Annotated in this window: 34 protein-coding genes; 24 read left to right on the plus strand and 10 right to left on the minus strand. The window is 63.2% G+C overall.

Features of this window, described 5'->3' with window-relative positions; genetic code table 11:
- The coding region (locus KA184_03420) for a hypothetical protein (protein ID MBP8128604.1) at positions 1–2,796 on the minus strand (2,796 nt) is incomplete at its 3' end.
- A gap of 330 nt (positions 2,797–3,126) precedes the next feature.
- Here KA184_03420 and KA184_03425 point away from each other — a divergent pair.
- Positions 3,127–5,406 carry a beta-galactosidase gene (locus KA184_03425; protein MBP8128605.1) on the plus strand — a complete coding sequence of 760 codons (2,280 nt, stop codon included), beginning with the start codon at positions 3,127–3,129 and terminating at the stop codon, positions 5,404–5,406.
- A 32-nt stretch (positions 5,407–5,438) separates the two neighbouring features.
- Here the strand turns inward: KA184_03425 and KA184_03430 are convergent, their stop codons facing one another.
- On the minus strand, positions 5,439–6,356 hold the full coding sequence (locus KA184_03430; protein MBP8128606.1) for a diguanylate cyclase: 918 nt from the start codon (positions 6,354–6,356) through the stop codon (positions 5,439–5,441).
- A gap of 206 nt (positions 6,357–6,562) precedes the next feature.
- Here KA184_03430 and KA184_03435 point away from each other — a divergent pair, with 206 nt between their 5' ends.
- The 13 genes from KA184_03435 (at position 6,563) to KA184_03495 (ending at position 20,873) form a co-directional block, all read left to right on the plus strand.
- A complete protein-coding gene (locus tag KA184_03435) occupies positions 6,563–7,147 on the plus strand; it encodes a sigma-70 family RNA polymerase sigma factor (protein ID MBP8128607.1) in 585 nt (194 codons plus the stop codon).
- Between the two features lie 22 nt (positions 7,148–7,169).
- Complete coding sequence (locus tag KA184_03440; GenBank protein ID MBP8128608.1) at positions 7,170–8,309, plus strand: zf-HC2 domain-containing protein; 1,140 nt, start codon at positions 7,170–7,172, stop codon at positions 8,307–8,309.
- 225 nt (positions 8,310–8,534) lie between these two features.
- On the plus strand, positions 8,535–10,289 hold the full coding sequence (locus KA184_03445) for a type II/IV secretion system protein (GenBank protein MBP8128609.1): 1,755 nt from the start codon (positions 8,535–8,537) through the stop codon (positions 10,287–10,289).
- On the plus strand, positions 10,270–11,484 hold the full coding sequence (locus tag KA184_03450) for a type II secretion system F family protein (GenBank protein MBP8128610.1): 1,215 nt from the start codon (positions 10,270–10,272) through the stop codon (positions 11,482–11,484). The genes KA184_03445 and KA184_03450 overlap by 20 nt, the downstream gene beginning before the upstream one ends.
- Before the next feature lie 81 nt (positions 11,485–11,565).
- Positions 11,566–11,952, plus strand: coding sequence for a type II secretion system major pseudopilin GspG (gspG, locus tag KA184_03455; protein ID MBP8128611.1), 387 nt, complete (start codon positions 11,566–11,568; stop codon positions 11,950–11,952).
- Positions 11,953–11,963: 11 nt separating this feature from the next.
- Complete coding sequence (locus KA184_03460) at positions 11,964–12,521, plus strand: prepilin-type N-terminal cleavage/methylation domain-containing protein (protein ID MBP8128612.1); 558 nt, start codon at positions 11,964–11,966, stop codon at positions 12,519–12,521.
- Between the two features lie 6 nt (positions 12,522–12,527).
- Positions 12,528–13,001, plus strand: coding sequence for a hypothetical protein (locus tag KA184_03465; GenBank protein MBP8128613.1), 474 nt, complete (start codon positions 12,528–12,530; stop codon positions 12,999–13,001).
- Positions 12,982–13,713, plus strand: coding sequence for a prepilin-type N-terminal cleavage/methylation domain-containing protein (locus tag KA184_03470; protein ID MBP8128614.1), 732 nt, complete (start codon positions 12,982–12,984; stop codon positions 13,711–13,713). The genes KA184_03465 and KA184_03470 overlap by 20 nt, the downstream gene beginning before the upstream one ends.
- Positions 13,710–14,648: a general secretion pathway protein GspK gene (locus KA184_03475; protein ID MBP8128615.1), complete on the plus strand. Its 939-nt coding sequence runs from the start codon at positions 13,710–13,712 to the stop codon at positions 14,646–14,648. The genes KA184_03470 and KA184_03475 overlap by 4 nt, the downstream gene beginning before the upstream one ends.
- Positions 14,638–16,134 carry a hypothetical protein gene (locus KA184_03480; protein MBP8128616.1) on the plus strand — a complete coding sequence of 499 codons (1,497 nt, stop codon included), beginning with the start codon at positions 14,638–14,640 and terminating at the stop codon, positions 16,132–16,134. Before KA184_03475 ends, KA184_03480 begins: the two co-directional genes overlap by 11 nt.
- Positions 16,109–17,140 (plus strand): hypothetical protein, encoded by a 1,032-nt coding sequence (locus KA184_03485; protein ID MBP8128617.1) that lies wholly within the window; start codon positions 16,109–16,111, stop codon positions 17,138–17,140. The genes KA184_03480 and KA184_03485 overlap by 26 nt, the downstream gene beginning before the upstream one ends.
- A 3-nt stretch (positions 17,141–17,143) precedes the next feature.
- A complete protein-coding gene (locus tag KA184_03490; protein MBP8128618.1) occupies positions 17,144–17,638 on the plus strand; it encodes a hypothetical protein in 495 nt (164 codons plus the stop codon).
- An 892-nt stretch (positions 17,639–18,530) separates the two neighbouring features.
- Positions 18,531–20,873 carry a hypothetical protein gene (locus KA184_03495; protein MBP8128619.1) on the plus strand — a complete coding sequence of 781 codons (2,343 nt, stop codon included), beginning with the start codon at positions 18,531–18,533 and terminating at the stop codon, positions 20,871–20,873.
- 110 nt (positions 20,874–20,983) lie between these two features.
- Here KA184_03495 and rpmB read toward each other — a convergent pair whose 3' ends face one another.
- Entirely contained in the window at positions 20,984–21,259 is a 276-nt protein-coding gene (rpmB, locus tag KA184_03500; GenBank protein ID MBP8128620.1) for a 50S ribosomal protein L28, read from the minus strand.
- A gap of 210 nt (positions 21,260–21,469) precedes the next feature.
- On the opposite strand from rpmB, the gene KA184_03505 reads away from it, so the two are divergent.
- Together KA184_03505 and rlmN are read left to right on the plus strand one after the other, a co-directional pair.
- Positions 21,470–22,309: a hypothetical protein gene (locus tag KA184_03505; GenBank protein MBP8128621.1), complete on the plus strand. Its 840-nt coding sequence runs from the start codon at positions 21,470–21,472 to the stop codon at positions 22,307–22,309.
- 54 nt (positions 22,310–22,363) lie between these two features.
- Positions 22,364–23,440, plus strand: a complete 1,077-nt coding sequence (rlmN, locus tag KA184_03510; GenBank protein ID MBP8128622.1) for a 23S rRNA (adenine(2503)-C(2))-methyltransferase RlmN — start codon at positions 22,364–22,366, stop codon at positions 23,438–23,440.
- A 32-nt stretch (positions 23,441–23,472) separates the two neighbouring features.
- Here the strand turns inward: rlmN and KA184_03515 are convergent, their stop codons facing one another.
- The 6 genes from KA184_03515 to recA form a co-directional block, all read right to left on the minus strand.
- Entirely contained in the window at positions 23,473–24,219 is a 747-nt protein-coding gene (locus tag KA184_03515; protein MBP8128623.1) for a lysophospholipid acyltransferase family protein, read from the minus strand.
- On the minus strand, positions 24,216–25,091 hold the full coding sequence (locus KA184_03520; GenBank protein ID MBP8128624.1) for a ketopantoate reductase family protein: 876 nt from the start codon (positions 25,089–25,091) through the stop codon (positions 24,216–24,218). The genes KA184_03515 and KA184_03520 overlap by 4 nt, the downstream gene beginning before the upstream one ends.
- 19 nt (positions 25,092–25,110) lie before the next feature.
- Complete coding sequence (locus tag KA184_03525; protein ID MBP8128625.1) at positions 25,111–25,971, minus strand: SPOR domain-containing protein; 861 nt, start codon at positions 25,969–25,971, stop codon at positions 25,111–25,113.
- On the minus strand, positions 25,952–26,443 hold the full coding sequence (locus KA184_03530; GenBank protein MBP8128626.1) for a hypothetical protein: 492 nt from the start codon (positions 26,441–26,443) through the stop codon (positions 25,952–25,954). The genes KA184_03525 and KA184_03530 overlap by 20 nt, the downstream gene beginning before the upstream one ends.
- A gap of 99 nt (positions 26,444–26,542) precedes the next feature.
- The gene (locus tag KA184_03535; GenBank protein MBP8128627.1) at positions 26,543–29,539 is read right to left on the minus strand and encodes a hypothetical protein; all 2,997 of its coding nucleotides are present in this window, start codon (positions 29,537–29,539) and stop codon (positions 26,543–26,545) included.
- A 67-nt stretch (positions 29,540–29,606) separates the two neighbouring features.
- The gene (gene recA, locus KA184_03540; GenBank protein ID MBP8128628.1) at positions 29,607–30,677 is read right to left on the minus strand and encodes a recombinase RecA; all 1,071 of its coding nucleotides are present in this window, start codon (positions 30,675–30,677) and stop codon (positions 29,607–29,609) included.
- 543 nt (positions 30,678–31,220) lie between these two features.
- On the opposite strand from recA, the gene KA184_03545 reads away from it, so the two are divergent.
- The 8 genes from KA184_03545 (at position 31,221) to KA184_03580 (ending at position 43,559) form a co-directional block, all read left to right on the plus strand.
- Entirely contained in the window at positions 31,221–32,006 is a 786-nt protein-coding gene (locus tag KA184_03545) for a DUF1460 domain-containing protein (GenBank protein MBP8128629.1), read from the plus strand.
- Between the two features lie 344 nt (positions 32,007–32,350).
- Positions 32,351–35,026: a HEAT repeat domain-containing protein gene (locus KA184_03550; protein ID MBP8128630.1), complete on the plus strand. Its 2,676-nt coding sequence runs from the start codon at positions 32,351–32,353 to the stop codon at positions 35,024–35,026.
- Positions 35,027–35,127: 101 nt separating this feature from the next.
- Entirely contained in the window at positions 35,128–36,510 is a 1,383-nt protein-coding gene (locus tag KA184_03555) for a Gfo/Idh/MocA family oxidoreductase (GenBank protein ID MBP8128631.1), read from the plus strand.
- Between the two features lie 41 nt (positions 36,511–36,551).
- Positions 36,552–37,526, plus strand: a complete 975-nt coding sequence (locus tag KA184_03560; protein MBP8128632.1) for a DUF362 domain-containing protein — start codon at positions 36,552–36,554, stop codon at positions 37,524–37,526.
- On the plus strand, positions 37,523–38,149 hold the full coding sequence (locus KA184_03565; GenBank protein MBP8128633.1) for a hypothetical protein: 627 nt from the start codon (positions 37,523–37,525) through the stop codon (positions 38,147–38,149). The genes KA184_03560 and KA184_03565 overlap by 4 nt, the downstream gene beginning before the upstream one ends.
- A gap of 112 nt (positions 38,150–38,261) precedes the next feature.
- Positions 38,262–39,347 (plus strand): hypothetical protein, encoded by a 1,086-nt coding sequence (locus KA184_03570; GenBank protein MBP8128634.1) that lies wholly within the window; start codon positions 38,262–38,264, stop codon positions 39,345–39,347.
- Positions 39,348–39,575: 228 nt separating this feature from the next.
- The gene (locus KA184_03575) at positions 39,576–41,714 is read left to right on the plus strand and encodes a glycoside hydrolase family 32 protein (GenBank protein MBP8128635.1); all 2,139 of its coding nucleotides are present in this window, start codon (positions 39,576–39,578) and stop codon (positions 41,712–41,714) included.
- Positions 41,715–41,978: 264 nt separating this feature from the next.
- Positions 41,979–43,559 (plus strand): hypothetical protein, encoded by a 1,581-nt coding sequence (locus KA184_03580; GenBank protein MBP8128636.1) that lies wholly within the window; start codon positions 41,979–41,981, stop codon positions 43,557–43,559.
- A 28-nt stretch (positions 43,560–43,587) separates the two neighbouring features.
- Here KA184_03580 and KA184_03585 read toward each other — a convergent pair.
- The coding region (locus tag KA184_03585) for a sigma-54-dependent Fis family transcriptional regulator (GenBank protein MBP8128637.1) at positions 43,588–44,916 on the minus strand (1,329 nt) is incomplete at its 5' end.

Consider the following 44,916-nt stretch of genomic DNA (forward strand, 5'->3'; position numbering starts at 1 on the left):
CCACATTTCCGAGTGCGAGTTGCTCACCGTCATCAGCGCCGCCAGCACGTGCGCGTAATCCTGCACCAGCGCATACCGCCCATCATTCATCAGGCGCTGCAAATTGCCCGTGTATTTCTTGCGCGCGCCCATGTAGTGCGCGAAATCGGCGTCGCAAAGTACGTCCGCGATCAGCGCCGCCTCCCAACTGTCGGTCATGCCGTTCTCATCGAGGTCCGTTTCCGCCCAGCCGCCCAGCGCCGCGTACAGTGCCGTCCCTTCCGCGTCTATCGTCTCAAGCACCGGGCACGCCGCCGGTTCCTCGCCGTTGTTCTGTTCCTCGCTGTCGCAACCGCCGCCGTTCGTCGTCACGCCGGGGTTGAGCGCGTTTGCGGCAAACGTCACGTAGCCCGCCAGGTCGCGCGACACCGGGGTAAATTCCGACAGGTTGCACACGCCGTCATCGTCGGCGTCGCCGCGTGACCCGAGCACGGGTTCCGCGGCCAGGTTGAAAAGGCTGGCGTCAACGTCGATGCCGTATTCCGAAAACAGGGCAATCATGGCCGCGATGCTCGCCGGTTCGCCGATCGTAACGAGGCCGGTCAGTGCGCGCTCGACCTTATCCGTATCCACCAGCACATCGATGATCTGGTCTACGGGCACGCCGTACTCGTCGGACAGAGCGTCCCACAACTGGTCGAGATAGGCCTTGACGACAACCTCGTTCTGCAAGTAGGCGACCGCGGCTGCCTCGAAGTGCGGCGTGTCCGCGCAAAAGAGCAGCGCGTCCTCGAGCAGTGCGTGCGCGTAATCCACGATGCCGTTCCGGTCGAGGTCCGCCGTCATCGGGTCCTCGCAGATCAGGCAGACCGGATCGACAAACGGAATCTCAATCTGATGCCGGTAGACGTAGTCGAGCGCGCCCGCGAAGTCCTTGCGCAGCCCCTCGGGGCACGCCGCGTGCAACACGGCATACACGTAATCCGCGCGCGTGCCGAAGAGGCTGAGAATCAGGTCGTATTCCTGCTTGTTCGTCTGCCCATCCGCGTCGATGTCCGAATTGGCCGCGAACGGCTCGATCCACGAACCGAAAACGTTCACCGTGAACGGAATGTAAGGCAGCGTGAGCGCGTCGCCCAGGCCATCGCGCACTTTCGTGTTCATGGGGCCGCTCAGAAGGAGCAGCGTCGCCACGGCATCCTCGACGGGCCGCAGTAAGGCATCGTAGTAGAGTTCGCTGCGCAGCCCCGCTACCGTCGTGTTGTAAGCATCCTGGAGTTGCGCGTGCAGGGGATACGCCGGGTCGCACAGCACCTCGGAAAGCGCCGCCGCTTCCCAACTGTCGGCCATGCCGTTTTCATCGAAATCGCCCAGTTCCCAGAACATGCTCAGATAGGGATAGAGCGCGGCGCCCTGCGCGTCCAGCTTCGCCAAGTGGTCGCAGGGCTCCTCTGGCTCCGGCGCGCCCGCGCCGATGGTGTAGCGCTCGCCCGTGGTGAAGTTGTCGATCCCTGTGCCGCCGAGCGGCATCCAGACGCCGTCGTAGATGGTGTTGTTATCCATCAGGTCGATGCTGAGCAGGCCGTCGCCCGTGGGCACGGCAACGGTCACGGTACGCGCGCTGCCGCTGCCGCTCACGCTCTGGATGGCTGCGCCGCTGAGACTGCCCGCAAGGTCCAGCGCGAAGTCGGCGACATCAACGCCGATCACGCCTTCGCTGAACGTGACGGTGAAATCGGCCGTAGCGCCCGTGGGCGGATTCGCGGCGCCCGGCGCGCGCGTGATGCTCGTCACCGTCGGCGGCGTCGAATCGGCCAGCCAGTCGAAATAGACCTGGGCTACCGCGTTTTCCATCAAGTGGATGTAACCGTTGTCGCTCAGGTGGATGGGGTCGACGTCGTTTGTGCCCGCCATGGCCTCGCGGGGGCTGAACCGGTTGCTCATGCCGCCCGGGAAATCGGCGTAGCCGTTTCCGGGCCCGTCGGGGAAGTAGGCCGCGCTGGGCGGGAGGTATAGGCTCGGTATGCCGTACCAGCCCTGCATCACGCCGAAGTTGTGAACGTACGCGACGCGCTCCGTGGCGAGCGCGAAGTCTTTCTTGCGCCGTTCGAGTTCGATGAAGACGTTGTTGACCTTGACCTGATTCTGCTCGACCTGTTGCGGCGTGGTCCAGCCCAACCATGGAAAATCCGGGAGGAAAATCTGTACGTGGATGCCCCACGCGGCGAGGAATATGGCGGTCGGGTCTTCGATGGCGGAAACGTAGATAATGATTTCATAGGGGTTGTACGGGTTCTGCCATGTGCCCCACTCGTATCCTTCCGCGATATTTGTGTAATCGTAGCCGCAGACCGCGACGCGGATATTGGGCCGCACGCTCAGGCAGTGATTGACGACGTTGCGGATGTGGTTCATCGTGGAGCCGACCAGCGCGTCGATGTGCCCGTCGCTGAAATCCCCCGCCACGCCCACATTGAGGTCATTGCCGCCCAGGCTCAGATGCACGATGTCGATGGTCGGGTACTGGTTGAGCTTCTGCGTGATGGCGTTCAGGACGTCCGGCGTGTCCCAATCGGCCGCCGTCGCCCGGAGAAGCGCCAATTCGCCGTTCTCTTCGTAGTTGCCGAGCCCCACTTGCTGCAGGACGTGGCGCAGCGCCTTCGGTTCCTGGTTCCACGGCGCGTAGGTCCAGCTATCGCCCACATACAGAATGCGAGGAATGGCCGCTTCCGCCGTGCCCGCTGCCACCAAGACCGCAATCCCCGCCAGCAGGCAGAACCGCCCGGACATCCTTGAATCACGCATGATAGCGGCCATGACAACACACTCCCAGCACCTATGTAAGGACAATGTATGAAACCTGCTCACTGGGGATTATACCCTATCGGCGGGCCGAAAGACAGCCGGGATCATACCAAGAGCATGCAGAATTATTTGGGATTACCATTGCGCTGGCCTGCACAAAAACGTTTCGCGTGGGACTGACACGCAGCGTCCGCTGTGGGGTATAGCGGGGGAGACCGGCCGGGGAATGGCTGTTGATTCTGGTCTTTGCCGCAGCCATACTGGGATGAGTCGATGGGAAGGGGCTTGGGTCATGCGGGGAGAAGACCAGACCCGCCAAAGCGCTGAGGAGGCAAACCTGTCATGAGGCCTGTTGTGTGCGTGGTCATTGGAACGCTTGCTTGCGGCGCGCTCTGCGCAGTCTCGAATGCTGAGGAAATGCCGCGCCCCGAGCACCCCCGCCCGGATTGTGAACGGGCGGAATGGCTGACCTTGAACGGCGTATGGGAGTTCGGCGAGACCGATGCCGATGAAACGGAACGTTTCCTTGGCGCGGACGCGTACCCCGACCGGATTGTTGTGCCGTTCTGCCGCGAAAGCGCATTGTCCGGCCTGCAACGGAAAGGATTTGTGAAGAACGTGTGGTACCGGCGCACGTTCCGCGTGCCGGCGGAATGGCGGTCGTCGCGGATTCGGCTGCATGTGGGCGCGTGCGACTGGCGGTCACGGGTATGGGTGAACGGTCAAGTCGCGGGGGAACACGTGGGGGGAAATACGCCGTTTGCCTTCGATATCACGAAACTTGTGGACCGCGGCGGTGAAAACACGGTCGTCATTCATGCGTTCGACGACACGGCTAGCGGCCTGCAGCCGCTGGGCAAACAATCGATAACGGGGGAGAGTCATGGCATTTTCTACACGCCGACGACGGGCATCTGGCAGACAGTCTGGCTCGAAGGTACGGGTGACACGTACATCCGTGAATTCCGGGTCGAGACCGGGCCTGACATGCAGCAGGCCCTCCTGGAAGTGGACCTCGACGGTCCCGCGCAAGGTTTGACGATTGAGGCGCAGGTTGAAGACGATGCGGCCGCTGTCGCCACGGCCCGGACTGCGGCCGTCTGGCGGGATAACCGGCTCGTGTTATCGATTGCGTCGCCGCGGCAATGGACGCCGCGCGACCCGCATCTTTACGGGTTGACGCTGCGTCTGCTGCGTGACGGCGAGGTCGTCGACGAAGTGCGAAGCTACCTGGGCATCCGCCGGATTACCATCGAGGGCGCGGCGGTCCTTGTCAACGGGGAAGCCATATTCCAGCGGCTCGTGCTGGACCAGGGCTTCTACCCGGACGGGGTTTGGACCGCGCCGACGGACGAAGCGCTGAAACGGGACATCGAGTTGTCGATGGCGGCGGGGTTCAACGGCGCGCGCCTGCACCAGAAGGTATTCGAGCCGCGGCTGCTCTATTGGGCGGACCGCCTGGGCTACTTGCTCTGGGGCGAATACCCGAGCTTCGGCGCGAACTACGCCAACCCCGCCGTGAACGCGCCCATTCTTCAGGAATGGGTCGAGGTTGTGGTGCGGGACCGGAATCATCCGTCGGTCATCGGGTGGTGCCCGTTCAATGAAACCGACCCCATCTCGGGCACGCTGCAATCGGCGGTGGTGACGATGACGCGGCGACTTGACCCGTCTCGCCCGATCATCGAGAGCAGCGGCTACGCCCACACAATCGCCGACCCCGAGGTGCTTGACGTTCACGATTATGACCAGAACCCTGAGACGTTCCGGGCGCGCTGGGTGGACGGCTATGCGGCGCAATTCGACATGGGGCTGCCCGCTCGCTACGGGTCGGCGACGCCGTCGCGCGTGCCGTTCATGATCAGCGAGTATGGCGGGATTGGCTGGGCGCTCAGCAAAGAGGCCTGGGGTTACGGCAACACGCCGGAGAGCCTGGACGCCTACTACGCGCGGTTCGCAGGTCTCGCGGCGGCGGCGCTGGACAGCCGGTACCTCTTCGGCCTGTGCTACACGCAACTGACCAACGTCGAGCAAGAGCAGAACGGGGTCTACATGTACGACCGAAGCCCCAAGTTTGACGTGGCGCCGCTACGGGAGGCCCTGCAACGGAAGGCGGCCTACGAAGCGGACCCGCCGCTGGCCGTGCGCCCGGCCAGCTATGTCTGGACAGTGCTCGTCGGCGCTCTGGCGGACGGCGACCTCGCCCGGCCCTGGCGGTACACGACGGATGCGCCCGGGGACGGCTGGCGGCAACCGGGTTTCGACGACGGCAAGTGGAACACCGGCCTGGCGCCGTTCGGCCATAAGGAAGGGGAGTGGATGGGCCGCATCCGCACGAAGTGGCAAAGCGATGACATCTGGCTGCGGCAGCGGTTCGCGTTCGACGGCGCGGCCTTTGATAGCGCCGCGCTGGTGCTCCATTTTGACAACGCGACCGAAGTCTTCTTGAACGGGCAACCCATCTGGCAACGAGACCATTGGAACGACCGCTACGACGGGTATGACGTGACGGGCGCATTCCGCGGCGCCGTGGTGACCGGCGAAAACACGGTCGCCGCGCACACGCATCAAGATAGCGGCGGCCAGTACATCGACCTGGCGCTGCTTGTGGGCCGGCCCTGAAGGCTTTGCGCGTGGACTGCCGTTGTGCCGTCCTACTGCGGGGAAGGCGGCGTGGCCGCGGCGTCTGACCAGATGATCACGGAGCCCTTTGCCTCTGCCTTTGCTTGCGTGAGAGCGGCTTCGGCGCGCTCAAGCAAGGGCTCCAACGCCGTGCCGTGCGCGGGCACGCTTACGATGCCGCTCGAGAAGGTCACGCGGATGCCCGCGATACCGTCCCCTACGACCGACAGCCGTTCTTCGATACGCTGCGTCAGACGGCTTGCCCCGTTCTCGTCCGTTTCGGGCAGGTAGAGCAGGAAGCGCTGCCCCGACAATCGGCCCGCAATATCCACGCTCCGCATGCGCGTCAGGATTACCCCGGCGAGGCAGGTCAACAGCAGGTCGCCCATCTCGAACCCGTGCCCGGTGTTGACCGCCGAGAAATCGTCCAGGTCCAGAAGCAAAAGGCTGCCAAAACGGGCATACCGCTCCACCCGCTTCAATTCCTCGCCGATTTCATGGAAGAGCGTGGGCCGGTTCAGCAGGCGTGTGAGAGGGTCGACACGCGCCATGCGCAGGTAACTCTCGCGCCGCTCAATAACGGCCTGCACCCGCGCCACCAGCACCACCGGGTCGAAAGGCGTTTCGATACAGTCGTCGACACCGCTGCGCAGTGCGCGCACCTGTTCGTCCGGCTGGTCTTCGGGCACCAGGAAAAGGAACGGGATATCGCGCGTCTCGGGATTCAGGATGAGACGCTCGCGGATGCCCGAGCCGTCCACGTCCGCGGAATCGTGACGGCAAATGACCAGATGCACCGCGCATTCCTTCAGCCGCTTTGCCGCCTCCCACCCGTTGACCGCCGTTCGCACCGTGAAACCCGCGCGGCCCAGGTAGTCCCGAATTACGTTGCGCGTGCTTGTATCCTGTTCGATGGCCAGGATGGTTGCGCCGTTCGCCGGTGCGGTCATGGCTCCTCCCGCTTTGCGCGTGTTTCCCCGCGCGCCCGCGTGCAGTATACTCACGGGCGTCTCGACGGGTAAAGGGCGGGAACAGGGAAGTCCCTTTGGCGGTTTGGGTTGTTTGGGTTTTCTTGGTTTGCGCGCGGCAAAGTCGCGGGGAAATGTAAACCTTTTACAGATGCGGCACGTTTTCACGAATGAAGCAGGAAGGACAGATGGACCACTCGGCCCAAGGCGATAGCGAATTGGCCCTCGCCTTGAAGGCCGGGGACCGGGAAGCTTTCGAGGAGCTGGTCCGGCGTCATCAGGGCCGCGTGTACGCGGTAGCGTACCGTTTGACGGGCAACCGCGAGGACGCGCTGGATGTGGCGCAGGACGCCTTCTTGAAGGCGTTCCGGAAAATTGGTTATTGGCGGCCCATCGGCGGTTTTCTGCCGTGGCTGTTGCGGTTGACGCGCAATCAGGCTATTGACCACCTGCGACGCCGGGAACGGCGCCGGCATGAGCCGCTCGAGGAGGCGTCGCGCGCGCAGCGCGACGGAATGACCGCGGAAACCGCGCCGGTGACGACGGATGCAGCGGTGCGCGCGCGGGAGATTGACCAGCGTGTGCGCGAGGCGCTGGTGCGGTTGTCGCCGTCGCAGAGTACGGTGTTCATCCTGCGGCATTATGAAGGTCTGGCGCTGGCGGAGATTGCCGAGCAATTGGGCTGCACGGTCGGCAGCGTCAAGGTGCATTTGTTTCGTGCGCTGAAGAAATTGCGCAAGGAACTGGCGGATTTTCAGGGTCCGGAACAATAGAGAAAGATAGGAGCCGCGCAATATGGGAATGCGTGACGCGGGTCTATGGTCCGCGATGCGGGGGCTGGCAGGGGGGTGCCGGCGCGTACGCCCCTTGCTTGTGGCCTCACTCTACGAGCCGCTCGGCGAGGACGAAGAGCAAGCCTTGCGGCAACACCTGGAAAAGTGCGGGCTCTGTCGCGCGGAATGGGCCGGTATGCGGCGGACCGTTGCAGCCATCCCGCGGGAACCCGCGCGGTTGAGCGGCGACATGGCTCCGGCTCTGCTGGCCCGCGCCGCCGAGTGCTCCAACCGCGCACCGGTCAGGCGTTTGCTGCCCTACGGCGCAGCCGCGACGGCCATCGTCGCGGCGCTGCTCTTCGTCGTGGCGGGGCCGTTCGCGTCTTCCCCGGTCTCGGAGCGGCTGGCGACTGCGCCAATGCCCGCCGTTGCCGTGGAACCGCCGGCCGCGACCGTCTCCGGCGGTGCGACAGACACGGAGTTGCCTGCCGGGGCAATCGCCGATTCACCGGTTGAGGAAGCGGTGTGCGAAGCGGAGCAGCTTGTCGAGAAGCACGCCTATGCGGATGCGATGCAGCTGCTGCAGGAAAGCATGGCGGCCCATCCGGGCGACCCCGCATCCGGTGTGGCGCAGGCCCGCCTCGCCGAGATCGAGTTTTGCCATCTGCGCCGTTATCCGCGGGCTTTTGACGCCTATGTGAGACTCCGAAACCTGTTTCCTGAGACGTTCAAGTCGAGTCCCGAGAGCATAGACCGCTTCGATTTGCTGGTCGAAGGCTGGCAGGAAAACTTCGAGGCGCTGTACGCATTGGATGCCGCGCGCGGGAATGGCCCCGCAGGCTTTGCGGACTTGGAATCCGTGGTCGCGCAGTATCCCGGCAAACTTGTGGCCGGGGTGGCGCTGGACGAAATGAGGCGGATTGTCGACGGTCCGGGCGCGGAGGGCGACATGCCGGTGACGGCGGCGCTCGAGCGCGTCCGGGCCCGTTGCGCGAATCCCGTCGCCGTTGCGCAGGTTAACCTGCGCCTGGGCGACGCGTATTCGCAGGATGCGCGCAATTTGCCGCGCGCGCGGGAGATGTACCAGGACGTGTCGCGGAGCGCGCATCCGGTGCTGGCGCCAATGGCGGACGCCGCGCTGGCGCGGCTGGCGAATCCGTAAGGGATTCCGGCGGCACACGGCACCGGGGTGCGGGCCCGGACGGCGCAAGGCGTTTGCGGCAGTCCGCGGCGGTCTGTTACCATTTCTACGAGAGACGCAGCGGCGGGTTCACGTATCGCACGCATGCGATGCGTATAGCTTAACCCGCTGAAATATAATAAGTTGCGGCTGAACGGCCCAACGGGCCGCGCGGCCGGATTACGCACCGCGCAGAGGAACCACGGCGTGCCCGACCTGAAATCGTTTGAGCGATTCCTCGTGTCCAGCGGCGTCGTCGCGGAAGACCGTCTCGAACGCGCGCGGGGCGAGGCGCGCAAGCGGGGTGCTACGCTGACCGAGGTGGTCCAGCAACTAGGCTTTGCCACAGCTGAGCAGGTGTATCAGGCGCTCGCTTCCTTTTGCGAACTGCGGTACGTTGTCCCGTCGAAGATGACCATTCCGGAAGAGGTATCGCGAAAAGTACCCGCCCGGTTTGCGACCCACTACGGCTTTGTACCCATTGCGGAGAGCAATGGCGCGCTCGTCGTTGCCGTAAGCGACCCGCTGAACGCGCAGCTGCTCGATGATATCCGGCTCGTCTTGAAGCGGCGCATCGAAGCGACGGTGGCAACGCCCGAGGAGATCGACCGCACGACGAAGGTGCTCTACGGCGTCGGCGCGGACACGATGGAGAAGATCCTCATCAGCGAGGAATCGCAGGGGCTCGTCGTCAATCTGGGCGAAACCAGCATGAGCGCGGACCTCGGCGACGAGAACATCGATGCGTCCATCATCAAGTTCACGAACGAACTCATCCTCGAGGCCATTAATTCCGATTGCACCGACATTCACATCGAGCCGTTTGAAGACCAGTTGCGCGTCCGGTTCCGCATCGACGGCATCCTGCATCAGGTGCCTACGCCGCCGTCCATTCGCGGCTTTCACGCGGCCATTGTCTCGCGCATCAAGATCATGGCCAACCTCAACATCGCGGAAAAACGCCTCCCGCAGGACGGCAAGATACTCGCCCGGTTCGGCGACAGCCAATACGACCTGCGCGTGTCGATCCTGCCGACGCCACACGGGGAGACGGTAAACATCCGCATTCTGAGCCGGGCGTCGATGTTCCTGACGCTGGACCAATTGGGCTTCCTGCCCGAGGACTTGACGAAGTTCGAGTCCTTTATCACGAAACCGCACGGGATTATCCTCGTGACAGGCCCCACGGGCAGCGGCAAAACGACGACGCTATACGCGGCGCTGAGCAAACTGAACAACCTGGACCGCAAAATCATCACGATTGAAGACCCCATCGAATATCAGTTGCGCGGAGTGACCCAGATGCAGGTGTTGCCGCGTATCGGCTTCGATTTCGGCATGGGCCTGCGCTCCATGCTGCGTCACGACCCCGATATCATGCTCGTGGGCGAAATCCGCGACTATGAGACGGCTGAGATGGCGATCCGGTCGAGCCTGACGGGCCACCTGGTGCTCAGCACGCTGCACACGAACGACGCGGCCGGGGCCGTGACCCGCCTCACTGACATGGAGGTTGAGCCGTTCCTGATCGCGAGCACGATGATTGCCTCGATGGCGCAGCGTCTTGTGCGGCGCGTGTGCCGCAATTGCAGCGCGCCCTGCGCGCCGAACCCGCAGGTGCTGCGCGAGGAATTCGGCGTTACACCCGAGCAGGTGCAGCGCGGCCAGTTCGTGAAAGGCGAGGGCTGCGACGCATGCCGGCACACGGGTTACCGCGGGCGTATCGCCATCTACGAGATGTTGCCGTTTACCAATGAAATCAAGGAGCTTACCGCGCGCCGGAGTTCATCGATCGAGGTCAAGCGCAAGGCGCTGGAACAGGGCATGAAGACGCTGCGCATGTCCGGGTGGCGCCGTGTTTACGAAGGCTTGAGCACCATCGAAGAGGTGTTGCGCGTGACGGCAGACGCGGAGACGATGGGCGCGATCATCGAGACGGGCGATGCCGCAATTCCAGTATGAGGTCAAGAAGGGCCCGGGCGAATCCGCCACGGGCATACTCGAAGCGGAAAACCAGCGCGCCGCCGCGGCACGTCTCCGCGATATGGGGTATTTCCCTATTCGCGTCGTCGAGTACACGGGCGAGGAAGAAAAGAAGGACGTGCTCCGACAGGCGCTCGTCCGCATACGCCTGAGAGACCGCAATGTCTTCTTCCGCCAGCTGGCCAACCTCATCGAGTCCGGCATGCCCATCACCCGCGCGCTCCGCACCCTGGTCGAGCAGGCGGAAAACCCGAAGATGTCGAAGCTCATCGATACGCTCCGCGACGACGTGCAGAAGGGCAGCAGTTTCGCCGAAGCGATGGAGAGACATCCGGAGGTCTTTTCCGCGGTGCAATGCAATCTGGTGCGCGCGGGCGAGACGGGCGGCATGCTCGAGGAAGTACTCTGGCGCCTGGTTGCCTTCGGCGAACAACAGGAGGAACTGCGGGGCAAGGCGCTTAGCGCGCTGGTGTATCCGGCCTTCCTGCTGCTCATCGGCTCGATAGCGGTTTTCATTCTGATTTCTTTCGTATTTCCCCGGTTTATCGAGGTTTTCAAGGACTTCAACGCCGACCTGCCCATGCCCACGAAGATCGTCATGGCAGTCTGCGGGTTCATGGGTTCGTACTGGTGGGCCGTGCTGATCGGGGTGGGTCTGGTCATTGCCGGGCTCGTGTACTATCTGCGTACGGAGGTGGGCCGCCGTCACAGGGATGCGTTGCTCTTGCGCATTCCAGTTGTCCGTACGGTAGTCCAGAAATACGAGATGGCCCGGTTTGCGCGGACGCTCGGAACCCTGCTCGAGAATGGCGTGCCGGTGCTGCGATCGCTGCGGACGACCGCCGACACGATGGGAAATGCGGTGATCCGCGACGAGGTTGCTTCTATCCTCGAGGGGGTGACCGACGGGCGGAGCATGAGCGAGAGCATGACGCAGACGCCGCATTTCCCGCCGCTGGTGGTCAGCATGTTCATGATAGGCGAGGAAAGCGGCCGCATCGGCGACGTGACCAAGCGGCTGGCGGATGCCTACGACCTGGAGGTGGACCGTGCGGTGAAGGCACTGACGGCCTTGTTTGAGCCGCTGTTGATCGTGTTCATGGGCGCCATTATCGGTTTTCTCGTGATTGCCATGTTGTTGCCGATGTTGACGTTGAGCGCGAACGTCGGGTAGGCGGCGTCCCCAAAACGGGCCAGTTTGTCGTATTATAAAGGAGGGGAAGGCGAAGGCCTTTCCCTGCATCTGGAGGTTGCCATGGATAACAGAGGTTTCACGCTTATCGAGCTGATCCTGGTCGTGGTCATTATCGGTATCCTGGCCGGCGCGGTCGTGCCGATTTTCGGCGGACGTTCGACGGAAGCGCGGATCAACCGGGCCCGGTCGGACATCAGTTCCTATCTCGGGTTCATTTCCGCGTATGAGATCGACAATGGGAAATACCCGCAGCGTCTTGAAGACCTGGTCTCCGGGAATCGCAAGTACGTCCGCGAGTTGAACAATGACCCGTGGGGCAATCCGTACATTTACACGCCGCCTTCCGGCGCCACCAGTGATGACTTCGATGTTTTCTCCGCTGGTCCGGACGGCCAGCCGGGCACCGAGGACGATGTGACTCTCAACACGGAAGCGGCGACCCGCTGAGCACCAAGAACATGACCGTCACGTTCCGAAACGTCCCCAAACCGCAGGCTGGGGGCGCGCCGGCGGGGAATGGGTTCACGCTGCTCGAACTCGTGGTGGTGTTGGCGTTGATTGCCATTCTCACCGGCATGGTCGTGCCGGTCTACGGCGGTTCAATGGCTTCCATGCGCATGCGCAGCGCGCAGAGCGATTTTATCTCTCTGATTGAATTTGTGCAGGAGCGCGCCATAACCGATGCCCGGGAGTACCGCCTGTACATTGACAAGGAGGAAAACACGTTCTGGGTCATGTACATGACGGGTGTGGAGGAAGGCGAAAAGGTGTTCACGGAAGAAACGCGCGAATATGGGCGTCTGCGCGAGTTTCCCGAACAACTGACCGTCGACCGCGTGAAGGCGCGGAAAGACCGGGAACGGAGCGCTTACTTCATTGCCTGTTATCCGAACGGGGCATGTGATATCGCGCGGGTCGACCTGCTTGACGCGCGAAACCGGCGCCAGCGCACCACGATAGAAACCACCGGCGTCGTCGGCAAGCTCGAGGTCGAGACGCCGCAGACGCGGAGGTAGCGCACCGTGCCGCGCCGCGCCGGGTATATCCTCTTCGAGACTGTCGTGGCCATGGGTCTGTTGAGCATCAGCCTGGTGGTCGTATACAACGGCATGAATCAGGGGCTCTTCATGCGCGCCCGGGCCCAGGACTTCACCACGGCCAAGTTTCTGCTTGAGAAAGTCATCGCGGAGAAGGAATTGCAGTTGGAGATGCAGCCCGGCTCGGGCGAGGGGCAGTTCGAGGGCGACAACGAGCGATTCCGCTGCCGCTGGGAGATCACAAAGGTGCCCGTGCCGGCGCCGCCGCTGCCGCCCGCCCTGACCGAAGAAGAACGGGAACGGTTCTATAAAATGTTCAAGAAATACATGGGCCGCATTGCGGTGACGGTCCTGTGGTCCCGCCGCGGCTTTGATTACGAGATTGCGGGCGAGACCCTGATTCCACCGGAGCGTCTCTGGCTGCCGGAAGGCGAACGCGATGATGTCCAGATGCCGTAAGGACAACGGCTTCACACTGGCCGAACTGCTTGTCGCGGCGACGCTGCTCAGCCTCGTCATGGCTTCCGTGTATACGCTCTTCAGCTCGACCATGCGCACCTGGCGGCGTTCCGAGGGCGCCTTTGACATGCACCAGGTTGCGCGCACGGCCCTCGCGGTCTTCGAGCGTGAAGTAGAGAATCTGATGGATGAGGCGGGCTACCTGTTCACCGGCGAGGATGATGAAGTGACGATGTTCGTGGTGGCGGAACCGATGGACGTCGAGGAGGCCGAAGGCCCGCACCTGATGCGTGTGCGCTATCGATTTGACCGCACCGGCGAAGAACTGGTCCGGGAGGAAGCCCTGGTCGAGATGGCGCTGCCGAACCGCCCGCCGGACGGCAAACCGGTCGAACCGGGCAAAATCAAGCTGAAGCGCAAACGCGAGTTTGTCATTGCGACGCATGTGCGCGACTTCGAACTGAGATACTACTGGATCCCCGCGCCGGACCAGCGCTATGAAAACGAACCGCCCCAGCCCACGGAGCATTTGGTTGTCGACAGCCACGAGGAGGGCTGGGGGCTGCCGCAGGCCATCGAAGCTCGCCTGACGCTGACCGACCCCGAGAATCCGGACCGCGAGATATCCTTTGACGTCTTGCGCACGCTGCACACGCGCACGTTTTATTATCCGCTTCGCGATCTCGAGAAGATGCTGGGGGATTTGATATGACGAGGCGGGAAGACGGATTCGTGCTGCTGGTCGTGCTGTGGGTGTTGGCCGTGCTTACGGTCGTGACGGTGGGCTTCGGGCGGCGCTCGCTGATGGACCAGCGCGCCGCGGCCTATGCGCTCGACCAGACGCAGGCCATGCTGATGGCCCGCGGCGCCGTGTACCGGGGGATCCTGCTCCTGCGCAACAAGGCGGTCACGGACATGGCGGAGATGGACCACCCGCCGGTGACGCACCTGGGCCAGGAATGGGCCAAGCCTATGGACCTGTTCTCCGAAGGCATATTCGAGGGCAAGGAAGGCGTCGAAGGCGACACGTGCGCGTTTGTCATTGAGGACGAACAGGCCAAGATGAATCTGAACAGCATTCCCTTCGAGGTGCTGGAGGAGGTGGAAGCGCTGGACCGCTCCGTGCTGCGGCGAATCAAGGCGCGGCGCACCGAGGGCGAACAGGATGGCGAGGGCCCGGCGCCGTTTCACGCACCGGAGGAGTTGCGCTACATGCGCGGCGTTGATTATGAAGAGTGGTACGGCGACCGCAAAGAAACGGGCCTGCGCAACCTGTTTACCACGGTGGGCACCGAACGGGTTAATATCAACACGGCGCGCCGCGAGGTGCTCGAGTGCATCCCGGACTGTGATGATCAGGCGATCAACGCCGTGTTAGGCTATCGCGCCGGACCCGACGGAGAGGTTGGCACGCAAGACGACGTGGGATTCCTGGACTGGAACGATTTTGTCGAGCGTACGGGCATTTCGGGGGAATCCCTGACTGCCCTGAAACGGTACGGCGACTTGTATTCCACGTATTACACGGTTACCGGCATCGCGACGAAACGAAATGGCCAGGTGCGGGCAAGCGTGACGGCTACCGTAGTGGTCATGGAAGGACAGGCCAGCATTCTGGATTGGCGGGAGAGGCCCCTTGGCGCGTAACAGTAATCACATCAGTATTGTCCAGTGCGACGAGCGGTTGATCTCGCGCATGCGCGTGCTGTCGAAGCCGGGCAAGCTCGAGATTCTCGCCTTTGACCAGGAACACGGCGCGTGGTCGGCGCAGGATGGCACGCTCGAGGCTGCGTTGCGCGATTTTTCGGGCCGGTTCCACCTGGCGGATGATGCCGTCGTCACGATCCTGCCGCGTCACGATATCACGACCCGCATTCTGGTGCTGCCCAGCGACAAGCCGGAAGAAATAGCGAGCATGATCCGGTTCAGCGCGGAAGAATACGTTCCCTATACCGCTGAAGAACTCATGCTCAGCCAATGCGTGCTTCGTCTGCTGCCCACGGGCGAAGCGCGCGTGCTGGCCGCGTTTGCGCACAGGGACGTGGTGGAAGGGCACATGCGTCTGCTCGCCGGAGCGGGCATCGTGCCCGAGCATGTGTACTTGAGCACGGCATGCCTCGCCACGGCCGTGGCAGAGGCCAGGCCGGACGCTTCGGGCGATTTCGCGCTGGTAAACCTGGCCTCCGGCGGGCTGGAAGCGCTCACGTTTGACCGGGACGGGCATTTGATGTTTGGCCGCGGCGTCGCGTCCGGTCAGCAATGGCATGCGCCCGATGGCGAAGTGGCGGGTATCTTCGAGGAACTGAGCGTGGAACTGCGGGCGACCTTGTCCGCGTACCGCCGGGAAGCGCCAGATAGCTACGAGGTCGAGCGTGTTTATCTGGCCGCCGATGCGGCGTTCGTCGAGACGCTGGCCCAAGGGTTGGAGACGGAGACGGCGGTTCAATGCCGGCCTGCGGATTTTCTTCCTGCTCTTGTCGGCAGCGGTGCCCAACATCTTGCTGCTCCTGCATTGTCGGCGCTGGGCGCCGCGCTGCTCGCGCAGGGCCGGGGCGAGGTGCTTATCGACCTCGTTCCGGAATCCGTGAAGGAAGACCAGCGCATTCGCGTGGTGAAGCGTCAGGCGCTTAAGGCGGGTTTCCTTGCCACGCTGGTTCTCGTGGCGGTTGGGCTGTGGTTCTATCAGCAGGTGCGTCAGCGGGAGGCGTACCGCGTCGAGCTCGAGACGCGCCTGCAAGGTCTCGCGGCGCGCGCGGGCGGCGTCGTGGAGAAGCGCGAGCAACTGCGGATCATCCGTCGCGAAGTGCGGCCTTCCGGTTCCGTGCTCCAATACCTGGCGAACGTTTGCCGCGCCGCGCCGGACGGAGGACTGAACCTTACCGAGTTCCGTTTTGACCACGAGGATGGGATCGAGGTCAAGGGGCGAGCGGAGTCGCTGGACCTGATCAACGGGTTTGGCCAGTCGTTGCGCGAACTCGGGAAGACGACGGGATTGGAGCAGTTTCTCGGTGCGACGCGCATGTACGAAAACGACAATATCCCGGAACAGGACAAGCGGATTTGGGAGTACCATTACACCATTCCGTTCGAGGAGAAAGAGGCTGAGAATGCAGATGCTTCGCTCGGCAAGTGATCTCTGGCGCAAGCTTTCGCCGCGGGAACAAAGGTTGGCTGGTCTCGTGTTCGCGCTGGCCGTTGCGCTTCTTGCCGCGGTTGGACTGCGCCGCGGCTGGGATCGCATCGAGGAATTGGACAGCTCGATTATGCTGCTTGAGGACGCGATAGTGGAGAATACCCACCAGGTCGCGCGCCGCGAGGCCGTCGAGGCGGAATATCGCGAGGTTTCCGCGCAGCATTCGAGTGCATGGTCGGCCGCGGAGATCCTGGACCGCCTGCGCAACGAAATTTACCGGCTCGCGCACAACGTGCCATCGCCGTTGAATGCGGAAGGCGTTGCTGACCGCGTCGAAAACGATTCCGGACTCCTGGTCAATCTGCCGGAATTGGGGGAGGGCACGCTGGAAGAGAGCGAGGAAGGCTTTCGCGAATACCACATTGGCGTTAAGGTGTCCAACGTGCCTTTGCACGCATTGATCAGCTACCTCGAGCGCCTCCAGGCCAGCCCACAGTCCCTGCGCATCGATGGCCTCAACATGAAGCGCAACTTCCTGGACGACCGGGTTACGGCGGATATCGATATCACGCGGATTATTGTGGACCGGACCGAACCGCCCTGGACCTATGCCGCGCAGCAGCCGGAAGGCTGGGTCAGCAAGGGCTGCCGCATCGCCGCGGCCTCCCTGCCCGCCTTGGGCGGCAAGCCAGCCGTGCAGGTGTCGTCGGGAGGGCCGCGGGGCGCGTGCTATTTCCCTGTGGAACTGCAGGGCGGCGCCTACGAACTGCAGTTCGAGGCGTCTGCGAAAGGCGCCGTCATCTTACGCATTTACGACGAGGACGCGGGCAAGAACCTCGAAGGCGAACTTACATTGAACGGAGACGGCGTCCCCTATATCTACCGGATTCAATTCGCCCTGCCCGACCAGGGCGGACTGACGAAAATGCGAGTGCCGCACCTGACGCTTGAGGAAGCGGACAGTGAAGTGCTCGTCAGCAGTGTGGCATACCGCAGGATGACATGAGCTATGGAACGGCTTAGCATGTATATTGGCATTGGCGTGTTGGTTGTGGCCGGCGCGCTCTTGGCGCTGGGGCTGGTTCATGATGTCAAGCAGGAAGACCGCGCCCTTCTCGAACAGCGGCTCGCGGCGGTGCCCAAGCACGCTGCTGCGGAGGAGACGATGGACTGGCCTTGGGCGGAATGGGAGCAGAATATCACCGCGAATGCCAAACTATGGAGCGGTCTGGTGCCGCCCCCGCCCCCGCCTGCGCCGCCGCCGCCGCCGCCGCCCCAGCGGCCCGATATGGCCGCGATGCTCAAAGATGTGTATCCTACGCGGCGTGGCGTAGGCAATAAGGTGCGCATCGTTACCCCTCAGAACCCGCGAGGGGATTACTACAGCGTCGGCGATGCGATAAACGGTTGCACCATCGAGCGCGTGGAAAAGACGGAGGTCGTGTTTACGCTGGTCTGGCCCGCCAAGAATGAGGTACTCACGTACTCTCTGCCGCGACAGTAAGGGCGCCGCGCCTGTCAGCCGTGGGTTGACCGCTCGCGTTGAGCAATGAGACAGACGGGCAAGCGGGGCCGGAAGGAGACGTGTGCGCCATGAACTGCGCTGTGGGAAAGGACTGTTTCGAACCCGCGTGCTTGTGTGGCGCGGGTCGTGTGCGCTATATAATGTGGTGTAGCAAGCCAAGACCACACGAAGTGGGGTGACTATGAGCAGAAAATCTCCGGACGCCGCCGGCGCGAGCAGCCAATCAGCATGCAAGTCTGTGCATAAGGCGCGATGGCTCGCGGCCGTCATTCTGCTTTTCCTCGCTCCGGCGACCGCCCAGTTCTTTCCGGAAGACGCCTACGGGCAACAGACGCCCGACACGCCGCGTCCTCGACCGTCGTTGCCCTCGTCTACGCGGCCAATCCGCTTGCAGCCGGGCGGCTATGACCAGAGCGGCCAATATGGGGATTCCCAGCCAAATGAGCCGGGGCGATCGAGAACGGGCCGCTTCGGAGACCGGAGAAGCGACAGGGACAGGGATACGGAGCAGCAGCAAGGAACGGGTTCCCAGCAGGGACAGCAGCCCTCCGAACAACCGCAGCAGGAGCAGCCCCAGGAGCAGAAGCCTCCCGGTCCGCGGGAGGCTGGTGGCCGCGAGGGGGGCGGTGGGCCAACGGTGATTGGGCCTGGCGCGGCCGGGCGCGGCGGCGCAGCGGAGGGAGCAGGCGCGCCGGGTCTTCCCGGAGCCCCGGGGGCGGGCGCCGGGGCGGGGCCGGGCGGCTTGGGCGCTGCGGGCGGGCTGCCACGCGGACCGGCGGCGGGGGTGAACGTCATCAGCACGACCAGTTTTGAACCAGCGTTTGAACATGAGGTGGAGTACCCGGATGTCCCCGACGCAGGAGCCGAGAACTTGATTACGGAAGAAGGCCCCATGACGGTCCTTGAGTTCCTCTCGCTCATCCACCTCTCTACGGAATGGAACATCATTTCCACGGAGAAGGCCAATGCGGTTCAATTAAGCTTCTATCTGGTTGATACCACGCCGAAACAGGCGCTGAAAGTCCTGGAAAAACACGACATCTACTACGAATGGGACGAGCAGAACAAGTACCTCTATGTGATGACGAAAGAGGAGTATCTCACCGAGAAATACGCGAAGGTCTCCCCAACGCCTACGGAATTTAAGGTCGTTCACGCGGATGTCACCTATGCGGAATCCATGCTTTCTTCGCTCTTGTCTCAAGCCGGGCGCATAGTCACCGACCAGCGGACGAACCTCGTTTATGTCTGGGATACGGAAGACAACCTGGAGCAGATGAAGAAAGCGTTTGAGGAATTGGATGTTCCTCTCGAAAAACGGGAGTTTCTGGCGCGCTATGCTGACCTTGCCGACGTGGAGGCGGTGGTCACATCGCTCTTGTCCGCGAATGGCAGCTTTGTCTCCGACCCGCGGACGGCGCAGTTCTTCGTGTGGGACAGCCCCGCCGTGCTCGACCGCGTCGCGGAAGCGGTAGCGCGGCTGGATGTCCCGATCGAGCCGGTTACCTACGAGGTCAAGCATGTAAGCGCCGAAGACCTCGTTGACAGTCTGGAAGTTCTGCTTTCCGAACGGGGGCTGATCCAGGTGGACCCGCGGTATAACACGATCGTCGTCACGGATTTGCAGGAGCGGCAAGCGCGCATTGCCTCCTTGATCGAGACGCTGGACCGCGAACTCGAGACGCGCACTTGGGTGATTCAGTACGCGGATATCGAGTTCATTGCGGACCAAATCGAGACGTATATACCCAGCGAAATGGGCGAAATCATGGTGAACGACATGGTGCACCAGGTCACCGTCACCGGTCTGCCGGAGCGTCTCGACAAGATCGACGCATTGATAAAGGTCTGGGACATCAAGCGGCAGCAGGTCATGATCGAAGCGTTCCTGGTGGACGTGGGCGAGTCCGTGGCCCGCGAATTCAACATCCGCTGGTCGTATTTTGACAACGCGAACGCCGGACCCGTGGCGATCAACAGCCCGACGGGCGGGTTCCCGGGGGTCAATGCCGACGTGATCACTTACGGGCAGTTGCCCTATGCCGTGCCCCTGTATGGCAACCTGCAACTGGACGCGGAGGGCAACATCACGCGGCCGCTGCTGACCGATATCGCCGGAAACACGATCATCGACCACTATCGCGGCAACCAGATTGGCGCCGCGCTGAACTATCTGGACCGCACGACCGACCTGTCCATCCTGGCTGCGCCGCGGGTGACTGTCCAGGATGGCGAGGAAGCCATATTCGAGAACGCGGAGCGCGTGCCCTATGCCTCCGCTACATCTTCATACGGCGGCTACTACGGTGGGTATGGCGGCGCGTACAGCCGGGTCGAGTTCATCGATGTTGGCATTATCTTGCGCGTAAAGCCGCAAATAACCGAACTGGACGACATTCTGCTGGACATAGCGGCGGAAGACAGTTCGGCTGAGCTTGTCGAGATCGAGTCGTATTCGACCGGCACGGAGGACACGGTCTCGTCACGGAAAGCGCCGCAAGTGAAGGCGCGCAATGTGGAAACCCAGTTGCGCATTCACAGCGGGGACACGGTGGTCCTGGGCGGGCTGCGCCAGAGCAGCGCCGGCGAGAACATCAACCGCGTGCCTATTCTGGGCGACATCCCCGTCGTGGGGCGGTTGTTCAAGTATCCGTCGAAATCTTCCGACACGAACACGCTCATGATTTTCCTCACGCCGACGATCGTCGACGAACACACATTCCCCGAGGCGAGCATGCTGACGGACGCGGAAGAGGACATTGCCGCGCGGCACCGGCATAACCGGAAGGATTTCTACGAGCGGATACGCGACCGGATTACCCATGGCGAACATGAGGTCAGCGTGTCTATCGGGCAGACCGGCTGCGTCCACTCAGAAGGCCAGCCCGTGACAATGGATGAGCTGCGAAAAGCGCTCGAGAGCGTGACAGACCGGGAGGATATCACGCTCGTCTTGCGCCGTCACCCGCGAGCGCCTTCCAAGGTCGTGGCGGAAGTCGTGGAAATCGCCATGGAGTTGGACATTAAAGTGGACTTTGACGATGCAATGATGCCGCTCGTGCCTACGAATCACAGCGCGGAAGCCGCGCGGGCGGCCGCGGAATCCGCGTCCGCGGAGACGGTGGTTGCGGCGCCTGCGGCCGCCGCGGAAACGCCAGAAGCGGAGGTGGCATCCACCGGGGCACTGGCCGCGGAGGCAACGGACGGGTCCTGATGGGCGAGCGAGGGCGCAAGTGAGAAGGCCCTGCTGATCGAGACAAGACGGAAACTGCTCCCGTGCATGACTTGCATGCGCGGGAGCAGCGTTTTGCGGGTTCGGTGCGGTCAGGATTTAGCGTCTGTGGCGGGGGTGTACGTGTATTTGCGGCGCGGCGCCTTCTGGAACTTGCCGGCCTTCAAGTACCGTGCACACACCTTGACGCGACGGACACGCCCATTCTCGTCGACGATACGTACCGTCTGCAGGTTTGGTTTCCACCGCCGCTTGGTGATGCCCGTTACGTTCTGTCCGATGCCGCCCTCGCGCTTGGCCTTACCGCGCCGTACGACGCGGTGGCCAACCGACGGCTTCTTGCCGCTGTATTCACATACTCTGGCCATGTTGTCACCTCCGGGAGACTGCGTGATTCCGGTTATTCCGCCGGTTATGGAACCCCTTGCCGCGCCTTGGGATCACCAAGCGCCGGGTGGTATACTCGGCGGCTAGAGAGAAGGAATCTTAGCATACCGTCACATGCAGTTCAAGGGCGGACGGCGTGCTTGATTTCGGCCTTTCCAGGTATTCTCATGAGTCCGGAATGTGGCATGCCGATGAAACGCATTTTATTCCTATTCACGTTAGTTGCAGCCGCAGCGGGGTGTCAGCGTCTGGGCCGGGAACTGGCCCCGGCGCCATTGCCGCCCGGTGCGCCGAGCCTCGCGGCTATCCTGGACGGCCTCGCCGCGAATGATGCGGCCATACAATCGTTCCGGGGTCCCTGCTCGGTAACACTCGAGTCGCCCGACCTCGCGGGGAAGCAGGTGCTGCATAAGAGCAGCGTCTATTTCCGGCGGCCCGAGTCGCTGCACGTCGTGGGCCGGAAATATGGCAGCACGGTGATGCGCCTGACTTCGGTAGGCCGGGAATTTCTTATCGAATTCCCCTCGGAAAAGAAATATTACTACCGGTTGGAGGGGGAACGGCTGGAAACCGTCGAATTCAGCGTTTCGCCCTCGGATATCGCGCGCGAAATGTTCTTTCCGGAGCCGTGGGATACTCTGGACCTCGAACGGGTGCGCCTTGTGGCCTATGAAGAACGGGACCAGACGGCGCGGCTTGAGTTGCTCGAAGCGGACGGCAAACACGTGCGGCGGGTGGTGACCGTGCAGGGTCCGCCGTGGGTCATTGTCCGCAGCGAGCACGTGGACCGGCGCGGCAGGACGCTCTCGGTGACAACGCTGCGAGATTACCGGCAATTTGACGGCGTGAACCTTCCCGCGACGGTCGAAGCGGTTTTCCCGCTGGAAAAGACGTCCATGACGCTGGCGTTCCGGGAACTGAAACCGAATACGGATATTGAAGACCAGTATTTCGATATCAATGCCCGCGCGCGCGAACTCGGTATCGTGCTGGACAGAACCTCGGCCGCGCCACAGCAAGGAACGTACTGAAAGCGCGCGCTGCGCCGACGCCTGGACGCTGCAGTACCCGCTGGAGAGACCACGATGACGGTTCCCGCCAAGATCGCGCTGACCGGCTATGGGCCCGGCGAACTGGCCCACACCCTGGAAATGAAGCCTTTTCAGGGACGACAGGTGTTCCAGTGGCTGCACAAGCGCCGCATTTTCGATTTCGAGCGTATGACCGACCTCTCGAAGGCCCTGCGCGCTCGTTTGGCCGCAACATGCGTTGCAGCGCAACTCACGCCCGTGGAGATGCTGGAATCGCCGCGGTCGGGAACGCGCAAGGCTTTGTTCCGCCTTGCGGACGGCGAGACGGTCGAAACGGTGCTCATTCGCGACGGCGACCGGACCACTGTCTGCGTGTCATCGCAGGTGGGCTGTGCGCTGAAATGCTCCTTCTGCGCTACGGGCCTCGCGGGGTTCGTACGCAATCTTTCCGCGGCCGAGATTGTGGAACAGGCGCTCCATCTTCTGGCTGAGGAAGACCTGGAAGGGCGCTCGCCGAATATCGTGTTCATGGGGATGGGCGAACCTTTCCGCAATTACGACGCCGTCCTGCGCGCCATTCGCCTGCTGATGGACAAAGACGGATTGGGTATTGGCGCGCGCAAGATCACGGTCTCTACCGCAGGCGAGGCAAAGGAGATCGAGCGCTTCGCGCAGGAAGCATTGCAGGTCCGTTTGAGCATATCGCTCCACGCCGCCAATGACGCCCTGCGCGACACGCTCGTGCCGTTGAACCGGCGCTATCCCCTGGCGCGGCTGCGCGAGGCCGCGGCAGCGTATAACCGGGAAACGGGGAGGCAAGTCACGTTCGAGTGGACGCTGTTTGAAGGCGTCAACGATACCCCTGCCCACGCGCGGGAACTGCTCCATTTTGCCGATGGTTTGAAGGCCTTCGTGAATCTGATTCCGTGGAATCCTGTTGCCGGCCCGCACTATCGCCCCACTTCCAAGCCCAGGGCGGAAGCCTTCCGCGATCTCCTGACGGCGGCTGGTCTCAAGGCGACCTTGCGCACCGAGAAGGGACAGGATATCGACGCGGCGTGCGGGCAACTGCGTCGTACGCACGCCGCCGCGGGCGCACAGGCCGCGCAAGCTTCCGGCCCGGGTTTGTGACCGGCGTGGGGGCGCCGGCGGGGATTTCCAGCTCACGCTGTCCCGGGAGCCTTGCTTTCATCAGACGGTTCCGGAGGGACAAAGACCGGCGCGCCGCACAGCTCGCGTTCGAGCGTCTCGTGCAGGTCATTGAGACGCGCCTCGATCTCCCTCCGGGCCAGCTCGACCGTCGCCGCGGCGTCGTCCGGCGGCGGCGCGATCGGCGGGCCGCAAGCGCCCAGCACGCGCGCGAACGGCTTTGGCACGGGAAAGCGGTCCCAGGAACGGAGCCGCCAGCACCGGTCTACCGCGAAGGCAAGGGGAACCACGGGGGTCTGTGTACGCGCCGCCAGAATCGCAATGCCCGGTTTCGCCCGCCGGCGCGGGCCGCGCGGGCCGTCGAGCGTAAAGCCCACGGAAACGTGTTCCAGCGCCTTGGCGAGGTTGAATAACGCGTCGGAACCGCCTCGCGAGGACGAACCGCGCACTGCCTCAATGCCAAAGCAGTTGATGATGCGCGTCGCGAGTTCGCCGTCGAAACTGTAGCTGGTCATACTGTGATAGTTGCTGTTCCGGAACGCAAACACGCCCAGCCCCAGCGTTTCGTGCCAGATGGGCAGGATGACCTTGCCGTGTGCTTCGGTTTCTTCGAGATAGCTCCGCCCGCGAAACTCGAACCGGCACGTGCGGGCGAGCGCGCGATAGAAGCCGGCGATCAGGGGCGGGAGCGCGGCAAGGACGATGCGTTGCCGGAGCGTGAAGACGCAAGGGCTCTCATATTGGATGCCGGGGAATTTCAATGGTGCTCGAGGCCGCGAACGAGTTGATAAATCACGCGGGTGCGCGGCGCCGGCAGCGAGGCCAGTTGCGCCCGGCGCAGGATTTCGCCGCTGATTGCGTCGATCTCGGTGGGTTTCCCGGCCCGGACGTCCTGGAGCATAGAAGAGATGTTCGAGGCTGTTGCGCGGCAGACGTCTTCGGCGGCCTCGATAAGACTCTGGCCGAACCGGTAGCCTTCCGTCGAGGCCACCTTGGCTGCTTCCACGACGAGGTCGCGCATCAGTTGCCGCGCTTCCCTGATGTCGAGGATCGTGCCGTTGGGCACGTTCAGAATTGCGGTAATAGGGTTGATCGCCGCGTTGATCGCCACCTTCTCCCACACCAGCTGGCCGGGCGCTTCCGTGGCTTCCACATCGAAACCGGCCTTGCGCAGCGCGGCCACCGGCGGTTCGGGATCGCTCGAAGTCCATGCGCCAAGCCGTGTCGTGCCGACGCCCGCGTGCCGGACCCGGCCCTCGCCCAGCAGCGTGGACCCCTCCGACGTGACGCCCACCAACACCCGGGCGCTGCCCACCATCGAGCACAGCGTCTCCACGTTGCCCAAGCCGTTCTGCAACGTCAGAATGGGCACGTCGGGCGGGAACCGCAGGCGTCCGGTTGCGTACGCCTTGGTCATGACGATGACGAGGTTGACGCCGGGGGGCACGGAGGTCATTACCTCCGGCTTGGTGGTCCAGACGCCCCCCTCCTCTTCGATCCAGACGCCGTTTTCATTCAGGCGCGCCGCGCGGTCGTTCTGGTAATCCACAAGAAAGGTTCTTATGCCCGCCCGCGTCAGGCGCGCCGCGAACAGGCAACCCATTGCCCCAGGACCAATAATGGCAACCTTCATCTTGCGCGTTCCTGTGCCATTACGGCAGTTGTTTCACGAAGCAATCCTTGAACTCCTTCTGCAAGCGGAGCTTGTCGCGCGCCGCAATCGCCGCGGCGCGGTCGGCAAACCCGACGACGACCACCGCGTAACTCCGGCCGCTATTGTATTCGAGGACCACCGATTCCCACCCCAATTCCTTCAACTTGCGTTGACAGGCGTCCGCGCCTTCTCTGCGCCGGTCTCCCACGAGCGAGACCACCTGCACGCCGAAGCTGCCCGGGGCGGGTTTCGGCGGTGTCTGAGCGGAAGCCGCCGACGCGTTTTCGGCGACGGGCGGTGGTGGGGGCGGCGGTGTCTCACTCGGGGGGGGCGCCGGGGCCGAAGGGGCCGCCGTTTGCTCCGGCGGCGGCTCGACGGGGGTCAAGAGGGGCGGTGTTCCCGCGGGAGGCTCGGGCGGCGCGCTTGTGGCTGCCGCAACGGGCTCGGCGGAGGCGCGGGGAGACTGTTCTTCCAGGGGTCTGGCGGTTTCAGGCGCCGCCTCCGGCGCAATCGGCGCAGCGTCCTCGGCAACCGCCGGCAACGGCGGCAAATCCACGGAAGGTATATCCGGGGGACGGGTATCCGAATCCTGGACGGGTTCCGGGGGCAGCATAACGGGTTCCGGCACGCGCGGCGAAGTCTGTGTGCCTTGCGCACCCGCCACGACAGTCCCCTCCGCGGACGGCGTTGCATCACCGATGGACCGGTCGTATTTGCCCACCAGCACGCCCAGCAGGAAGAAGACCAGCAGCACAAACAAAGACACGCACACATAGATGACGAGCTGGCCGGGCGTGAAGTGTGCCGTCAGCTTGTCGTCGTCAGACTCATAACGCGGACTATTCCGTTGGGGTATCATGACCATTGTCGTTGCCGGTTTCCGGGTGTTCGAGTTGTTCCAGACGTTCCATGAGGCGGCGGCGGCCGGCCTCCATTTCGGGATAGCTGAACCGGGGGTCGCGCACCTCGATCAGGCGGTTGCCTATGCGGTCCGCAAAAAGATACAAACGCGCTTCCCCCTCGTCTTCGTCGGCTTCCTTCACCAGCCGGAAGACCTTCTGGCGCCGCAACAACTGCGCCGCCAAGAACGCTTTGGCCTGGTCTATGCGGTCTTCCTGCTCGGCGGCCTCATAGAACAGACGCCGCAAGGGAGAGAATACCTCCGGCGGTTCCTGCTCCGCAACCTTCGGGTCGTAAAAATGCAGCGACCACTGCGAATAGGCCCCGGCCGCTTTCTCTTCCGTCCAACAGGCCGCGCAATAGTCCTCGCGATTCAGGCTCCCATCCGTAACACGCACGAGCGAGCGCAATTCCTCGTCGTGAATGAACACGCGCTGACATCCAAAACAAGCTCGGCTGGTCTTGCTAATCTTGACTTCCATCGGATTCCCGTAATGTCCTGGAATGAATATCGCAAGCGGCGCCTCGGTTCACCGGCCCGCGCCGACAATCGCGCCTCCAATCTTAAAGAGATCTATCAGGATTTGTCTAGGGGTATCGAGGACGCGGAAGGCTTCCGTTCCGAGTTCCGCCGCGCCGCTGACCACGGTGACCCCGACGGAGGGCAGCCCCACGACCTGGCTGCTGGGATTGAACGTGGGGCCCGTGATGCGGAACGTGAGCGCAAGGTCGTTTTGCGAGAGTTGGTGCCCTTCGACATTGAAGTAGTCGCTGAATACCGGCATGCGGCTTGCCACTTCAGGCGCGATCACGACGTTGATCAAATATTCCATGTCCGCACCCAGCACGAGGCCTCCTTCGCCCGTGATTGTGATGCCCTCGGAGTCCAGCCGCATGTTATTCGTCGAGACGTGGTCGCCCTTGAGTTGGAGATCGAAATCGAGTTCCGAAAAATGCAGCGAGGGCGGGAGGGAGGTCATGTTGCCCTGGAGGAATTCCTGGAACTGCGCGAACAGAAAGTCCGCGCTGAACCGGCCCTCGCGGAAATGAAATTCGCCGTTCCCGGCGAGCGTGCCCGGGTCGTCGCGGTCCATCTCGTAAGTGATGCCGCCGGTGACCCGCCCGTCCAGGATGCGGGGCAAATGCACGTGGTCAATGAGCACGGAAGCCGGGATATCGCGCCACTGGGCGGTGAGGCGGCCAATATTCTCCGCCTTCTCGAACGTGTAGGCGCCCTCGACGGCGCCTTCGCCCACCTGCGCGCTGAAGGAAGTGAGTTGCACGCGGTCGTCATCAAAGGCGCCCGCGGCCTTGAACTGTCTGCCGTCCCACGGCGGCGCGACGAGGTGGTCCACGGCCGCATTGAAGGTCCAGGACCGCGGTTTGTCCGGGTACTTGGCGAGCAAGACGGGGTCGGTGCGAAGCGGGAGCATCCAGGTTTCCCCGAATGGCGGTATATGGCCTTCTCCGACCGTTATGTGCAACTGCGAGGTGCGGTTATCCGGCCGCGAATTGTCCAGGGTCACGTGGACGAACGCGTCCCCGGCCTGGATCGTTTTCTCGCTGCCGTCGGGCAGCAGCGCGATCCGGTCGAACTGCCCGCCGACCTCGATGATGGCGCCGTCGGGAATGTCGTTCACGCGGTTCCACGTAAAGAAACCTGCCGTGCCCAGGCCGCCGCTGAAGGTGTACGGGACGCGAATGCAGGGTCCGACTTCCGTGACGTCGATGTGATCTGATTTGGCCCGCACTTCCATGAGGCGGTACCGGCCGTTCCGGTAGCCCATTTCAATCGTCGCGTTACCGGTCGAGGTGCCCAGCGCGAAACTGCCGGAGATGCGCGCCCGCTTGCGCGGCACGACATCGACATTCACGCCTTGCAGGGTCGCGCCGACGCCCGGTCTCTTGTAGAACCACCAGTCATGCTCGATAGCCGCCTGGGTGGCATCGACGGCGAGGTCGAGCACGTAGTGGTCGGGTTCAAAAGAACCCGTGCAGCGGGCCGTGGCGGACCCGGCAATCTCCGTCTCCTTGATGCCCTTGCCGAGCGGCGTGTTCTCGATGTCTGACAGCGTGCCCTGCGCCTCGAAACTGCCGCGCTTCTCCGCAATCACGTAGCGGACTCGCCCAAAAAAGGGGTTCCCGGTCAATTCCAGGTTGATAGGGTCAACCGTCAGGATGCCGTCGCCGATCTGGAGCTGACCGGCGATGTGCTGGGCGCGGACCCCGGCTTTCTCGTGGAACACCTCGCCGTTGATGATACTGGCGCTGCCTCCCGCCAGCCCGGCCTGCGAAGACCACGCCAGCGTTGCGCCGCCGAGCGACAACGTGGCGGTCGGAAGCGTCTCGCGGTCCGGCTGGAAGGTAAACGTGCCCGCGCCCAGTTGGACCTCGGCGGTGATGGCGGCGTCGGGGAGCGTGCCTGCGACGTGGACGCGAACCGCGCCGGGCTGTTCGATGTCGAAGGCCAGTTCGCCCACGTTCTCCAAGCGAAACGGCAGCGTATCCGCCAGCGCTTCGGTCAGGGGCACGTCATCCACGGCCAGAGAGATATCGACCTCCGGCCGTGCTTGGGCAAAGGAGACGCGCCCGTCCACGCGTCCCGTGAGGTCCCATGCATTCAGCAGGGCCGATTCGAGCGTCAGTTCTTTGCGTTGTGTGTCGTAGTTCGCCATCAGCGCCATCGAGCCCGACATGGCGGGCAGGAACGCGGGCTGCTTATGGAGCGCCACCTGGTCAAAGAGCACCTGAACGTGCAGCATCATCACCCGGTTGGGGTAGCCGTCCGCGCGCAAATTGGCGCTGGCGGTGCCGGAACGTAGGAGGTCCGGGACGGACGGCGACAACGCCCGCGCGGCTGCCTGCGTAATCGCGCCGCATTCGGCGCGCACACTGAAGTCTTCCGGGCTGGCATAGCGGGCGTCAATGCGGAACGCGGGCGCGGGCCCCGCAAGCGGGGAGCGGAGCGCGCCCCGGACCTTCGCGGCTATGTCCGTCGCGTTGCTCAATCGCGAGATATCAAAGGAAACATCGTCAAGGACGATGTCGGACACGTTCCCGAGCCCGTGCAGTTCAAGGCGGCAGCGCTCACCGACAACCCGGAACGCGGCGCCGGCCGCGGCGGAGAGGTCGCGTCTTGCCGGGGCGGCTTGCCCGTCGGCGGGGGGCGAGGATGGGCTCAAGGTCAGATGCGCCCCGTCAACTTCGATGCGCTGCATGCTGACCGTGCCGGACAGCAGGTCGGTAAGGTTGATGACCACGCGGCACGAAGGTATGCGCAGGCGCGCATCCCACCCGCCCGGCGCGGCCGCCCAGGTTTCCACATCCTCGAAGAGGAGCGCGCTCAGACCGTCGACGGATACGGAACGGGCATTGAAACGCGCGCCGAACCGGGATGCGATACGCTCTTCCAGCACCGCCCGCACGCCGTCCAACTGGTGTTTGGCCGCGAGAATCCCGGCGGTCAGCGCCCCGGCCAGGAGCAACAAGGCCAACAGCGCAATGCGCTTCCACGGCGCGTGCAACACCGCCCCCCGCCCGCGCGAGGAACCTTCCGCGCGCGTGACGGGCGAGGCGGGCCCGTTCGGCTCTGGGCTATTCGGAGTCAGTGTTTCCCTCGTCGGCGCCCGCGCCGGTGTCCGCGCTTCCCCCGCTCCAGTGGGCGCACCGCGCCTTCATCACTTGCGCGCGCAGTTCGCCCGTGATGTCCGGGTGCTCTTTCAGGTAGGCGCGCGTGTTTTCGCGGCCCTGGCCCAGGTTCTCATCCTTGTAGGAGAACCACGTGCCGCTCTTCCTCAAGAACTTTTCGGCGACGGCGAGGTCGAGCACGTCGCCCTCCAGGGAGATGCCCTCATTGAAGAGAATGTCGAACTCCGCCTCGCGGAAGGGGGCGCTGAGCTTGTTCTTGACCACCTTCACCTTTACGCGATTGCCCACGTTCTCTTCTTTTTCCTTGATCGAGCCGATACGGCGGATGTCGAGGCGCATGCTCGCGTAGAACTTCAGCGCGCGTCCGCCCGTGGTGGTTTCCGGGCTGCCGAACATGACGCCGATCTTCTCGCGAATCTGGTTGATGAAAATCACGAGCGTCTTGGAACGGCTGATCACCGAAGTCAGCTTGCGCAAGGCTTGCGACATCAGCCGCGCCTGCAACCCCACGTGCTGATCGCCCATCTCGCCCTCGACCTCCGCCTTGGGCACCAGCGCCGCCACCGAGTCGATGACAATCACGTCCACCGCATTGCTGCGCACGAGGCTCTCGCATATTTCCAGCGCCTGTTCCGCCGTGTCCGGCTGCGAAACGAGCAGGTCGTCGATACGCACGCCGATCTTCGCGGCAAACGCCGGGTCCAGCGCGTGTTCCGCGTCGATGTAGCACGCGATGCCCCCTTCCCGCTGCGCATTGGCGACCACATGCAACGCCAGCGTCGTCTTGCCCGACGCCTCCGGGCCAAACACTTCGACTACGCGCCCGCGAGGCAGGCCGCCCACGCCGGTGGCGATATCGAGCGAAAGGCTCCCCGTAGGTATGGACCGAACCCCCTGCGCGAAGCTGTCGTCCCCCAGGCGCACCAGCGTGCCCCGGCCAAACTGCTTCTCCAACTGCGCAACGGCGATATCCAGCGCTTTCGCCTTCGCCTTGGCCTCATCCGGCGTTACCGACATGGTCTTTTCTCCTCCCCGTTTCCGCCCCTCCCGCCGGTCATTGCCGCGCGGGGGCGCACCCGGTCAGGGTGTTGTTTCTCGTCTCACGGCCACGCAAAAACTACTGAACAAAAATTCACCATATCGATATCTTGCCACATGCGCCGCCCCGTGTCAACTCCGCCAAGATGGACCGGCGCATCCGTGTTTGCAGCGGCCCCCGACCGTTGAGGCGTAGCCGAAAGGGCCGGGGCGATGCGGTGTGCGCCGCTGGCCACGTCCGCAAAGCAGGCGGGCTTGGCCGAGGCAAGAGGAAGGGCGAGGGCATGCAGGACGAATGGAAGTACGCACATTGCGACTGGCCGCCACACAGCGGGAATCAAGCGCCAGTATTGACGGTCGTGTTCTCCTGGATTCATATTCTAAGTGCAACGGTGAGGGAGGAGCCTTTTCCGTCGGAGCCGTCCGTCGCTCACAAGTGAGCGGCGACGGACGAGCGCCGGAGTTGTCCATGCGGTATAGTAGCGGCCCGTGCGCATGCGGGAAATCCCGGAGAACACAAGGATGACAAGCAGTATTTTGATTCTTTTGGTGGCGAGCGCGCCGCTTTTCGAGAGCAATGAAGCGGAAGTGGACGCCTTTCTTCTCGGGTTGCGGGGGCTGAGCTTTGAGGCGCGTCTTGTGGAGACGGCGCGGGCGTTTGTGGGCGCGCCGTACAAGGACGGTCCCTTGGGGGAGGGGCCGGAGGGCAAATACGACAAGGACCCGCTGATCGACCTCACGTGCGCGGACTGCGTGACGTTTGTCGAGCAGACGATTGCGCTGGCGGCGTCGGAGACGTATCAGGAGGCGTTCACGTTGTTGCAGCACATCCGCTACAAGGACGGGCGCATCGATTTTGAGACGCGCAACCATTTCATGGCGGTTGACTGGGTCGCGAACAACGCCTGGTGCCACGACGTGACCGATACCTTGGGCGTGTCCTTGGCGCAGGTGACGCGCACGATCAGCAAGCGCGGCTTTTTCGAACGGGTGCATGCGCCCGAGTTGGGCCGCGACACGCCGGACGCGGACATGACCCTCGCGTACGTCCCCCTGGACCAGGTGGAACGGGCGGCGGCGCGCGTGCCCAGCCCGTGCCTGTTCCTGCTTATCGGCAAGGCCGATTGGCTGTTTGCGGTCCATTGCGGGTTGTTCGTGCGCGACGGGGAGGGGAAGGCGCATTTCTACCACGCGAGTTCGAAGGCGGGCGCGGTCATTGACGACGACCTGGTTTCTTATCTGCGTGATTCGACGCGGCACCTGGGTTTTGCCGCGTACCGGGTCGATGCGCCGGGCGCACCGAACTGAGTGTGACGTCTTCTCTTTCCCGATATCAGGCTCAGGCGGATGGGCATACGCGCCCGTGGGGCTGTGCGCCCGGTGCTTGCGTTTCCATGACCCCGGCGTGGGACCTGGCCCGGCAGTTGACCGAATTTCCACGAAAAACGGCGGAATCTTGAACGCGGGGCCAAATGAAGAGTAAAACGGGCGTGTCTGTGGAATAGCCCCGTTACTTGGGGACGCGTTTGAGATCGGATTCAGCGGTGCGCTTGCCCCGCGCAACGGGCAAGCCGGCGGAAAGTCGGCTGACTGCGAAAGGATTGCTGGTGAATGCGCGTGTGCTTGCAGCGGTGGTACTTGCAGGTTCTTTCATGCTTTGGGGACGCCCGTGCCCGGGCCAGCAGGCAGAGATAGAGGGTATTGAGCGGCTGTTGCGCGAATTCCGGCAGTGCTGGGTGCAGAAAGACCTCAACAGCATCACGACGTTAGTCTCCGATGAGTACGCGGATTCCGGGGGCGCTACGAAGGCCGGCGTTCGGCAGGGCCTCGAACTGTTCCTCGCCGTGGGCTTCGGGCTGTCGGTCGATCGCGCGGAAATTGACGTCGGGGTAACCCCGGCGGTCATTCGCGGCGTCGAGATGCTCGAGTTGTCCGGCACGCCGGGGTGGGCACTGACGTTCGGTGTGCGCGAAGAAAAGGGCGTCTGGCGGGTTGTCAGCCTGGAGATGGAAAATATCCTTCCGCCTGCGGCGCCCGAGCAGGCCATGACTCTGGAGGAGGCATTCCGGCTTCTCACGGTCTACGATTTTGGCAAGGACAACCGGTGCACCGGCGTCATCGCTGAGGCCGTGCGCCAGGCACCGGGCGATGAACCGCTCCGGCAGATGTTGCAGGCGCACTTGCTTGACGTGCTGTCTGCGGATACGCCCCGCGGCGCGAAGGATTTTGCCTGCCGGCAACTGGCCCTTATCGCGGATGAATCTTGCGTGGCCCCGCTCGCGCGCTTCGTCACGGAAGAACCGCTGTCGACCGTGGCGCTGATGGCTCTCGAAGGAATGCCCTACGCGTCCGTGGACGCAGCCTTGCTCGACGCGCTGCGGCACTGCGCGGGGCAAATGCGCCTGAGCATCATCGATGCGCTGGGCGGCCGGGCAAGCGCGGCGGCCGTTCCCGCGCTTTCGTTGCTTATCGGGGAAGGCGACGCGCAAACGGCCGCGGCGTGCATCATCGCCTTGGGCAAGATAGGGACTCCTGAGGCCTTGGCGGCGGTGGCGGCGGTGGCGGAGTCGCCCGGTGCGGCGCCGTCCGAAGTCGTGGATGCCTGCTGGCAAGTGCAACTCGAGCAGGCGGACCGACTCGGGGCGGCAAACGGCCGCGCGGAAGCGCTTGCGTTGTACGATCGCCTGCTTGCGGGCGCGCCGGATCCGGTTCGCGCGGGCGCATTCGCGGGCAAGGCCGCCCTGCTGGGCGAAGAGGCATTGCCCTGGCTGATCACCGCGCTTCGCGGCGAAGACGCGCCCCTAGCCGCGGCGGCGGCGCAGAATGCAAGGCGACTCTCGGGGCCTGAGGCTACCGCGGCTCTGGTGGAAGTTCTACAGGGAGTGTCCACGGAGTTGCAGGTGGCGATCATCGGCGCGCTGGGCGACCGGGGCGACCAGGCGGCGGGCGATGCGATACTACCCTTCCTCCAGCACCCGGAAGGAAATGTGCGGCGCGCCGCCGCGGAGGCGTTGTCGAAGATAGGCGGACCGTCCTGCATCGCTGCGCTGGCCACTCTGGCCGCTTCCGCGCCGAGCAATGAAGAGACCGATATGGCGCGCGATGCGCTGGTCCTGCTGAATGGCGCGGGCGTCGCGGAAGCGTTGCGCGCCCATTTGTTTGACCAGCCTGCTGAAATCGTGAGGGAACTGATTCAGGCCATCGAGAACAGGGGCGACTCACACGCGACGGCCGACCTGCTGCGGTTCGCGCAATTGGAGGACAAGGAGCGGGAAGCGCGCGCCGCCGCGTTGCGCGCAGTGGGACGGCTTGCCCCGCCCGCGGAACTCGAGACGTTGCTGGCCTTGATCGAAGGCCCGTTCACCGTGGACCTCCGGATTGACCTGGAGCAGAGCGTCCTCGCCCTGATATCGCGCGCGGCCGATCCGGATGCGGCGCGAACCGCCCTGATGCAGGCCGTGTCCGGCGCGTCACAAGTGGAAGCGCGCGGGTCCCTGTATCGGGTCATGGGCCAGGTTGGCGAGGAAGCTTTCCTGGAACCGTTGCGCGCGGGGATTCAAGACTCGGATCCCCTGGTGCGGGACGCCGCGATCCGCGCGCTGGTCGAATGGCCTCGCGCGTCCGCGCTGGACACGCTCTCGGGAATCATGGAGAGCGCCGAAGACAAGGTGCATCGCGTGCTGGCCGCGCGCGGCGTGGTCCGGCTGCTGGGAACCGCGGAAGACATCCCGGACGATGCCAAAATCGCGTACTGCCGTTCCGCGTTGGCTCTGGCCGAAACGGATGACCAGCGGCGAATGCTGCTCGGTGCGTTGGCGCAGATGCGGCTCCCGCAGGCGCTGGAACTGGCGGCGCCGTATACGGAACTGCCCGGACTGCGGGTCGACGCCTCGTTCGCGGCCCACCGGAACGTGCTGGGTGGCGCGCGTGCGCGCGCCTCGGCCAATACGGATATGGCCGGCTTCGCTATTGACGGCGATAGAGCCACCTGCTGGACCTCCGCGCGCCCGCAGGAGGCCGGCATGCATTTCGTCGTCGACCTGGGCGCGCAATACGAAATCACTACGCTGGTGCTGGACGCCGCCGCGAGCCCGAACGAGTATCCGCGTGCGTTCCAGATTGGCGTGTCGTTGGGAGAAGAAGACCCGCAAACGGTCGCATCGGGCGAGGCGGTGAATGATGTGGTGCGCCTGACCTTTCCCCCGTCCAAAGCGCGCGTGCTGTGGATTATCTTGTCCGCGCCGGATACGGCGCCGTGGTCCATTAACGAAATAGGATTTCTGGATACGGAAAGCGGAAAGTTGGGCATACGATGGGTAGCACCGTGACCACGTGCGTGCCCACACCGGCTTCCCCGCGAGTCCGTCTGCGCGATGCCGGTCTTTGACACCCTTTCACGGCAGTTTTATAATCGCAACCGGGGCTGAAGATGAGTCTGAATCGAGATAATGACGCCGTATCCGGCGTGAACAAGAGGCGCGCCGCTGGCGTGACGCGCAGGCGGTTTCTGCACCGTTGCGGCGCTGCCGCCGCTGCCGTGGGGTTCCCGTCCATTATCCCGGCGTCGGCGCTTGGACTGGACGGTTACACTGCTCCCAGCAACCGGGTTGCGCTCGGTTTTGTCGGCCTTGGCCGCGAGGGCAAACTCAAGAACCTGAAATGTCTCATGGCGGAACCGGACGTGGCGGTCGTGGCGCTCTGTGAAGTGCTCGGGAAACGGCTGAAAGGGGCGCACTTGGCGATGCAGACGTATGCGCGCGACCCGGCCGTGAGCAATTTCGACGGCTGCTTTCTCACGGGTGATTGGCGCGAGGTGGTGTCGCGGCCCGACGTAGACGCGGTCGTCGTTGCAACGCCGGACCACTGGCACGCCCTGGTGGCCGTCGGCGCGATGGAGGCGGGCAAGGACGTACTGTGCGAGAAGCCCATCTCGTTGACGATTCGGCAGGGCCGTGTCATGTGCGAGACCAAGCGCCGTTACGGGAGTGTCTTCCAGACGGGCTCCGAATTCCGCGCAATGCGCACGTTGCGCCTTGCCGCGGAACTGGCGCGAAATGGCAGGATCGGAAAGCTGCACACCATTCGTGTCGATATCCGGAACTTCGCTGGGAATAGCCCCGCCTGGAACCCCGCCGCGCCGCCCGCGGACTTTGACTACGATATGTGGCTGGGTCCTGCCCCCGATGCGCCCTACACGCCGTTGCGCTACACCAATTTCCGCTTTATCTCCGATTATGGCGGCGGCAACCTGACGGAAATGGGCCCGCATGTTTTGTCCATAGCGCAATGGGCAAACGGAACGGAATTGACGGGCCCTGTCCGCATCGACGGCCTCGGTGTGTTCCCCACGCAGGGACTCTACGACACGCCGTCGCGATTCGAGGTAACCTACGAATACGCGAACGGCACGGTGCTCATTTGCAGGACGGGAGAAGAGGAGCTGGAGAAGTACGCTAACGGAAAGATCCGCTTTGAAGGCAGTGACGGATGGATTGAAGCCACGGGTTTCTCGATCGAAGCCAGTTCGCCCGCCATTGCGTCGTCGGTCATAGAACCGGGCGAGACGCACATGCGTGTGTGCCGCCAGGGCGAACTTCGCGATTTCTTGAACTGCATCAAGACGCGGTGCAGTCCTTTCGCGCCTGTCGAAGAGGAGCACCGCACGGCTAGCGTGTGTCACCTAGGCAATATTTCCATGCGGCTGGGCCGCAAACTGGAATGGGACCCGGTCGGGGAACGGTTTGTAGCTGATGGTAACGCGAACCGGCTGCTGTGGCGTGCCATGCGCGCGCCGTGGCATCTCAATTCCTAGACTGCCGTACCGGGTACAATAAGACTATGGAAGGCCGGAAGATGATGTGCCGACCGAAGGACAAAGGCGACATGACACGGCGCCGGTTTCTGCAACAGGCCGCGGCGGGCGGCGCTGTGGCGCTTGGCTGGGACCTGGTCTCGCAGGCGCAGTCCCCTGATTCCCCTGAGCCGACTATGTGCATTGCGCGATGGCAGGGCGCGCTCGATCCCGCGCCCGAGGCCGGCGCAATCACGTCTATGGCGGAACGTCTCACCGAGCAGGCAATCGCGGAATTAGGCGGTATGTCGCGCTTCGTGAAGCGCGGCGACGTGGTCTGGATCAAGCCCAATATGGGTTCCTTGCTCGGGCCGGAGTTCGCGGTGAATACGAATCCGGATGTGGTCGCGACGCTGGCGCGGCTGTGCCTGGATGCCGGGGCGAAACAGGTGAAGGTGGGCGACCATGCCGCGTATGGAGCGGTGCGCACGTATCCCATCAGCGGAATCGAGGCGGCCGCCAAGGCCGTCGGCGCGGAGGTGGTCTATCTGAAGGACGAAAACTTCAAGGAGATGGCGCTGAATGGCGAACGGCTCAAGGTGTGGCCCTTGTACCCGGAGATCATCGAAGCCGACTTGGTCATCAATGTACCCATAGTGAAACAACACGGACTGGCCAGAGTCACCGCGTGCATGAAGAACTACATGGGCGTTGCCGGCAACCCCAGGTATCAGTGGCATCAGGACCTGCCGCGCTGCCTCTCGGACTTGACCTTCTTCATGAAGCCGCGCTTGTCGGTTGTAGACGCTGTGCGCGTCTTGATGCGAAACGGGCCCAGTGGCGGGGAACTCTCCGATGTCAGCCTGAAGGGGATCGTGGCCGCGGGGACGAATACGGTCGGACTCGAGGCATTCAGCGCCGAGCTCATTGGGCTCGACCCCAAAGAAGGGCGGACCATGGCCTTGGCCGAGGCAAAAGGCCTGGGGCGGGTCGATTACCGGTCGTTGCCCATGAAGGAAGTCGAGGTCAGCGGATGACGCGGGGGACAACCACAGAATTCCTGTGCGCCGTGGGGGGCGGCCTCATGTTGTTGCTTGCGCTGGATGCGTGTGACGCCAAGACGCAAGAGCCGCGGAAAGACGGAATGGAGTGCGCCACGGCGGCAGAAACAATGGTAGTTGCCGACGGTTCAGAGGAGACTCTTGCGCCCGTCACGGCGCCAACAGCGGGTGACGCGGCTGCATCGAATGAAGCGCCCGCGCCGCCCGCTGGCGCGGCTGAAACCGTCGAGACTTTTGTCAAGGCCTGGGAGACGCGGGAGATCGGGCTGTTGGCCGGTACGCTGTCCGAGCGCTGTCAGAGTCCCGATGTGTCGAGCCGCCTTGAATTGCTGGCCATGCTCTGGAGTTTTTTGAAGGATGGGGTACACCTTTCAATGGACCCCGGAAGCATGCTGGCAAAACAAGGTTACCCCGCGTCCTGCACGGGGACGCTCAAGAGCACCGGCGGCCAAGTGGGGATTGACCTTACGCTCATCCTGCTCGAAGAAGCGGCGGGTTGGCGCATTGTAGACGTGAGTTTCAAGTCCTCAGCGGAGGACCTGCCCGACGTGATCGACCCGAACGGGGCCTTTGTGCCCGTGCAGGGGTCGCAATTCTGAGCAGGCAGAACCATGAATTGCGCGTGGCAGTGACAGCCTCATTCTTTCAAGGGCGAGGCGCTTCTGGTTCTCAGGAGATGGCAAGCCGCCGCAAGCGGAACGGATGGTGAGCATGGATACCCCGGCAGAAACAAGTCAACGTAAACCCTGGTCCCGGAGAAAGCGGATTCTTCTGGGTTGCGCGGTCTTCCTGCCCTGCGTTCCGCTGTTCGCCTTGGTGGTCGTGCTGTTGCTGGCCAGCGCGGAATTGCGCCAGAAGATAGACTCGATGCAGGTACGCGACGAGGTGGTCTTCAATGACCCTGAAGCAGTCGGCAACGGCGGCGCCGTGCAACAGAAGATCAGGTCCTCCGGCCATTACGGCGGAGAGGCAATTTACGACGTAGTCTACACATTGGACGGGTTGGGGCGCCGGGTCACGCCGGTTCAAGGGTCCGAGCAGCGCACGCGCTTCATGGCGTTCTTCGGCTGCTCCTTCGTATATGGTCATGGCGTCAATGACAATGAGACGCTGCCCTACTATGTGGGGGAGTTGTGCTCCCAATACAGACCCTACAACTACGGGCTGCGCGGCCAAAGCCCGCAGCGCATCATGGAATATATTCAACAGGGTCGACTGGGCGAAGAGATTACGGAGCGGGAGGGCATTGCGGTGTACGCTTACATTCCACATCACCTGGACCGCGTGATAGGCGCTATGCCGTGTTTTAACGCATGGATTGCCGAACATCCCTATTACTTTCTCGATGAAGCGGGTCGGCTCGTGCACGGCGGTACGTTTAGAACAGGGCGTCCGTGGAGATCCCGGCTGTACGACGCGTTATGGGACTGGCCCGTCTTGAATTGGTTTAGTTTTACGCTGCCAACCAAGCGCACACGCGAAGACATTGACCTGCTTACGGCGATCATATGCGCATCCAAGATGTCCTTCGAACAGCAATTCCCGGGCTGTCCTTTTGTCTTCCTGTATTTCTACCGCAATCTGGCTGATCCCGCCATAAAATGGGATGACTATCTGCGAGAAAGCGTGGAAAGCAAGGGAGTCCAGTTTATAGATGCTACCGCCTGGCAGACAGAGGAGATATTATCGAAGTATTTGCTTCCCGATTATCACCCAAAGCCGGTGATGCACAAGCGTGTCGCGCAGGAACTCGTACACGGCCTGGGTCTCTGTTCCGCTGCCGGACCTTCTCATTGAAATGGCAGGGCCGGATGATAACGTTCAAGATGTCGACGGAATCAGCGAACTGGTGCGTCGATATCGTGAGTACCTGAGATGACTTGGAAGCGGCGCGCGGCAGGAGTCTCCGGGCGCGGCAAGCCCGTGAATTCCATCTTCAGCCGCGCCACACCGCCGGGGAAGAGGAGACAGGCCGGGCCCGGCTCGCGACGCGCGAGTTCGTATTTTAGATATGAGGAGTATTGCATGAAGGTGAATCATGATATCGTTTATGTATTGTTTTGTGTGTCCCTCGCCTGTGCGGGCCTTGCCGCGCGCGCGGAGATGGAGCCGGATATCATTCTTGCCGACTTCGAGAGCCGTCATTACGACGGCTGGCAAGCGAAGGGCGAGGCCTTCGGCGACGGCCCCGCGCTGGGCACGCTCCCGAACCAGATGGATGTGAGCGGATACCTGGGACGCCGGCTGGTAAACAGCTTCTGCGGGGGTGACGGCACGACGGGCACGCTCACGTCGGCGCCATTCGTGATTCAGCGGAGGCAAGTCTGCTTCCTCATCGGCGGCGGCATGCACCCCGGCGAGACGTGCATCAACCTGCTCGTGGACGGTCAGCCCGTGCGCTCCGCCACGGGACCGAACGACCGCCCGGGCGGGAGTGAACGGCTCGCGTGGCAGTGCTGGGATGTTTCTGAATTCGCGGGCAAGGAAGCCGTGATCGAGATTGTGGACCGGCACACGGGCGGCTGGGGGCACATCAACATCGACCAGATTATCCAATGCAACGAGGCGCCCGTGCGGGAAGGGAGGCTTGTCATGAAGGCGGAGAGGCAGTTTCTGAACCTTCCGGTAAAGAACGGCGCGCCTATGCGGCGGATGCGCGTGCTCGCCGCGAACGGCGCTGTACGGGAATTCGACATCGAACTGGCTGAGGGCGCACCCGACTTTTGGACCTTCCTCGGCCTGACGCCGTTCCTCGGGCAGGAGGTCGTGGTCTCTCTGGACGCCATGGAGCGCGATTCACGAATCCTCGACGCGATTGCGCAGGGCGACACGGTCCGCGGCGCGGAAGACCTGTATAGCGAGGCGTTGCGTCCGCAGTTTCATTTCTCGTCGCGGCGCGGCTGGAACAACGACCCGAACGGGCTTGTGTTCCACCAAGGCGAGTATCATCTCTATTACCAGCACAATCCGTACGGCTGGAAATGGGGCAACATGCATTGGGGGCATGCGGTGAGCCCTGACCTGGTGCACTGGACCGAACTTCCCATCGCGATCTATCCCGCGCAATACGGCGACTGGGCGTTTTCGGGCAGCGCGGTCGTGGATGTGAACAACACGGCCGGATTCAAGGCCGGCGGCGAGGACGTCATTGTCGCCGCCTTTACAAGCACGGGCCGGGGCGAATGCATCGCGTACAGCAACGACCGGGGCCGCACGTTCACGGACTATCCGGGCAACCCCGTGGTCCAGCATGCGGGGCGAGACCCGAAAGTAATCTGGCACCAGCCCACGGCGCAATGGGTCATGGCCGTATACGACGAGGAAGAGGGCAAGAAACGGGGTATCCGCTTCTATACGTCGAAAGACCTGAAGCAATGGACATACCAGAGCCGGGTCGAGGAGTATTTCGAATGCCCGGAGATCTTTGAAATCGCCCTTGACGGAGAACCCGCAAACACGCGCTGGATTGTGTACGCGGCGAACGGGGCGTATTCGATCGGCACGTTCGACGGGCGCGTCTTCACGCCGGAATCCGGCCCGCATCCATTCAATTTCGGCAACTGCTTTTATGCATCACAGACCTACAACGGCATTCCCGCGGAAGACGGGCGGCGCATTCAGGTCGGCTGGGGCACCGTCAATATCCCCGACATGCCCTTTAACCAGATGATGACATTCCCCTGCGAACTGAGCCTGCGTTCGACGCCGGAAGGACTCCGGCTCTTCGCCCGGCCTGTGCGCGAGGTCGCACTGCTGCACGGCGTGAAGCATGAGTGGGCGGACAAACCGATTCCGGAGGGCAGCGAAGCGCTGAAGGGCGTCGCGGGCGACTTGTTTCATGTCCTTGCGGAAATCGAACTGGGGGACGCGCGTGAGGCCGGTTTTGTCGTGCGCGGCGTGCCCGTGCGTTACGATGTCGAGAAAGCAGAATTGGCCTGCGCCGGCAAATCCGCCCCATTGCAGCCGGAAGACGGGCGCGTCCGGCTCGAACTGCTCGTCGATCGCGTATCCATCGAGGTTTATGGCAATGAGGGACGCGTCTACATGCCCATGGGCGTCATTCCGGGCGCGGACGCGCACGGCCTCGAAATGTACGCGCGCGGCGGTGGCGCGAAGGCCGTCTCGTTGGAGGTGTACGAGATGCAACCCGCTTGGCGGCGGTAGAATCCGTCGCCCGGCGCCGGGCGCAGAGGCGCGGCAGGCGTGAGCAGTGTCCCTCTGTTCCTGCAGGAGCAGAGGCGCACTTCCCGCCAAGCCGCGCGCCGGACCGCGGGACCACCATTTACAATCGCGGAAATGGTCTGATAGAGTCTGGCCGTTTTGTGCGTCAGGGGTGGTGGAAGACGCAGGGGCCGGGGCAACGTCGTGCTCCGCGGAACGAGTCGGGAACGCCGCCGGATAACCGGTCACGGTTTGTGGGAGGCAGTTATGCAGACCCTGCAGGGTGGACGACATGGTGGGCTGGTGTTTGTGCTTGGCGGCGGCGTGTTGCTGCTGGCCCTGACCCCGGGCTGCTGGCTGTGCAATGATGAGCCGGAGACCTATCCGAACCGCGTGGAGGTTCACAACCAGTCCACGCACACCATTGCGCGCGTATACGTGAGCCCGTCCAGCAGCGCCTACTGGGGAAACAACCAGATCAATTCAACCATACCGCCGGGCGGCGTGCATGCCATCAGCAGCGTTCCGAATGACAGGTATGACCTGCTCGCGGAAGACACCACGGGGCAATGGTATTGGGAAACGTATGGCGTAGACCTCTACGACGGGTCTACGCTGACGTGGAACCTGCTGGGCGGCAGCGACGCACCGGCCGGGACCGGGGCCGCTTGGACGTTCATGGTGTACCTCTGCGGCGATAACAACCTGGAAGACGCAGGAATCTTGGACTTCCTCGAGCTGGCCTCCGTTGGGTCGACCTCGCAAGTAAACATTGTCGTCATGATGGACCGGTGTCCGGGCTACGACACGAGCTATGATAATTGGACCGACACGCGCCGCGGGCGTGTGGACCGGGGCGACGTGCCCAGTGCTTCCTGGGGCGAAGGGATGGGCGAGATTAACATGGGGTTGCCGGAGTCGCTCTCCAGCTTTGTTGTCTGGTCCGCGCAGACGTTTCCCGCGAACCATTACGCGCTGGTCCTCTGGGACCACGGCAGTGGCTGGGACAAGCGCCTGGCCCCGGGCGCGAAGGCCGTATGCTTCGATGACAGTTCCGGCAACAACGCGCTGCACATGGAGGAGTTGGAAGCCGCGCTCCAAACCGCGGTCGCGGCGCTGGGTCGGCCCATCGATTTGATAGGCTTCGACGCATGCCTTATGGGCATGGCGGAGGTGGCCTACCAGATTCGCAACTACGGCGAAGTCATGATTGGTTCGGAAGAACTCGAACCGGCCTACGGCTGGCCTTATCACCTCGTGCTCGAGACATTGACCGCCGAGCCGTCCATTTCCGCTCGGAATATCGGGAAATGCATCGTCAACTCTTACTATTCCTCTTACGACTACACGGAGATTCTGTCGGCGATTGACTTGACGCTCATGGACGGCGTGGCCGGCGCGGTGCGCACCTTTGGCAGGGCGCTCCGCAGCGACTGGAACCGCAACACGAGCGTCTGCGTGTCCGCGGCGAACGGCGTAATCAACGCCGTGGACGCGGCGGTGATTCATGAGCGCCACGGAAGTCAATGGCAGTATGCCCACGGCATGGCCGTCTACTTCCCCTACGTGTTCAATAGATATGATCCCGGCTATGACAACCCGGCGTACATCCGTTTCCCCACGGATACCGAATGGAACCTGTTCCTTCGCGAGTATTACGGCGGCATGAGCACCTCCTGGGTCGGCGGCGTGAGCGATGAAGTACAGAGTTTTGGCCCCGACGGCGATCACGTGGACCTCTACGACCTTGCAGACCTTGTGCGCGTGCGCGCGCCGGGCAAGAGAGAACCCGCGCCCGAACCCGCGACCGCAAACCATGTGCGGGATTCCAGAGCGCACCGGCCATAACGGGCGCCAGGCGCGTCAACGGGCCCAGTCAGGTCCCGGCCTTGCCCCCTTCGGCGGGGATGCCGTACTCGCGCATTTTGCGCCACAGCGTCGACCGGGAAATGCCCAGCCTGCGCGCCGCGACGGTCTGGTTGCCTTCGCAGAGACGCAGTGCGCGGCGAATGTGACGCTCTTCCATCGTCGTCAGCGGCACAATACCTTCATCGGGTTCATGGACCAGCGCCAGACGCTTGCGGGGGCCGTGCCGGACAGCGTCGGGCAGGTCGCGTGCCCGGACCAGGTCCGTATCGGCCAAAATGACGGCGTGTGCAATGATGCTTTCGAGTTCCCGCACGTTGCCCGGATAGTCGTATTGCCGCAGCAGCGCGGCTGCTTCATCGTCCAGACCCCGGACGGTTCTGCCGAATTTCGCGTTGAAATGTGCGATGAAGTGGCCCGTGAGCACGCCGAGCGCGTCCATGCGTTCGCGGAGGGGGGGAATGCGTATGGCGACCACGTTCAGGCGGAAATACAGGTCTTCCCGAAACTGGTTCGCGCGCACCGTCTCGGCAAGGTCCTTGTTGGTGGCGGCAATAACGCGTACGTCCACGCGCCTGCTGTGACTCGAACCTACGGGCCGGATCTCGCCGTTTTGCAGCACGCGAAGCAGCTTGGCCTGGGTGACCAGCGACATGTCGCCGATCTCATCCAGGAAAACAGTCCCGCCCTCGGCTTCCTCGAAGAGGCCGCGCTTGTTGTTGTCCGCCCCCGTAAAAGCGCCCTTGACGTGGCCGAACATCTCGCTTTCGAGCAGCGCCTCCGGCAATGCCGCGCAATTGATGGCGATGAACGGCATGTCGTGGCGGCGGCTCAAGCGATGGATCGAGTTCGCGAACACTTCCTTTCCCGTGCCGCTTTCGCCGAGCAGCAGGATCGTACTGTCCGTTGGCGCTACCTTCGTAATCAGCTCGACTACCCGCTGCATCGCGGGCGTACTGCCCACGAATTCCTCGAACAGCGTCTGCTCGTACTGGTCCATCCGGTTGCGCTGTTGCAGCATGCGCGCGGCCTTTTCGACTACCAGCGCCACATCAGAAGGTGGACTGCTCTTGGGCAGGTAGAAAAACGCCCCGTGGCGTATCCCCTCCAGCGCCTGTTCGAACTGGTTCAACGCAAAAAGGAGGATGAGCTGGCATTCCTGATTACGCTGCCGGAGGAAGGAGACCAAATTCATGTCGGCCTGTTCCGCCAGCGCGAGGTCCAGCACGACGATGTCGAATGTGTGCCTGCCCGCGAGCCGGAGCACCCCCTTGGCGTCATGGCAACGCTCAATATCGGAAACCGCCCCCTCCAGGAAATTCACCAGTGTGGTGGCATA

Source organism: Candidatus Hydrogenedentota bacterium (assembly GCA_018005585.1).
Classification (GTDB): Bacteria; Hydrogenedentota; Hydrogenedentia; order Hydrogenedentales; family JAGMZX01; genus JAGMZX01.

What these genes read in the sequence shown, in the direction of transcription:
- KA184_03570 (MBP8128634.1), top strand. Translation starts at nt 38,262, where the DNA reads ATGGATACCCCGGCAGAAACAAGTCAACGTAAACCCTGGTCCCGGAGA.
- KA184_03470 (MBP8128614.1), top strand. Translation starts at nt 12,982, where the DNA reads ATGATGTCCAGATGCCGTAAGGACAACGGCTTCACACTGGCCGAACTG.
- KA184_03490 (MBP8128618.1), top strand. Translation starts at nt 17,144, where the DNA reads ATGGAACGGCTTAGCATGTATATTGGCATTGGCGTGTTGGTTGTGGCC.
- KA184_03430 (MBP8128606.1), bottom strand. Translation starts at nt 6,356, where the DNA reads ATGACCGCACCGGCGAACGGCGCAACCATCCTGGCCATCGAACAGGAT.
- KA184_03440 (MBP8128608.1), top strand. Translation starts at nt 7,170, where the DNA reads ATGGGAATGCGTGACGCGGGTCTATGGTCCGCGATGCGGGGGCTGGCA.
- KA184_03450 (MBP8128610.1), top strand. Translation starts at nt 10,270, where the DNA reads ATGCCGCAATTCCAGTATGAGGTCAAGAAGGGCCCGGGCGAATCCGCC.
- KA184_03560 (MBP8128632.1), top strand. Translation starts at nt 36,552, where the DNA reads ATGATGTGCCGACCGAAGGACAAAGGCGACATGACACGGCGCCGGTTT.
- KA184_03565 (MBP8128633.1), top strand. Translation starts at nt 37,523, where the DNA reads ATGACGCGGGGGACAACCACAGAATTCCTGTGCGCCGTGGGGGGCGGC.
- KA184_03485 (MBP8128617.1), top strand. Translation starts at nt 16,109, where the DNA reads ATGCAGATGCTTCGCTCGGCAAGTGATCTCTGGCGCAAGCTTTCGCCG.
- KA184_03575 (MBP8128635.1), top strand. Translation starts at nt 39,576, where the DNA reads ATGAAGGTGAATCATGATATCGTTTATGTATTGTTTTGTGTGTCCCTC.
- KA184_03550 (MBP8128630.1), top strand. Translation starts at nt 32,351, where the DNA reads ATGCTTTGGGGACGCCCGTGCCCGGGCCAGCAGGCAGAGATAGAGGGT.
- KA184_03580 (MBP8128636.1), top strand. Translation starts at nt 41,979, where the DNA reads ATGCAGACCCTGCAGGGTGGACGACATGGTGGGCTGGTGTTTGTGCTT.
- KA184_03555 (MBP8128631.1), top strand. Translation starts at nt 35,128, where the DNA reads ATGAGTCTGAATCGAGATAATGACGCCGTATCCGGCGTGAACAAGAGG.
- recA (MBP8128628.1), bottom strand. Translation starts at nt 30,677, where the DNA reads ATGTCGGTAACGCCGGATGAGGCCAAGGCGAAGGCGAAAGCGCTGGAT.
- KA184_03460 (MBP8128612.1), top strand. Translation starts at nt 11,964, where the DNA reads ATGACCGTCACGTTCCGAAACGTCCCCAAACCGCAGGCTGGGGGCGCG.
- KA184_03525 (MBP8128625.1), bottom strand. Translation starts at nt 25,971, where the DNA reads ATGATACCCCAACGGAATAGTCCGCGTTATGAGTCTGACGACGACAAG.
- KA184_03520 (MBP8128624.1), bottom strand. Translation starts at nt 25,091, where the DNA reads ATGAAGGTTGCCATTATTGGTCCTGGGGCAATGGGTTGCCTGTTCGCG.
- KA184_03545 (MBP8128629.1), top strand. Translation starts at nt 31,221, where the DNA reads ATGACAAGCAGTATTTTGATTCTTTTGGTGGCGAGCGCGCCGCTTTTC.
- KA184_03475 (MBP8128615.1), top strand. Translation starts at nt 13,710, where the DNA reads ATGACGAGGCGGGAAGACGGATTCGTGCTGCTGGTCGTGCTGTGGGTG.
- gspG (MBP8128611.1), top strand. Translation starts at nt 11,566, where the DNA reads ATGGATAACAGAGGTTTCACGCTTATCGAGCTGATCCTGGTCGTGGTC.
- KA184_03435 (MBP8128607.1), top strand. Translation starts at nt 6,563, where the DNA reads ATGGACCACTCGGCCCAAGGCGATAGCGAATTGGCCCTCGCCTTGAAG.
- KA184_03425 (MBP8128605.1), top strand. Translation starts at nt 3,127, where the DNA reads ATGAGGCCTGTTGTGTGCGTGGTCATTGGAACGCTTGCTTGCGGCGCG.
- rlmN (MBP8128622.1), top strand. Translation starts at nt 22,364, where the DNA reads ATGACGGTTCCCGCCAAGATCGCGCTGACCGGCTATGGGCCCGGCGAA.
- KA184_03505 (MBP8128621.1), top strand. Translation starts at nt 21,470, where the DNA reads ATGAAACGCATTTTATTCCTATTCACGTTAGTTGCAGCCGCAGCGGGG.
- rpmB (MBP8128620.1), bottom strand. Translation starts at nt 21,259, where the DNA reads ATGGCCAGAGTATGTGAATACAGCGGCAAGAAGCCGTCGGTTGGCCAC.